Source organism: Aeromonas sp. 600276 (assembly GCF_049175815.1).
Taxonomy (GTDB): domain Bacteria; phylum Pseudomonadota; class Gammaproteobacteria; order Enterobacterales; family Aeromonadaceae; genus Aeromonas; species Aeromonas dhakensis.
Genome location: NZ_JAAKVU010000022.1, coordinates 1 through 54636 on the forward strand (window position 1 = coordinate 1; position 54636 = coordinate 54636).

Below are 54636 nucleotides of genomic sequence, written 5' to 3' on the forward strand. Positions count from 1 at the left end.
GGTCGTTACTGGGATCGAACCAGTGACCCCCTCCTTGTAAGGGAGGTGCTCTCCCAGCTGAGCTAAACGACCTGGGAATTCATCTGGGCAAATTGGTGGGTCGTGTAGGGATCGAACCTACGACCAATTGATTAAGAGTCAACTGCTCTACCGACTGAGCTAACGACCCACACCTGACTTGCCTCTTTCACTGCCTGCCTTGGCAAACAGCTTAAAACTGGTGGTCGTTACTGGGATCGAACCAGTGACCCCCTCCTTGTAAGGGAGGTGCTCTCCCAGCTGAGCTAAACGACCTGGGAATTCTGTCTCCACCTGGTGGAGAAATGGTGGGTCGTGCTGGATTCGAACCAGCGACCAATTGATTAAAAGTCAACTGCTCTACCGACTGAGCTAACGACCCTCACCACGACCAGGACCAACTGCAATGCTGCACCGGCTCTGACGGCGGCCTATATTACGGATTTATCATCCTGGCGCAACAGAAAAATCTTAAATTCCATCTGTTTGTTCACTGCGCATACAAAGCGAGGCTGTATTTACAAGACTGTTACGAAAACAGTGACATGCGGCAAAGTTACAGCTTGCTCAAACTCTGCTTGGCCAGCTGGGCCGGCGAGGTGTTGGGATAGCCCTTGATCACCTGCTCATAGAAGTTCTTGGCTTCCGCCTTCTTGCCGTCAAGCTGTGCCAGCATGCCCAGCTTCAACAGGGCGTCGGCTCGTTTGGGAGACTTGCTGAACTTGGTGGCCACAGTGGTGAACTGGGCGGCAGCGCCGGTCCGATCCCCCTTGTTGAACAGCAGCTGGCCCAGCCAGTAATGAGCGTTGGGAACATAGCTGGAGCTCGGGAACTGCTTGATGAACCCTTCGAAGGCCGGAATTGCCTTGTCGTAGTTCTTCTCCTTGAGCACCATGTTCACGGCCGCATCATAGGCCTGATTCTCGTTCTGGTTGGTGGAGTAGTTGGCCGCGGCGGCCGGCGTCGCGCTCGCAGCTGCGGCTGCGGCTGCGGCCGATGCGGCGGGAGCGGCAGGCTGGCTGTTGGCCACCTTGTCGAGCTCCTGATAGAGCTGGCGCTGACGCTCCTGCGACTGTTCCATCTGGTAGGTCTGCTGCTCCAGCTGGCCACGCAGCTCGGAGACCTCCCCTTGCAGGGCATCCACCTGTTGCTGCAAATCGGCCTGCAGGCGCAGACGGGCGTTGAGCGTGCGCTCCAGCAGGGCAACCCTGTCTTCCAGGCTGCCGGTGGGCACGATGGCGCCGTTGTTGCCGCTTAGGACAACCCCGCCACCCGAGTCACCGCTCAGATCGCTCACCGGTGCCGCCGCTTGCGCATTCAGAGCAACCAATACGGCCAGCGCAACAGCAGCTTGCTTGTACACAGATTTCATTCGGATCAAACCTTAGCGTTTAGTGCAAATAAAACGGCCAGCGCCATCGTCGCTCGCTTATACAGATTTCATTCGGATCAAACCTTGGCGTTTAGTGCAAATAAAACGGCCATCGAAATGGCCGCTTGCATATAAACGAACTTCGTTCGATTCAAACCTTAGTAAACCAGGACCGCACGGCGGTTCTTGGCAAAGGCATCCTCGGTGTGAGACATATCCAGCGGCTTCTCTTCGCCATAGCTGACGATGGAGAGCTGCTCAGCCTGCACACCCAGGGTTTGCAGATACTTGGCAACAGCCTTGGCACGACGCTCGCCCAGCGCGATGTTGTACTCCGGAGTACCGCGCTCGTCGGCGTGGCCTTCGATCAGTACTTTGACGCTCGGGCGCTCACGCAGGTAGCTGGCGTGGGCATCCAGCAGGTCGGCGTATTGACCCTGGATGTCGTAACCGTCGAACGGGAAGTAGATCACGTTGTCACGCTGCAGCGCTTCGAACTTCTGACGCATCTGCTCTTCCGGGGACAACATGCCATTCGCGCCACCGGTTTGTACACCGCCCATGCCGTCGGTCATGCCTGATTCGGCGCCAGCGGCATCGGAATCAGAAGAGGAGCTACAAGCGGCCAGGGTGAACAGTGGCAGTGCGATGGCCAAACCCTTGAGCAGTTTATTGAGTTGCATGCTATTTCCTTAAACCTTTATAACAAAACAAAAAACAATTGGATTTTTATCAATTCAAGAAGGGCGACCAAGCTGGTGCACGAATTTCACCGCTACTGGTCGGAAGCACAGCCTTGAAGCGACCATCAGTCGACACCAATGCGAGACTCTTACGACCCTGATAGATGGTGGCATAAATGATCATGCTGCCATTGGGAGCCACACTTGGCGACTCATCCAGCGCGCTCTGGGTAAGGACCAGCAGGGCATTGTTTTCCATATCCTGACGGGCGATACGGTACTGCCCCTGAACCCGGGTCACCATCACCATGATTTTGCCATCAGGAGTAATGGACGCACCCTGGTTGGATTCACCTTCCCAGGTCATCCGGCGAGTCATGCCAGTCGCCAAATTTACGCTATAAATCTGGGGTTTGCCACCACGTTCAGAGGTGAACAGCAAATTTTGACCGTCCGGCATCCAGGAGGGTTCGGTGTCGATTACCCGGCTGGTTGTGACGCGGGTCAGCTGCTTGCTAGCAACATCAACGACATAGAGGTTCGGTGACCCGTCCTTGGAGAGAACGATAGCCAGACGACGACCATCCGGAGACCACTCCGGCGCCCCGTTGATGCCGCGGAAGCTGGTGATCAGGCTGCGCTGCTGGGTGTAGATGTCCTGCACGTAGATTTCGGATTTCTGGTTCTCGAAGCTCACGTAGGCCAGCTTGCTGCCATCCGGCGACCAGGCCGGGGACATCAGCGGCTCGCGGGAACGCAGCAGGGTCTTCTCGTTGTAACCGTCGTAGTCGGAGATCCGCAGCTGATACGGGAACTGGGTACCCTGCTGCACGGAGACATAGGCCAGACGGGTCAGGAAGGCCCCACGCTCGCCGGTCAGTCGCTCGTAGACGATGTCGGAGATGCGGTGGGCAAACTGGCGCATCTGGGCACCCGGGATGGTCGCCATCCGGCTGTCCAGGATGTAGCCGTTGCTCTCGCCGCCCTGGGTCTTGGCCAGCTGGCCCTTGAGCACGTCGACCAGCTCGAAGTTGACCTTGTAGGTACCGTCGCCGACGGCGGCGATGGAACCGACCACCACGGCTTCGACCCCTTGGGAGGCCCAGGGTGCGAAGTTGATTTCACCGCTGGAGCTCGGGGTCTGCGGCATCTGGCCACGGGCCAGCGGTCTGAACTTGCCGCTGCGCATCAGATCGTTGGAGACCACTTCCGCGATGTCCTGCGGCAGCTGGCCATTGCCTTCCCACTTGAAGGGGGCGACGGCGATCGGCCGTGCACTGTCGATACCGCCGGTGATGACGATGTCCAAGGCCGCCTGGGCGCTCTGACCCAGCAACAAACAGCCAACCAAAGCAAAAAACACTTTTCTTATCATGGCTTAAACACTCGGTTCCAAAATAATGAGAGATTAACTTCCTTTCTCGGCAAGACGCTGCCAACCACCTTACTCGATCCCCTCGCCATCAGTGCTAGATGTTAGGTTCCAGCTTGAGGTTGAACTCCTTCAACATCTCGAATGCCGCAGGATCCTTAGGTACCGGCAACTGATTGGCCTTCAGTACGGCTGCTTTGCCGGAACGACATACCGCCGGGTCACCCTGGCCGTTATCTACCGAGATGACAAAGCCAGTGCTCGCAAGACGTACGCCGATAGTACATGTTTTGCCCCGCATGGTGGGATCCAAAATCATATATCGCTCAACAGTCGCCTTGATAAGCGCCGCATATTTGTCGACTTCACCCTTGGCCGCCGCCGATGCCGCCTGACTGCGGGCATTGGCCTCAGCCGCCAGCTGCTGCTGCATCATGTCTTCCATCTCTTTTTGCAGCTTGGCATCCTCGGCCGCTTTGCGCTTGCGTTCAGCCGCGATCTTGGCCTGCTTGTCGGCCTCTGCCTTGGCTTTCTTCTCTGCGTCAGCTTTTGCCTTCTTGGCCGCCTCTTCCTTGGCTTTCTTCTCGGCTTCAGCCTTGGCCTTCTGCTCGGCCTCCGCCTTGGCTTTCTTGTCCGCTTCTGCCTTCGCTTTTTTCTCGGCTTCGGCTTTGGCTTTCTTCTCGGCTTCCGCTTTCTTGGCCTTGGCCTCCTCAGCCTTGGCCTTCTCTTCAGCCTCTTTCTTCTCTTGTTCCTTTTTCTTCTTCAGCGCCAGCGCCTTGCTCTCTTCTTCCGCGGCCTTGCGCTCGGCCTCCGCCTTCTTGGCCTTCTGCTCTTCGAGCTTGCGGGCTTCCTCGGCCTTCTGGGCCTTCTCTTCCGCCTGCTTCTGCTCGGCCTGCTTCTTCTGCTTCTCTACTTCGGCCTTGCGGGTGGCCTCCTCGGCCTCCTTGCGCTTGGCCTCTGCAATCCGCAACCGTTCCTGCTGCTGGGCCAGCTCGCGCTTGGCTATGTCCGTGTCTTCCTTATCCTTCTCTTTCTCTACCTTCTGCGGCTTGGGCTGAGCCTTCTGCTGCTGGATCTGCTTGGCCTGCTCGTTGAGGAAGTTCTCGTCTAGCATGACGGCATTGACGATCTGCCCCTTCGACTCGGGTCGCTTCGGTTTGCTGAAGTCGAGCCCGACAAACAGAATGATGCCGATGATCAGGTGCAGCAGAAGCGACGCGATGAGATAACCGGAAATACCACGCTTCACATCCATCTCCGTCAGTTCACCGGATCTGTCATCAGGCCGACCTGAGGCACACCGGCTTTCTTGAGGGCCACCATCAGCAGGATCACCTCTTCGTAGCGCACCGACTTGTCACCGGCCACCACCACGGGGGCGTTCTGGTTGATGGCCAGGTAACCCATGGCCTTCTCGGTGATGTACTGCTGCATCGCCTCGGGCGTCCCGCTCGGCACAGGTTCGTCTTCGGCCTCACCGGCCTTGATGACGTACTCGCCTTCGGTATTGACGCTGACGATGAAGGGCGGCTTGGCATCTTCCGGCAACTGCTCGGACTCCGCCTGCGGCAGGTCAACCTTGACCCCTTGCGTGATCACGGGCGTCACCGCCATGAAGATGATAAGCAGCACCAGCATGACGTCGATATAGGGAACCACGTTGATCTCGGCCACCTTCTTGCGCCGGATCCGCTGATAGGTTTGCATTACTGATCACCCTGCTGCTGAGCAATTTGACGGTTCAGAATGGTGGTGAACTCGTCCATGAAGTTGGCGTAGGCGTTCTCCAGCCGCTCGACCTTGTTGGAGAAGCGGTTGTAGAAGATAACGGCCGGGATGGCGGCAAACAGACCCATGGCGGTAGCGATCAGCGCCTCCGCGATACCGGGGGCCACCATCTGCAGGGTTGCCTGCTGCACCTGACCCAGGGCGATAAAGGCGTTCATGATCCCCCAGACGGTACCAAACAGACCGATATAGGGGCTGATGGAGCCGATGGTAGCCAGGATCGGCAGGTTGGACTCGAGATCGTCCACCGCGCGGGAGAGGGAGACGCGCATGGCACGGTAGGTACCGTCCATCACCGCATCCTGACCACGGGCGCCAGCCTTGAGCAGACGGGCATACTCCTTGAAGCCGGAATAGAAGATGTCTTCCATGCCTTCGATGTCATCGCGGCGGGAAGAGGACTCCTGGTAGAGACGGTTGAGGTCGACCCCGGACCAGAATCTGTCTTCAAACTGCTCCGATGCGATATTGGCTGCCTTGATGGCCTTGGAGCGCTGGATGATCAGCGCCCAGGAGACGACCGACATGCCCATCAGGGTCATCATGACCAGTTTTACCAACAGGCTGGCTTGCCAAAACAGGCCAATAAACGAAATTTCAGCGTGCACTTAACAGCACTCCCTTCACATTTTCAGGTATTGCAACAGGTTTCATATGCGGATGACTGACACAGGCTATCTGTACCATGGCCTGGGTGATCAGTCGTCCATCAGCCGCCAGTATCCGTTGTGAGAAGCGCATGGAGGCGCGTTTCACTTCGGTCACTTGCGTCAATACAGTCAAAAGCTCATTAAAACGGGCCGCCGAGCGGAAATCGATCTCTGTTCGACTCACCACAAACGCGTACCCGGCGCCCAGCAGGACATCCTGTTCGATGCCGCCAGCACGCAGGAACTCGGTGCGAGCACGTTCCATAAACTTGAGATAATTGGCGTTGTAGACGATGCCCCCGGCATCGGTGTCTTCGTAGTAGACACGCACCGGAAACTCAGAGACTTCCCCCATAACAATCTGTGATCCATACGACAGTCAGATGGGGGGCTATCATAGCGCAGGGCTGAATAGGAAAGAAGCAGGGGGAAGCAGGGAAATCCTGCCTCCCCCCGTTTTTTATGAAAGGAAATAGCCTTGGGTCAGCCAGAGCCCGTACAACAAACTGGGCAAGGCGAGCCAGGGGAAAAACAGCACGCGACCGACGAGGCTGCGGGGATGGAATCCCAGCCCGTGCATGACCCCGCAGCAGACCGCCCACATCAACCAGGGCGCCAGCCAGAGGCCGTGTTCGCTGGTGTTGGCGGCCACCAGGTTGGGGGCCTGTAAAATAGCGACGGCCAACAGGGCCGCCGCTACCAGCATCAACCCCTGCCAGGGTTGGCGCTCCAGGGGAGCGGCCAACCGGGCGAGTCGATCACTTGTTCTCATCGATCTGGCGATCCATGTTCTCGGTGTGTTCCAGCCACAGCGCATTGATGATGCCGAATGCACAAGCCAGCAGCAGACCCAGGATCCAGGTGAAATACCACATATCAGGGCACCTTCTTAGTAGAGCGATTGTTGGTTGTCTTCGATGTGCTTGCTGGTCACCCGGCCGAACATCTTGATGTAGGTCCACAGGGTATAACCCAGCACAATCGGTACGAAGATGGCGGCCGCTACCGTCATCACCCGCAGGGTGTTGAGAGAAGCGGTGGCATCCCACATGGTCAGGCTCAGTGACGGCTCAAGGCTTGAGGGCATCACGAACGGGAACATGGAGAAGCCGGCAGTCAGGATCACGCCGGCAATCGCCAGGGAGGAGCAGGTGAACGCCAGCCAGCCCTTGTTCAGCTTGGCAAACAGCGATGTCAGCAAGCTCATCGCCAGACCCAGCACGGGTGCTGCAATCATCCAGGGATAGAGGCTGTAGTTGTTCATCCAGGCACCGGCCTGACGCACCACTTCCTTGTTCATCGGATTGGAGACGGCATCGGTCGCGGCGGCCTTGACCACCACATAGCCTTCCATGCCGCTGACCCAGAAACCGGCCAGTGCGAACAGCACCAGGGTCACCAGCGAGCAGATCATGGCGGCGGTGCGGGAGCGGGCCAGCACTTCACCGTCGGTCTTCATCATCAGCCAGGTAGCGCCCTGGGTGACCAGCATGAACAGGCTCACCAGACCGGCCAGCAGGCCGAACGGATTGAGCAGACCGAAGAAGTTGCCGTGATAGGTCAGCATCATGAACTGGTTGAAGTCGAACGGCACGCCCTGCAGCAGGTTGCCGAACGCCACGCCAAACACGATGGGCGGTACCGCGCTACCGACGAACAGTGCCCAGTCCCAGTTGCTGCGCCACTTGGCATCTTCACGCAGGGAACGGTACTTGAAACCGACCGGGCGGAAGAACAGGGCCATCAGGGTCAGGATCATGGCGATGTAGAAGCCGGAGAAGGCTGCCGCATACACCATGGGCCAGGCTGCAAACAGGGCACCACCGGCGGTCACCAGCCAGACCTGGTTCCCTTCCCAGTGCGGGCCCATGGTGTTGAGCATCACCCGACGCTCAACATCCTTCTTGCCGACGAAGGGGAGCAGTGCGCCCACCCCCATATCGAAGCCGTCGGTGATGGCGAAGCCAATCAGCAGGACGCCGACCAGCACCCACCAGACCAGGCGCAACATTTCGTAATCAAACATGGGTTGCTCTCCTTATGCCTTGCTCTGTTCGAAGTGGTACTTGCCGGTCTTCAGGCTGCTTGGGCCCAGACGCGCGTACTTGAACATCAGGTACATCTCGATGATCAGCAGTACGGTGTAGAACAGGCAGATCCCGATAAGGGAGAACCAGATCTCGGAGGCCGGCACGTTGGAGGCCGAGACCGAGGTCGGCAACACTTCGGCGATGGTCCAGGGCTGACGACCGTATTCCGCGACGAACCAGCCACACTCGATGGCGATCCAGGGCAGCGGGATGCCGTACAGCAGCGCCTTGAGCAGCCACTTGCGCTCGCCGATCTTGTGACGGGTACTGTCATAGAAGGCCAGGCCAATCAGCACCAGCATCAGCATGCCGCAGGCAACCATGATGCGGAAGGCGAAGAACAGCGGCAGCACTTGCGGGATGGAGTCATCCACGGCGGCCTTGATCTGCTCGTCGGTGGCATCGGTCACGTTGGAGGTATAGCGCTTGAGCAGCAGACCGTAACCCAGGTCCTGCTTCACTTCGTCGAAGCGGGCGCGGGTATCGTCAGACTTGTCGCCGGACTGCAGCTTGGTCAGCAGGTCGTAGGCGGTCATGCCGTTGCGCACGCGCAGCTCGTGCTCGCTCTTCAGATCCTTGAGACCGGTCACCTGGCCGTCCAGCGAACGGGTGGCGATGATGCCGAGGGCATAAGGGATCTTGATGGCGTAGTCGGTGCGCATCTCTTCCTGGTTCGGGATGCCGAACAGGGTAAAGGAGGCTGGCGCAGGTTCGGTGTTCCACTCGGCCTCGATGGCCGCCAGTTTCACCTTCTGCACTTCACCTGTCTCGTAGCCGGACTCGTCACCGAGGATCAGCACGGAGAGGATGGACGCCATGCCGAATGCGGCCGCAATGGCGAAGGAGCGACGGGCGAAGGCCACGTCACGATGCTTGAGCAGGTAATAGGAAGAGATGCCCAGCACGAACATGGCGCCTGTGGTATAGCCTGCCGCCACTGTGTGGACGAACTTCACCTGGGCAACCGGGTTGAACACCAGATCGGCGAAGCTCACCATCTCCATGCGCATGGTTTCGAAGTTGAACTCGGCACCTACCGGGTTCTGCATCCAGCCGTTGGCAACCAGGATCCAGAGGGCGGAGAGGTTGGTCCCGAGCGCCATCAACCAGGTCGCAGCCAGGTGTTGACGCTTGGAGAGCCGATCCCAGCCGAAGAAGAACATACCGACGAAGGTGGATTCCAGGAAGAATGCCATCAGACCTTCGATGGCCAGCGGGGCCCCGAAGATATCGCCGACATAGTGGGAGTAGTAGGCCCAGTTGGTACCAAACTGGAACTCCATGGTCAGCCCTGTGGTGACCCCGAGGGCAAAGTTGATACCAAACAACTTGCCCCAGAACTTGGTCATGTCCCGGTAGACAGGGTTGTTGGTCATCACATAGACAGACTCCATGATCGCCAGAATGAAGGCCATTCCGAGCGTCAAGGGCACAAACAGGAAGTGATAAAGGGCCGTCGCAGCGAATTGGAACCGCGATAGGTCTACCACATGCTCAGCAATCATGATGTTTCCTCACCGATTATTGGCACGGCTATTTTAAGTTTTAAGACAAAGCTTCCGTTGGAAGTCCCCGAATTATCGGTCATGTTCCAGTTTTGCACTGACGACCGGATTCGACTGCCACCACATTAACAACAAGGCAATAATAGAGAACAAAAAAAGCTAATGTTTAACAATTACAAAACAATCAAGCTTGCTTTATTCCTGCCCATAATGACCTGAGTTTTATATCACCTTTATTTGATTGAAATCAATGTAAAACCACCACCAATACATGCCTTTCAAAGGCATTTTCACGACCCTTTCCATTTATTTTAGAGAGCTGGGTCACAAAAAAATAAAAATCGCAAATCATTGATTTAAATCAACTTTAATCTTTAAGCAAATAAGTAATGCTTCTGTTAAAAAACAACTCTCAAGGGTGTTTTCATCATGTTTCCCTCGCTTGTCCCCAGCCAGAATAAAACTAATTAAAAACCAATAAAAACGCATATCCATGCTAATTCGGCAAGACCACCAAATGATTAGTTAATCTAATCTGAGATGGGTAATTTTTCTTGTTTGTCCGAGTCCGACAGAGCTCCTACAATGCGCCTCGCAGTGAGGGCATACCCTTGGATACAGGCCGGTCAATCTGGGTTCCCGGTACGTATTCGATGAACATTTCGAACCTGTCTATTGGAATTAAAGATGAAAAAGTTTGTTGCTAAAACCATCCGTTACTACAAGCTTTCGTTCGTTCAGCTCTATCAAATGAATCGACTCTGAGGCCTCGCGACGGCTCACTCTGTTTTTTACCGGTCTGTCTCCAGACGCACTCACTGTCTGTGAACATCCATCCTGAATTGTCTTTGCCCACCGCCTCCGCAGTGGGCTTTTTTTTGCCCGGATAACAAAAAACCGCCCTTGAAGGCGGTTTTTTGTTCAATCAGCTGTTTTTACCCTTCATCTGGCCGTTGCAGGCCAAAATGCGCATAAGCTCTTGGTGTCGCGATCCGCCCTCTGGGTGTACGTTGCAGGAAGCCCTGCTGGATCAGATAGGGCTCGAGCACATCTTCGATGGTGTCCTTCTCCTCGCCGATGGCCGCAGCCAGGTTGTCGAGCCCCACCGGCCCCCCCAGAAACTTGTCTATGACAGCCAACAATAGCTTGCGGTCCATGAAGTCGAACCCTTCGTTATCCACGTCCAGCATGTCCATGGCTCGGGCCGCTATGGGTCCGTCAATCCGGCCATCGGATTTCACCTGAGCAAAATCCCGCACCCGGCGCAACAAACGGTTAGCAATTCGCGGCGTCCCGCGCGAGCGACGCGCCACCTCCAGCGCACCGTCTTCCGTCATGTCGAGCCCGAGGCAGCGGGCGCTGCGGGCGACGATGTCGGTCAGATCCCTGACGTTGTAGAACTCGAGGCGCTGCACGATACCGAAGCGATCCCGCAGCGGGCTGGTGAGAGAGCCGGCCCGGGTCGTCGCGCCGATCAGGGTGAAGGGGGGCAGGTCGAGCTTGATGGAGCGAGCCGCCGGCCCCTCCCCGATCATGATGTCGAGCTGGTAATCCTCCATCGCCGGGTATAGCACCTCCTCCACCACCGGGCTGAGGCGGTGGATCTCGTCGATGAACAACACGTCGTTCGGTTCGAGGTTGGTGAGCAGCGCCGCCAGATCGCCTGCCTTCTCCAGCACGGGGCCGGAGGTGGTCTTGATGTTGACCCCCATCTCGTTGGCCACTATGTTGGCGAGCGTGGTCTTGCCAAGCCCGGGCGGGCCGAAGATCAACAGGTGATCGAGCGCCTCGCCGCGCTGGCGCGCCGCCGCGATAAAGATCTCCATCTGTTCGCAGACCGGATCCTGGCCGGTGTAATCGGCCAGCAGCTTGGGCCGGATAGCCCGATCGATGACTTCTTCCTCACGCCCGCCAGCGGCGGAAATGAGGCGATCCGCTTCAATCATTCTCTACCTCACACCAGGCTGCGCAGCGCTTCACGGATGATATCCTCCACCGACATGCCATCCACCGCGACTTTGCTGACGATCTGGCTGGCCTGCTGCGGCTTGTAACCAAGCGCCACCAGCGCACTGGCGGCCTCTTCGCTCGAATCCGGCGCCCGCAGGGCACTCTCCTTGGCAGGCAGGGTGATCTCGGCCGGCGAGAAGAGATCGTGGCTGACCCACCCCTTGAGTCTGTCCTTCATCTCCACCACCAGTCGCTCAGCGGTCTTCTTGCCAACCCCTGGCAACTTGACCAGGGAGCTTATCTCCTCGCGCTCGACACTCAGCACGAACTGGGTGGCGGTCATGCCGGAGAGAATGGCCAGCGCCAGCTTGGGGCCGACCCCGTTGGTCTTGATCAACTCTCGAAACAGCGCCCTCTCCTGCTTGTGATTGAAGCCGTACAGCAGCTGGGCGTCTTCCCGCACCACGAAGTGGGTGTGAATGACCGCTTCCTTGCCGATCTCGGGCAGATCATAGAAGCAGCTCATGGGCATGTGCACCTCATAGCCCACGCCCCCGACCTCCAGCAATACCTCGGGGGGTTGTTTCTCAATGACTACGCCTCTCAAGCGACCAATCACGGCTCTCTCCTCGCCAAACCAGCTATCTGTAAATTGGCTCATAGCATAAAGAATAACTGGATAAGTATCCAGCATAGGGCGGCTGGACCGCAGCGGATTTTCAGCACACTCGCGCGTTCCAAGCCATGCTTGGATCCGAGCCGGGCAACAACTTTATTTTCCATCTGGCATGGCATTTTGTTGCCACTGATAAAACACTAAATTGGGTTTGTTTGGAGCCAAGGAAGGTCCTTAATCATGAAAATCGTCACCACATCGAACCTGGGGCTGGCCATTCTGCTCAGCTGCACGCTGGGCATGGGCGTCGTCGGCTGGTATGGCAGCCAGCGGCTGGCGGATCTGCTCTCCTATGTGCTGGGTGCCGCCTGGCAGACTGCAGACGGCGCCATGGAGGGCTCCATCGAGCTCGGCAACCAGTCGCTCTACATCCAGAAGATGCTCAGAGGCATGTCCCTCGACGAGCAGGAGCTGCAGCAGGCCAGAACCGCCACCACCGACGCCATGCGCCGGGTGGGCGAAGGTCGGCTCATCGATGACGCCGCCATCAACACCATGAACCAGCAGCATCAGGTCTACCAGCAGCAGCAGGAACAGCTGCTGACGCTCTACCAGACGTTTACCCGCCTTGATCAGGCGCTGCGCGCCAGTTCTGAACGCATGTCCCGCCTCTCGACCCAGCTCGAGGTGGTGGGTGATGGCGCGGTCGAGAGCCTCACCCAGTCACCGGATCAGGCCATCAGCTGGAATGGCGGCCTGGCGACCCGCTGGCACGCGGCCGATGGCGGCATGGAGGCCAATATAGGCTTCCTGCGTCAGCTCTATGCGCTGGAGAAGATGCAGAGCGAAGGGCTCACCCCCGCCATCCAGAGCGAGATGGAGGAGGCGACCCGCTTCTACCGGGAGGCGGTCGACGCCATGCTGGCCAGCGGATTGTTTGATGTGCCCGCTGAGGGGGAGTTTGCCGGCCAGTCGCTGGCAACCCAGTATCGGGCGCTGGAAACCGAGGTTCAGCAATTGATGGTGCAGTGGATGGCAGCCCTTGGCGAGTATCAACGCCAGCTGACCAGCTATGAGCAGAGCGCCGATCAGCTCAAGAAATTGCTGGTCGAGGTGGAGGCAAAGGGCGATGCCACGGTCGAGGATCAGGTTGGTCAGCTCAACACCATCATCAACCATACCAAGAGTCTGATCCTGGGCGGCCTGCTGTTCAGCCTGCTGATCGTGACCCTGTGCGGCTTCTGGCTGGTGCGCGCCATCGTGCGGCCCCTGCTGCAGGTAAATCGGCGCATGCAGGACATCGCAGCTGGCGAAGGGGATCTCAACGCCCGCATCAACCTCAGGCGTGACGACGAAATCGGCTCGCTGGCCGGCAGCGTGGATCGCTTCATCGAGAAGCTGCAGAAGATGATCAGCTCCACCATGGACAACAACCAGCACATCAGCGAGCACGTGCACACCTCGGTCAACCGGGTTCAGGCCATCAGCCAGAGCAGCCGCCAGACGGCCGAACATGCCCAGGCGCTGCACCATGACAGCGAGCAGATGGTGCAGGTGGCCACCACCATCTCGGACAACTGCAGCCTGGCGGCGCAAAATGCCAACGAGGTGCGCCAGCTCACCACCGAGAGCAGTCAGTATGTCTCCTCCGCCAGCGCGGGCATGCAGCGGGTGGTGATGGAGGTGGGCGAATGCGCCACCGCCATCAACGCCCTCAAGGAGCAGGCCAGTCAGATAGGCCAGATCATCTCCACCATCAGCGGCATTTCCGAGCAGACCAACCTGCTGGCGCTCAACGCCGCCATCGAGGCCGCCCGGGCTGGCGAGATGGGCCGCGGCTTTGCGGTGGTGGCCGACGAAGTGCGCACCCTGGCCAATCGCACCGCCTCCTCCAGCGCCGAGATCAACGAGGTGATCAATAGCATCCAGCAGCAGACCGAAACCGCCTATCTGATGATGCAGCGCAACCTGAAGACGGTGGAGTCGGGCATGGCGGATTCCGACAACACCAAACAGATCCTGTTCAAGGTGGAGGGCGCCATCGACCACCTGGCGGACATGGTACAGCAGGTGGCAGACGCCACCGGCCAGCTCTCCCATACCCTGAGCCACACCTCGGACAAGGTCTCCGGTATCAGCCAGCAGGCCCAGACTGGCGAGCAGGAGGCGCAGGAGTGCCTGCAGCTCGCCTCTTCTCTCCATCAGGCCAGCCTGCTGCAACAGCGGTTGCTGTCGCAATTTCGGGTCTGACCGCAGCGGGGGCGATGCCCCCGCTTTCTCCCGTCGTACGAATTTAGCCCTTGGGCCGCAGGGCCCGTCCTGTTAAAATTCCGCTCTTGAAATTATCCAGGGCCCCGCCGCCCGTCTTAGCTAAGGTCTACCGCGATGCGTACCAGCCAATATCTGCTTTCCACTCTCAAGGAAACCCCGTCCGACGCCGAGATCATCAGCCATCAGCTGATGCTGCGCGCCGGCATGATCCGCAAACTGGCCTCCGGCATGTATGCCTGGCTGCCGTCCGGTCTGCGGGTTCTGAAAAAAATCGAGAACATTGTTCGCGAAGAGATGAACAATGCTGGTGCCATCGAAGTCTCCATGCCGGTGGTACAACCCGCCGAGCTGTGGCAGGAGTCCGGCCGCTGGGATGACTACGGCCCCGAGCTGTGCCGTCTGACCGACCGTCACAACCGTCCCTTCGTACTGGGCCCGACCCACGAAGAGGTGATCACCGCGCTGATCCGTTACGAAGTGAACAGCTACAAGCAGTTGCCGCTGAATCTGTACCAGATCCAGACCAAGTTCCGCGACGAAGTTCGTCCCCGTTTCGGCGTGATGCGTGGCCGCGAGTTCCTGATGAAGGACGCCTACTCCTTCCACATCGACAAGGCCTCCCTGGTCGATACCTACGAGAAGATGCACGCCGCCTACTGCAAGGCGTTCACCCGCATGGGTCTGAACTTCCGTCCGGTGCAGGCCGATACCGGCTCCATCGGTGGTACCGGCTCCCACGAATTCCAGGTGCTGGCCGAGAGCGGTGAAGACCTGATCGCCTTCTCCGACAGCTCCGATTACGCCGCCAACATCGAAATGGCCGAAGCGCTGGCGCCGGCTGGCGAGCGCGCCGCAGCCACCGCAGCCCTGACCAAGGTTGCGACCCCGAACGTCCACACCATCGACGAAGTGGCCGCCTTCCTGAGCGTGGCCCCGAGCGCCGTCGCCAAGACCCTGCTGGTGCTGGGTGAAGCGGACGAGCACGGCAACCAGGCCGTCATCGCGCTGGTGCTGCGTGGCGACCACGAGCTGAACGAAATCAAGGCAGAGAAGCTGCCGGGTGTCGCCAACCCGCTGACCTTCGCCAACGACGAGCAGATCAAGGCAGCCGCCGGCTGTGACGCTGGCTCCATCGGCCCGGTCGGCTTTGCCGGTCGCATCATCGCCGATCGCAGCGCCGCCCACCTGGCAGACTTCGTCTGCGGCGCCAACGAGACCGGCTTCCACCTGACCGGTGCCAACTGGGATCGCGACATCGCCACTTTTGAGGTTGCCGACCTGCGCAACGTGGTGGAAGGCGACCCGAGCCCGTGTGGCCAGGGCAAGCTGCTGCTCAAACGCGGCATCGAAGTGGGCCACATCTTCCAGCTGGGCACCAAGTACTCCGAAGCCATGAAGGCGAGCGTGCTGAACGAAGGCGGCAAGTCTGTCACCATGGAGATGGGTTGCTACGGCATCGGGGTCTCCCGCCTGGTGGCTGCCGCCATCGAGCAGAACAACGACCAGTACGGCATCATCTGGCCGGACGCCATCGCCCCGTTCGAAGTGGCCATCGTGCCGATGAACATGCACAAGTCCGTGCGCGTCGCCGAGCTGGCCGAGCAGTTCTACGCCGAGCTGAAGGCCGCCGGTGTGGACGTGCTGTTCGACGACCGTAAAGAGCGTCCGGGCGTGATGTTCGCCGACATGGAGCTGCTGGGCGTGCCTCACGGCATCGTCATCGGCGAGCGCGGTATGGACAACGGCGTGGTGGAATACAAGTGCCGCCGCACCGGCGAGAAGCAGGAAGTGGCCATCAGCGACATCGTCGCCATGCTCAAGGCCAAGCTGGGCCGTTAATCCCGCCCCTCGCTGGTATAAAAAAAGCGCGCCGATGGCGCGCTTTTTGTTTCTCTCTTCTGACGATGGCAACCGGATGACGGCGGCCTTTTGTCAGGGATTGCGACCGATAAAGAGATCGGTCACGTGGCAGCTGCTTCTGGCTTCCAGTGCATCCAGCATGTAGGCGGCGGCATCTTCCGGGGTCATGAAGCCGCTGCTGTCCACGTGATCCGAGTTGTCCCAGAATTCACTGCGGATCCCGCTCGGATAGAGGTTCACCAGCCGCAGCGGCGAGCCCTTCAGCTCGGCCCGCAAGGATTCTAGAAAGCCGCGCATCCCCCATTTGGAGGCGCAGTAGAGGCTCTCGTTGGCCTTGCCCACCTGGGCGGCGGAAGAGAGCACGTTGGCCAGCACCCCGCCCTTGTCGCCGATGAGGCGCACCGTCTGCTGGGCCACCAGAATGGTGGAGATGAGGTTGCTCTCCACCACCCGGCGGATCTGCTCGGCGGTATAGACGCCGACCGGGCCGAACTCCCCCACGCCGGCGCAATGCAGCACCAGCTCGGGCAGACCGCCCCACTCCACCGCGGCGGCAAAGGCGACATCCACTTCCTCGTGGTGCGCCAGATCGGCGGCAATGCCGATCACCGCCTTGCCGAGCAAGGCTTCCTGCTCCTGCAGCTTCTGATAACGACGCCCCATCATGGAAACCTGATGGCCCCGTTCAACCAGACCTATGGTCAAGGCGCGGCCCAAGCCGGACCCCGCCCCCGTCACTATGATATGACCCATGTTCGTTCCTCGCCGGATGCCGTCATCGGGATGATGAGAGCATCGTCACCAGAGATTGCCGGAATTTAGAAGGTGAATTCGCCGCCGATGAACCAGCCGTCTACCCGCTGGTCAACGCGATCGAAGTCCATGCTCGCATCACGCCAGCCGGCACGCACCTTGAGCGGTACGGTCGCGAACTTGTAGGAGCCACCCAGACGGTAGTCGTAGTTGTCGGCATCCTGCACGCGGGCATCGCCGAAAGCAGCAAAGCCGGTACCCGGGATACGCAGTTCGGCGCCGGTGTAGGCCATCAGCACGTCCTTGTCATAGGAGTAGTGCTGGGTGTTGAAATCGCCATCGTAGCGACGACCGGTCAGACCCAGGTCGATCTGGAACAGATCGTTGTTGAACAGGCGATAGTAAAGGCTCAGGTCATAGGCCATCAGATCGTTGTTGAGGGCGCCGCCGCTGGTGCCGAAATCGGAGATCTCGAACTTGGCGTTGGGCAGCAGGATGATACCGTGCTCCAGTTGCAGGTAGCCGCTCCAGTTGTAGTTCTCGTCGTAGCTGCCGTTGGCCCCGACACCGTTGATCTGGCCGCTGCCCTGAGCATTCCATACATCGGCACCGGCGGCAAAACGCCAGTCATCGGCAGCCATGGCAGCCTGGCTGAACAGGGCCAGCACACAACCGGCAATCAAGGTCTTCTTCATCACGTTACTCTCTTGTTGGACTGGAAAGGCCATCATTTTACCCAGAGCGACGGGAATACACAGTGTAAAAAGCTGAACAAGCGTCCATTAATGTCAGTGCTGCATGCCCGCTATGGGTTCAACCGGCTTCACCGGCAGGCTCAGCTCCAGCTGCTGGCCATCATCCATGGTCAGCGTCAGCGGGAAAGGGGTGCCCTGGGAGAGCTCGCGCACCTCGAACAGCATTATGTGGAAACTGCCGGGCTTGAGCGCCACTTCCCCCTTGGCCGGCACCTCTATGCTCTCGACCTGGCGCATCCTCATCACGCCATTCTCGTGCAGATGGGTGTGCAGCTCGGCGCGGCCCACCTCGGGCGAGGCGGCGGCCACCAGCTTGACCGGCTGATCGGCATCGTTCTTCAGCACCAGGAAGGCGGCGGTGTTGGGCGAGCCCGGCGGCAGCAGACGCACATAACCATCGACGGCCTCGACCTTGGCCAGGGCGGGAGCGGCCAGTCCCAGGGCCAGCAGGGAATAGAACGCACGTTTAAACATGGTTGAAATCCTTTTATGATGTTGTTAAACGCAACAAAGCTTACCGCAGCGGTAAGCCTTTGACAGCCAGCAATAACAAGGATTTAGACATGGACCCCATTATCATTGCCGAGCAGCAGGATGGCTTGCTCACCTTGACCCTCAATCGCCCCGACAAGCGCAACGCCCTCAATACCGCCATGTATCGTGCGCTCACCGAGGCATTGCGGCAAGCGACGGCGGATGACGCCATCCATGCCCTGCTCATTCAGGGACAGCCAGACTGCTTCACCGCCGGCAATGATCTGGCAGACTTCATGGGCAAGACGGGGCTGGATCCCGACGACCCCATCCTGCAATTTCTGCATACCCTGGCCGACTTCCCCAAACCGGTGATCGCCGCGGTCGGCGGCGCCGCGGTCGGCATCGGCACTACCCTGCTGCTGCACTGCGATCTGGTCTATCTGGCCGACAATGCCCGTCTGCAACTGCCCTTCGTCGAGCTGGGGCTGGTGCCGGAGTTTGCCTCAAGCCTGCTGCTGCCGCGCAGCGTGGGTCACCTGAAGGCAGCGGAGCTGTTGCTGCTGGCCGAAGCCATCGATGCCGACGAGGCGCTGCGGCTCGGCCTCGCCAACCGGGTGCTGACGGCCGAAGCCCTGCACCCCTTTGCCAGGGAGCAGGGTCTGAAGCTGGCAGCCAAGGCGCCCGGGGCGCTGCAAAAGAGCAAGGCGCTGCTCAAGCAGGAGCTCAGGCAGGCGGTGCACTTCGTCATCGATCTGGAGGCGCGCGCCTTCTCCCTCGCCCTGCAGGGGGAAGAGGCGCAGACGCGGATCGCCCAGCGCCTCAAGGGCCGTAAATGATCCTCAGTTGAGGCGAAAACGGCCGATCAGCTCGCAGCCCTGCACCTGATCCTGCAACTGGATCAGACGGGCGATATCGGGATTGGGGTGGCGCTTGAGGAAAGAGAGCAGCGCCGCCCGGCAGCAGCCCAGTTCACTGATGAGGGATTCACACTCCCGGTTCGGACACTGGGGCACCAGCGCAGTGACCAGCTCGGAGGCCAGCTTGAGGTAGCGCAGCTCGTAGGCCGGCTCCTCCATGGCGCGCCAGAAATCGGCCAGCCGGTGGCAGGTTGCCACCCGCATGCTGGCCAGTTCATCCAGATCGCCGTCACTCAGTTCATACACCTCGGCGAGGGCCTGTTGATAGAGGCAGATGGCGGTGCCGAGCGCGCCGGCGCCCAGCGCATTTTCAGCCTCCAGCATGTAACGCTGCCAGATTTGATGGGTCATGCCCGATCTCCCAGGTTGATGGGTGGGACTTTTATCATGCCCAGTTGAGAATGAATATCAACCCGATATTTTGTGCAGGTTTTGACCAGCTGGCGGTGCACGGCTTGGCTCCCGCCCCGGCATGGCTTACCATGGCCGCTCATCTTTCAGGATCCCTCTTCCCATGCTGCGACCCCGTTTACCCCAGGCGCTGGGCTGCTCGACCCTGTGCGTGCCCCGCCTGCTGGTCTGGATCTATTAGCTGCGTTCCTCGCGTCATCCACCCCTATCCATTTGAACGAGGAAACAGCCATGAAACCCTGCCAACACTGGTCGCAGGTCGAGTACCTGCATCTGACGGTGAGCAACCCCAACATCCATCTCAAGGGACGGCACAGCTACTACTCCGGCGCCTGGGACGGCCCCTTTGAAGAGCATGTCGTGCGCTATCTGCACGGCGACCGTTTCAGCCGCAGCCCGGAGACTGGCTGGGAGCCGCTCTGGCACATCGATCAGCTCCATATCGGCGACTATGTACAAATAGCCGCCGGGGTGAAGATCATCATGGGGGGCAACCAGACCCACAACACGGCCTTTATCAGCACCTATCCGTTTTCAGATGTGGAGGCGCTCCGGCGCAGCTACCGCCCGGCCGGCGACACCCGCATCGGCAACGATGTCTGGCTCGGCATGGACGCCATGATCATGCCGGGGGTCACCATCGGCGACGGCGCCATCATAGCGGCACGTGCCCTGGTCAGTCAGGATGTGCCGCCCTATGCCATGGTGGCCGGTACGCCGGCCAAGGTTATCAGGATGCGCTTTGAGGAGGACGAGATTGCCCGTTTGCAGGCGCTGGCCTGGTGGGAGTGGCCAGATGAACAGATGCAGGCCCTGCTGCCACTGATCCAGCAGGGCGAGGTGGCCCTGCTGGAACAGGCTGCCGCCCGCTGGGGAGAGACCCGATCATGATGCAGCGGGGGGCCATGGCCCCCCGCTTTCATTCTGTCGCTCAATTGCCGCTATCGGGCTGATTGACCCGGCACTGCTTGCCGGGGTAGCCGGGCAGATCGGCCGCCTTGTTGCTGCACGCCAGTCGCTTGGCCTGATAGAGGCGATCCGCCAGGTTGGCGCTGTCGATCGGCAGCCAGTCCATCTGCCGGCCAAGCCAGCTGGCCCAGGCGAACTCGACAAAATAGACCTGCTCCCGCTTGTCGAAATAGCCTGCATCCTGCAGCAACCCGGCCAGGGTGCGATAGGGGTAGTCGGGTAGCAGGTCGATGCGGCTCGGCAACTGTTCCGGTGTGAGAGGCCTCCCCTGCTCGTCCTTGAGCCAGGCCCAATGATTGCCCTGCATCTGGCTCCAGAAGCTGGCCTTGTCCTGCAGCCTGGCGATCACCTTGACCCGAACCTGCTTCACCCCAAGTTGCCACAGCGCCTTGGTCAGATGGTGTCTGTCCACCAGCCAGTAGCCGCCATCGGGTGCGATGACGATGGGGATCTCTTTCTTTTTCATCACCTTGTCGAGCTGTTTTGCGCTCTTGTCCGCCAGCTCGGCCTGGGTGTTGTCGACCTGGATCTGGCCCACGCCCCCCTGGGTGGGGTGCAGCGCGGCGATGTTTGCCTCGCACCAGCTGCCGACCTGGCTCTGCCGCTCGCACGGCGCCAGCGCCCAGGCCCCCTGACTGATGGCCAGGGCCAACAGGATCCATGTTCTCATCGCTCACTCCTCTGCCCGAATGGCGGGTCAAATAAGATGCCGGGGAGTCTCCTCATCCAAGGGACTCATACTGGCGGTCTGACCAGCAAACGGGATATCATGATTTCCCGTCTGTCGGCGACCACTTATCGCCGAGTTTTCTCCCCGCTTCACACTATTTGAAGGATTAACCATGAAAGGATGGAGTCTCCTGCTGGCCCTGCTGGGCAGTGCCTGTGTCCAGGCTGCCGATGTTCCGCCCGGCACCCAGCTCGCCGCCGAGCAGGCCGTCGTGCGTCATCTGAAAGACGAGCCGGCGAGCCTGAGTCCGCTCAAGCTGGTCGGCCTGCCCGAGCTGCAGGTACTGCGGGATCTCTACGAGGGGCTGCTGACCCAGGGGCCGGACGGCAAGGTGCAGCCCGGGGTGGCCGCCAGCTGGGACAACCAGGGCAATCAGCGCTTCACCTTCCATCTGCGCCCGGACGCCCGCTGGTCGAACGGCGATCCCGTGCAGGCCGCCGACTTCGTCTACGGCTGGCGCAAACTGGTCGATCCCAAAGAGGCCGCCACCTTTGCCTGGTTTGCCCAATTGGCCCGCTTCGACAAGGTGGATGACATAGTAGCCGGCAAGCTGGCCCCCGAGGAACTCGGCGTGAAGGCCCTCGACCAGCATACCCTGCAGGTGACCCTCTCCCAACCGGTGCCCTACTTCCTGAGCCTGCTGACTCACCCCAGTCTGTCGCCGCTGCATCGCGCCAGCATGGAGCAATACGGCAACCAGTGGACCCAGCCCGGCAAGCTGGTCGGCAACGGGGCCTTCGTGCTGAGTCACCGGGTGGTGAACGAAAAGCTGGAGCTGACCCCCAACCCCTACTACTGGGATCGCGCCCATACCGTGCTGACCAAGGTCACCTTCGTGCCCATCAACCAGGAGAGTGCGGCCACCAACCGCTACCTGGCCGGCGACCTGCACATCACCGAGTCCTTCCCCAAGGAGCAGTATCACAAGCTGATGCAGCAGATCCCGGGTGAGGTCTATACCCCGGATCAGCTCGGCACCTACTACTACGCCTTCAACACCCAGCGCGCCCCCCTCAACGATGTGCGGGTGCGCAAGGCGCTCTCCTACACCATCGATCGGGGCCTCATCGCCAACAAGATCCTGGGTACGGGTGAGAAACCGGCCTATCACTTCACCCCGGATGTGGTCGCCGGCTTCGAGCCCAAGGCCAACCTGCTCTCCAGCAGCAGTCAACAAGTCCTCGACGACAAGGCCAGAGCCCTGCTCAAGGAGGCGGGCTACGGCCCGGCCAACCCGCTCAAGCTGACCCTGCTCTACAACACGGCCGAGGTGCACAAGAAGATGGCGCTGGCCATCGCCAACCTGTGGAAACAGAAGCTGGGGGCGCAGGTCGAACTCACCAATCAGGAGTGGAAGAGTTATCTCGACAGCCGTCAGAGCGGCCAGTTCGAGGTGATCCGCTCCTCCTGGGTGGCCGATTACAACGATCCATCAGCCTTCCTCGGCCTGTGGGGCTCCCACCACAGCGGCAACATGGCCCGCTTCGCCAACGCCGACTACGATGCTCTGCTGGCCAAGGCGGCCAACAGTCAGGATCCCCGTGAACGGGCCCGCTTGTTCGATGAGGCCGAGGCCATATTGCAGGAGGAGGCGCCGATCGCCCCCATCTATCAGTACACCAACGCCCGGCTGATAAAGCCCTGGCTCAAGGGTTACCCCATCAACAATCCGGAAGACGTGGCCTACAGCCGCCAGCTCTACTTGGTCAAGCACTGATCCTGCCCGGGGCCGGCCATGCCGGCCCCAATCTTCTGCCATCGCCCTCTGTTCATGCTCAAGTTTTCGGCATAAAATGCCGCCATTTCAGGCAACCACCCCCTCAATCACCGGTTTGTTATGCGTTTTGTATTGATGATCTCTCTGCTGCTGACCCTGCCCGCCCAGGCGGCCAGCGAAACACAGTGCCGCCAGGCCTTCACCGAATGGATGCTGGCCCAGCAGCAACAGTTCAGCGACCGCAAGGCCAGCAAGATGGAACGGCGCAGCGCGGAGCGGGCCATCGACCAGGTGCGCAGCGAGTTCTCGAAGCGGGAGAGCTTCTGCCAGGCCATGGAGTGGGTGGAACACAACCGGGATCAGGATCCTCGCTTCACCCCGCGACTGGGGGAGATCCACGACTTCACCTCGCCGACCAACTCGCCGTCATAAAGTCATAAAAAAGCCCCGAACCTGCGTTCGGGGCTTTTTTCAGGGCATGGCGGGTGCCGGCATCAGTCGACGTAGAAGGTCTGCTGGAAGGTCAGCGTCTGCTGCTGCCCCTCCCCCATGATCTTCAGGGTGAACTGGTAGGTATCCTCGTTGCGATAGGGCAGCACCGCCAGATAGTAGATGGCGTTGCCCTCCTTGACCTCCTGGAAGGTCAGGTTGCGGATGGTGCCGGTGAGGTTCTTGGCCTCGCCGGTGATCCCTACCGCCTGGGCCACCCCCTGCTTGTTCTGCACCGCGATGTTGACGATGCCGTTGTAGCGACTGCGCTCCAGGCCATAGGCCTTGGCCACCTCGGGGGTGAGGAAGCTGGAGTTGAAGGCGCTGTAGTGCACCTGCCAGGGGCCCAGCTCCTTCATCTGTTCGGCCCGCAGGGGCAAGGTCAGCAACAGTGCCAGCAGGCAGCTTATCCAGGCTGTTTTCATGGTGTCATCCTTCTCGTGTTAACCCTGATTGTCCAGCAGGGCACTGACCTCGGCGGGGATCTGCCTGGGCGCCTCGATGGCGACCGTCTTGTGCCGTCCCAGCTCCCCCCGCACGATGCGAACCTGCCCCTTGGCCACCTTGAACTGCTTGGCCAGATACTTGATCAAGTGGCTGTTGGCCTGACCATCCACCGGCGGCGCCGTGATGGCCACTTTCAACTCTTCTCCGTGCAATCCGACGATCTGATCCCGACTCGCCTTGGGCTGGATCATCAGATGCAATACCAGCTCATCCCCTTCCCGCAGGACGGCTGCCATCAAATCATCCACCACAGCTGGCCGAACAGATCCCCCAACAGATAGTTTATGGCCTGCAGCCCGATAAAGGCGACCAGCACGGAGAGATCCAGCCCGCCCAGCGCCGGCAGAATGCGACGGATAGGGGCCAGGAAGGGCTCGGTCAGCTGGTGCATCACGTACTCGATGGGGTTGCGACCCTGGCTGACCCAGCTCAGGATGGCGCGGATCAGCAGGATCCAGAAGATCATGGAGCCTGCCTTCTTCAGCACTGTGAGGGCGGCAAACAGGCTGAGGGTGAGCCAGTCGGCCAGCAGCACGTTCATGCTCTTGAGCAGCGCCAGCTTGGCGAAGGCGATCAGCAGCGCCAGCAGCACCGAGGCCAGATCCAGCCCGCCCAGCCCGGGAATGACCCGGCGCAGCGGCACCACCAGCGGATTGGTCAGCTTGACCACCATCTGGCTCATGGGGTTGTAGAAGTCGGCACGGGCCCACTGCAGCCAGACGCGCAACAGCACCACCATGAGATAGAGGTCAAAAATTGTGTTAATCAGAAAGTAAGCAGTGTTCATCTGGGCTCCAGGTTGCAACTGAGAGTAACGAAAATCGGGTTCAGAACAGGGTTTCCATTTCGCCGGCCCGGGCAACGGCCGCCTGCATGGCTTGCGCAGTCAGCGGCATCAGCCCCTGCTGCTGGAAAGTCTTGATCGCCTCTGCGGTGGTGCCGCCCTTGCTGGTCACCTGCTCACGCAGGGTCTGCAGCGACAGCTCGGGATTCTGCTCGACCATGGCAGCCGCACCAAGGGCGGTCTGCTGAACCAGCAGGCGGGCCTGCTCGGGGGAGAAGCCCATGGCCTCGGCCTCCTCGGCGATGGCCTGCATGAACAGGAAGAAGTAGGCAGGCGCACTGCCGGCCGCGGCGATGACGCCGTTGATGCCGGACTCCTGCTCCACCCAGAGGGTTTTGCCTACCGCCTGCATCATCTGCGCGGCCAGCTCACGATCGGCCTGCTCGATGCCGGGCGGGGCGTACAGCCCGGTCATGCCCAGCCCCAGCAGAGAGGGGGTGTTCGGCATGGTGCGGATGATCCGGCCGTGGCCGCCCGCCATCTCCGCCAGCCGTGCCACCTTGATGCCGGCGGCGATGGAGATGAGCAGCTTGCCCTCCAGCGTGCCCAGCGCCGTCACCAGCGCGCTCAGCATGGCCGCCATCAGCTGCGGCTTGACCGCCAGCACGATGACTTCGGCCGCCCGGGCCGCCTCGGCGTTGTCCTGGGTGACGCGAATGCCGTAGTCGCCAGCCAGCGCATCCAGCTTGGGCCGGCTTGGGTTGGCGGCAATGATCCGGTCAGCCGGGTAGCCCGCCTGGACCAGGCCGGCAATGATGCTGCGACTCATGTTGCCAGCCCCGATAAAGGCGAGGGTTCTGTACTGCATCAAACACTCCTGTGATCTGAAGAAAGCAGAGCCCGCATGCACCGCATCACGGGCTCCTGCTCATGAATAGTCGCGAGCACCGAAGATGGCGGTACCGACCCGCACCATGGTGCTGCCGTGGCCGATCGCCAGTTCGAGATCCTCGGTCATCCCCATCGAGAGGGTGTCCACGCCCGGATATTGTCGCGCAAGCTCGGTGAACAGAGTCTGCATGCGCACCATCTGGGCAGCCAGTACCGCCTCGTCGCTGGTGTGCTCCGGAATGGCCATCAGACCGCGCAGCCGCAGCCGCTCGCAGCGGGAGACCAGTTCGGCCAGACGGAAAATCTCTTGTTCCGACGTTCCGGATTTGCTGCTCTCTCCGCTAATATTGATTTGCAGACAGATATTTAGCGGCGCGAGCCCGGCCGGGCGCTGGTTGTTGAGGCGTTCGATCAGCTTCTCTCTGTCCACGCTCTGTACCCAGTCGAACCGCTCGGCCACCAGCTTGGACTTGTTCGATTGCAGCGGACCGATAAAGTGCCACTCTATGTCTGTACAGATCCCCTGCTCACGCAGGGCATCTATCTTGGTGGCCGCTTCCTGGGCGTAGGATTCGCCGAAGCGGCGCTGACCGGCGGCATAGGCCTCGCAAACGGCCTCCAGCGGTTTGGTCTTGCTGACCGCCAGCAGCTGGATGTGATCGCCGCGTCGGCCAGCCCGGCTGGCGGCTTGTACAATACGTTCCTTTACCTGAAGCAGGTGCTCGGCAATCTGGCTCATGTTTCGTTCGTGATCTTGTGATGGGAGAATGACAAATCTATGGATATCACAGAGTTATTGGCTTTCAGTGTAAAACATAAAGCCTCGGATCTACACCTCTCGGCCGGGGTTCCCCCGATGATCAGGGTTGATGGCGAGGTTCGCAAGATCAATTTGCCCGCCCTGGAGCACCGGGAAGTACACGCCCTCATCTATGACATCATGAACGACCACCAGCGCAAGGAACTGGAAGAGAACTTCGAGGTGGACTTCTCGTTCGAGGTGCCAAACCTCGCCCGCTTTCGGGTCAACGCCTTCCAGCAGGCGCGCGGTTCCGGCGCGGTATTTCGGACCATCCCCAGCACAGTGCTGAGCCTGGAAGATCTGGATGCCCCGGAGATCTTTCGCAAGATTGCCGAATACCCCCGCGGCCTGGTGTTAGTTACCGGCCCGACCGGCTCGGGCAAATCCACCACCCTGGCGGCCATGGTCAACTACATCAACGAGAACTTCCATCACCACATCCTCACCATCGAGGATCCCATCGAATTCGTGCACGAGAACAAGCGCTGCCTGGTGAACCAGCGGGAAGTGCACCGCGATACCAAGAGCTTCAGCAACGCCTTGCGTTCGGCGCTGCGGGAAGACCCGGACATCATACTGGTGGGTGAAATGCGCGACCTCGAGACCATTCGCCTCGCCATGACCGCGGCCGAGACCGGCCACCTGGTGTTTGGCACCCTGCACACCTCGTCGGCGGCCAAGACCATCGACCGGATCATCGATGTCTTCCCCGGTGCGGAAAAAGACATGGTGCGCTCCATGCTCTCCGAATCGCTGCGGGCGGTCATCTCCCAGACCCTGCTCAAGCGCATCGGCGGCGGCCGGGTGGCGGCCCACGAGATCATGATGGGGATCCCGGCAGTGCGTAACCTCATCCGGGAGGACAAGATCGCCCAGCTCTACTCGGTGATCCAGACCGGGATGACCCACGGCATGCAGACCATGGATCAGAGCCTCAAGCAGCTGGTGAGTCGCGGCATGGTGGCGGCACTGGATGCCAAGGCCAAGGCGGTCGATCCCAACACCATCTAACCACGACGAATCTAGGGAAGGAGTCGTTATGAATCTGGATGCCCTGCTGACCGAGCTGGTCGCCCGCAAAGGCTCGGATCTGTTCATCACGGTCGGCACGCCGCCGACCCTCAAGGTCAACGGCCACCTGCAGTCACTGGCAGAAGCGCCACTCGACAAGGCAAGGGCACTGGCACTGGTGAAGGAGACCCTGAGCCCGGAGCACTTCGAGCGCTACCTGCGCACCAAGGAGGCCAACTACGCCATCCACCGCGAGGAGCTTGGCCGCTTTCGGGTCAGCGCCTTCTGGCAGCAGGAACTGCCCGGCATGGTGCTGCGCCGCATTGAGACCCGCATCCCCACCTTCGACGAGCTGGCGCTGCCCCCCATATTGCAGGAGATAGCCCTGGCCAAGCGCGGACTGGTGCTGTTCGTCGGTGCCACCGGCGCCGGCAAGTCCACCACCCAGGCGGCCATGATCGGCTATCGCAACCAGCATGTGGACGGCCACATCCTGACAGTGGAAGATCCGGTGGAGTTCGTGCATCAGCACGGCCGCAGCCTGATCACCCAGCGCGAGGTGGGCATAGACACGGAGTCGTTCGACGTGGCGCTGAAGAGCTCGCTGCGTCAGGCGCCGGACGTGATCCTGATCGGCGAAATCCGCAGTCAGGAGACCATGGAGTTTGCCCTGCAGTTCGCCGAGACCGGTCACCTCTGCCTCGCCACCCTGCATGCCAACAACGCCAACCAGGCGCTTGATCGCATCCTGCACCTGGTGCCCCAGGAGAAACACCGTCAGTTCCTGTTTGATCTCTCCTTCAATCTGCGCGCCATCGTGGCCCAGCAACTGCTGCCCAGCCCGGATGGACGGCGTCGTTTTGCCGCCTTCGAGGTATTGCTCAACACCCCGCTCATCACCGACATCATCCGCAAGGGGGAGATGCACCGGCTCAAGGAGGTGATGACCAAGTCCACCGAACTCGGCATGCAGACCTTCGATCAGGCGCTGTTCGCCCTGTTCTGTGCCGGCCAAATTGGCTACAGTGAGGCCCTTGCCCATGCCGACTCCGCCAACGACCTGCGACTGCTGATCAAGCTGTCGGGCCGAGAACAGCTGGGTTCAGGCACACTCGACAACGTCACCCTGGATGAATGAGGGGCGTGCGTCACCGCTATAAAGGATCGTTATGCTGATTGTGGTTTCCCCGGCCAAGACGCTGGACTACGAGTCGCCGCTGGTGACTTCCCGTTTCACCCAACCCGAGCTGCTGGACCACTCCGCCGAGCTGATCGGCCGCGCCCGCCAGTTGAGTCCGGACCAGATAGCCAGCCTGATGAAGATCAGCGACAAGCTGGCCGGCCTCAACGCCGCCCGTTTTGCCGACTGGCAACCTGATTTCACCCCGGCCAACGCCCGTCAGGCACTGCTTGCGTTCAAGGGGGATGTCTACACGGGGCTGGCGGTGGAAGATTTCAGCGAGGCAGATCTCGACTTCGCCCAGGCCCACCTGCGTATGCTCTCTGGCCTCTACGGGGTGCTGCGTCCGCTCGATCTGATGATGCCCTACCGGCTGGAGATGGGCATTCGCCTCGACAACGCGCGCGGCAAGGATCTCTACCAGTTCTGGGGCGACATCATCACCGAACACCTGAACAAGGCGCTGGCCGCCCAGGGGGACGAGGTGCTGATCAATCTCGCCTCCGACGAGTACTTCAAGTCGGTACGCCCCAAGGCCCTGCAGGGGCGCATCATCACGCCAGTGTTCAAGGATGAGAAGAACGGCCAGTTCAAGATCATCAGCTTCTACGCCAAGAAGGCGCGCGGCATGATGGCCCGTCACATCATCAAGCACAGACTCACCAAGGTGGAACAGCTGATCGGGTTCAACACCGATGGCTACTACTTCGTACCGGAAGAGTCCGACGCCAACACCCTGATGTTCAAACGCGCTGAAAATTAATTACGACCCGAGGGAACCAATTTCAGGATCCTCCAGTCTGAATAGGTGAATCCTCTGTTGTAAGCACTTTTTATTGGCCGACGTTTATGCGTCGGCTTTTTTCTGCCCGACATCCGGCCCATCAAACGCCAAAAAGCACAACGGCCATCCGGGGATGGCCGTTGTGGCGGGCAGGCTTACTTCTTTTTCTTCTTGGCAGACTTCTTCTTGTCGTCCTTCGGCTTTTTCTTCTTCACCGGCACCCGCGCCTCCTTGTGCTTGGGACGCAGCTCGTCGATCACCCGGCGCTTGAGGCGCTCTTCGGTGTAGCGTTCGATCTTGGCCACCATGGCCATGTCGTGGGCCTCCACCAGGCTGATGGCGCAACCACGGTTGCCGGCGCGGCCGGTACGGCCGATACGGTGAACGTAAACATCGGCGCCGTAAGGCATGTCGTAGTTGATGACGTGGCTGACGTTGGGCAGGTCGATGCCGCGGGCGGCAACGTCGGTGGCGATGAGGAAGGGCACCTCCCCTTCATGGAACTTGCGGATCGACTCGATGCGCTTGGCCTGCTCCATCTCGCCGCGGATCCAGGCGCAGGGCACGCCCGCCGCCTGCAGCTGACCTGAGAGCTCCGCCAGCCGCTCGCGGGTCTTGACGAAGATGATGGCCTTCTGGGTTTCCGGATTCTTCAGGATGTGCACCAGCAGGGCCAGCTTGTGGGCAGCGTCGTCGGCCAGGTGAACCCACTGGGTGATGGGGCGACGCTCGCTGCGCGGCGGCTCGGCGTGCAGCTCCACCGGGTCCTTGAGGATCTCGCTGGCGAACTTCTCGAGGCCTGCCCCTTCCAGGGTGGCGGAGAAGAGCATGGTGTGCTTGCGATAGCGCGCCTCTTCGACGATGCGGTTCACGTCCTTGATGAAGCCCATGTCCAGCATGCGGTCCGCTTCATCCAGCACCAGCACCTCGATGTCGTGGCTCTCGAACTCCTCTTTCTCGATGTACTCGAGCAGACGGCCCGGGGTGGCCACCACTATGTCGGTGGTCTTGATCAGGGCCGGCAGCTGCTCTTCGTGGCTGACGCCGCCGATGATGGTCTCGATGCTGAGATTGGTGTGGGCCGCCAGCGCCTTGGCGTGAGCGGTCACCTGCAGCGCCAGCTCGCGGGTCGGGGTCAGCACCAGCATGCGGCAGGGGCCCGGCTTGCGGCGCGGGAAGTCCAGCAGATGCTGCAGGGCCGGCAACAGGAAGGCGGCGGTCTTGCCGGTGCCGGTCGGGGCGGATGCCAGAATATCGCGGCCGTCCAGGGCTGGCTCCAGCACCATCTGCTGGATGGTGGTGGGGCGGGTGAAACCCATCTCGGCCAAGGCCCGGTTGAGGGCTGGATTCAGGTCGAAATCATCAAAGGACTGGCTCATGGCAATACTCGGTCATTAAGGAAACGGCAGATTATAGGCGATTATGTCGTCGGCTCCTATGGTGACTGTGCCTTAGCCGCTATAATCGCCGACCATTTTCTGCGAGGCGGGTACAGGACGGGAGTCGGATGGCACGAAACAGCGGTTTTACCTTCAAACAGTTTCACGTCGAGCACGATCGCTGCGCCATGAAGGTGGGCACCGACGGCATTCTGCTGGGCGCCTGGGCACCGCTCGGCAAGGCTCGCCGGATCCTCGACATTGGCACCGGCAGCGGCCTCATCGCCCTGATGCTGGCCCAACGCAGCCACGCCGACTGCCGCATCGATGCGGTGGAGCTGGATAAGCATGCGGCGCAGCAGGCCCGCGAGAACGCGGCCGCCTCCCCCTGGCCGCGGCGGGTCACCATCATAGAGAGCGCCATTCAGGGGTATCAGGCCGACCCTTACGATCTCATCGTCGCCAACCCCCCCTACTTCGTGGCGGGCCAGTCATTTCGCGATCCGGCCAGGGCGATGGCCCGCCATACCGGCGCCCTCGACAGCCATGCTCTGCTGGCCGCCTGCGACCGCTTGCTGGCCCCCGATGGCCAGGTCGCACTGGTCGTGCCGACGGCCATGGCCGATGAAATTTTATGCATTTCGGCGGATTATGATCTGCATGCCGTTTGTTATACAGCTGTTATCACCAGGGCGGGAAAAGAGGCAAATCGTGTTTTATTGCTACTTGGCAGAGGATTAAACAGGTGTGATAGGGGTGAAATTGTGATCCATTCTGCTGAGGGAACCCATTCCGACAGATATATCCAACTGACCAGCCCCTTCTATTTGAAGATGTAAATTTCGTCTTGAACTATTTTTTCACGCCATTATGCTGACTCCTAAACGAGCGCCCGCTCCAGACCAGCTCAAACCACTGGTTGTGATGAAAAAACAAGCGGGGCTCCTTTTTTTTACCCCTGAACAACGCCGGTCACCGACCAATAAAAAACTATAACAAGCAATAGTTTACAAGACAGACGAGGTTGAACTTGACGAAATCACTCACATTGTCCGACGTGCTCGGACTGGGCTTCATGACCTTCGCGTTCTATCTGGGCGCCGGTAACATCATCTTCCCGCCGCTGGCCGGCTACATGGCGGGTGAGCACCTCTCTCTGGCCATGCTGGGCTTCCTGGTGACCGCCGTGGGTCTGCCCCTCATCACCATCATTGCCGTCGCCAAGGCCGGCAACGGCTGGGCCGGCATGACCAAGCTGCTGCCGGCCGGCGTGGCCACCGCACTGGCCGTCGCCATCTACATCATCATCGGCCCGGCCTTCGCAGCCCCCCGTACCGGTCTGGTGGCCTACGAGATGGGCCTCAAACCCTTCATCGGCGACATGGGCCAAGCCGGCCTGTTTGCCTACACGGTGCTGTTCTTCGGGGTGGCCATCCTGGTCTCTCTGAATCAGGGCAAGCTGATGGACGCCATCGGCAAATACCTGACTCCGCTGCTGATGCTGTTGCTGCTGACCCTGGCAATCGGTGTGTTCGTGGCGCCCCAAGGCTCCATGCCCGTCTCTTCCGGTGACTATCAGAACGGCCCCTTCGTGAAAGGGATCCTGGAAGGCTACAACACCATGGACACCCTGGCGTCCCTGATGTTTGGCGCCCTGATCGTCGACCTGCTGCGCCAGAAAGGCATCCAGGACTACCGTAGCCAGTTCAAGTACCTGGCCATTGCCGGCATCATCTCCGCCATCGGTCTGTCCGTGGTCTATGTCTCCCTGTTCCAGCTGGGCAATACGGCGGCCGGCGTCGCCACCGACGCCAGCAACGGCGGCGCAATCGTCAACGCCTACGTACTGAGCCTGTTCGGCCAGCCGGGTCAGTTCATCCTGGCCGCCATCATCACCCTGGCCTGCTTCACCACCGCCGTGGGTCTGATCTCCGCCTGCTCGGACTTCTTCCACAACCTCACCGGCATGAGCTACAAGAAGCTGGTGGTCTTGCTGGGCGTCATCTGCGCCGTGGTGGCCAACGTGGGTCTGAGCCAGCTCATCAGCCTCTCCATCCCGGTACTGGTCGCCATCTACCCGGTTGCCGTAGCGCTGGTACTGGTTACCTTCCTGAAGGGTTACTTCGGTCGCCCGCGCCTGGTGTTCCGTGGCGTGTTGATGGTTGCCTTCCTGTTTGGCTGCCTGGACGGCCTGGGTGCCGCCGGCATGAAGATGGATGCCTTCGCCTTCCTGCCGCTGTTCGACAAGGGCCTGGCCTGGTTGCTGCCGACTCTGCTGGCCTGTGGCCTCGGGATGCTGGTACGCTCCGGCGAGAAACTGGCTGCCGAAGCCGCTTGATTTCGCTCCCGCCCATGTCAAAGAGCCTGCCTTGTGCAGGCTCTTTTGTTTGTGTGCCATCTCGCCCGGCATGGTTTCCTGCCGACTATGTCATGCAGCCACGTCCTTTCCCGCTCTGCCTCTCGCTTCCGCCAGCTGCAGTTCTATCGGTGATTTATTCTGGCCAACTAAATTGTTTCAAGATATTAATGTGTGATTGAGATCAAATATCTCTTCTTTATGCTCAAGATGGTACTCCTGTGACGATCTTCCGATGGCACAGGAGAGGGAAGCATTGTTATCCGGTTATCTGCCAGGCAGTGGGTGCAATCAACAAGAACAAGCTGATAAGGCAGATGAGGTCAGGTTTGACGAAATCACTGAAGTTGTCCGACATATTCGGACTGGGTTTTATGACGTTTGCGTTCTATCTGGGGGCAGGCAACATCATTTTTCCACCGCTGGCCGGCTTCATGGCCGGTGAGCATCTGCTGGCCGCCATGGTCGGTTTTCTGCTGACGGCGGTGGGTCTGCCTCTGCTGACCCTGGTCGCCGTTGCCAGAGGCAGCGCCGGACAGGGCAGCAGTGGCTGGACGGCGATGACCCGCCATCTGCCGACTTGGGCAGCCACGGCGCTGGCCATTGCCATCTACATCATCATGGGGCCGGCCTTCGCCACCCCCCGTACCGGCCTGGTGGCTTATGAAATGGGGCTCAAGCCCTGGCTGGGTGACGCAGGCCAGCACGGTCTGCTGCTCTACAGCCTGCTCTTCTTCACACTGGTGATCCTGGTATCGCTGAACCGAGGCAGACTGCTGGATGCGGTGGGCAAATACATGACCCCAGTCTTGATGGTGATGCTGCTGATCCTGGCGGTCGGAGTCCTGGTTAACCCGCAAGGCGCCCAACCAGAGGCCAGTGGCGACTATACGGATACGCCGCTCATCAAGGGCATGCTGGAGGGGTACAACACCATGGATACCCTCGGCTCCCTGATGTTCGGTGCCCTCATCATCGGCCTGCTGCAACGCAGGGGCATCGAGGACTATCCGAGCCAGTTCAAGTACCTGACCATCGCAGGGCTCATCTCGGCGGTTGGTCTCTCGGCGGTCTATATCTCCCTGTTCTACCTCGGCAACAGCGCAGCAGGCGTGGTGACCAGCGTCGACAATGGCGGCGCCATCGTCAACGCCTACGTGCTGAGCCTGTTCGGCCACTCCGGTCAGTTGATCCTGGCCGCCATCATCACCCTGGCCTGCTTCACCAGCGCGGTCGGCCTGCTCTGCGCCAGCGCCGACTACTTCCACGGTCTGGCCGGCTGGACATACCGCAAGTGGGTACTGCTGATGGGATGCGTCTCCATCCTGGTGGCCAACGTCGGGCTGAGCCAGCTCATCAGCCTCTCCATTCCGATCCTGGTCGCCATCTATCCGGTCGCCATCGCGCTGGTGCTGGTTACCTTTGCACAGGGCCGTTTCGGTCGACCACGGCTGGCGTTTCGTGCCGTGCTGCTGGTGGCTTTCCTGTTCGGCTGCCTGGACGGGCTGGGAGCGGCCGGCATGCAGATGGATGCGTTCGCCTTCCTGCCGCTGTTCGACAAGGGGCTGGCCTGGTTGCTGCCGACCTTGCTGACCTGCGGCCTCGGCATGCTGCAGCGCCCCCGCGAGGCGCTGGCGGCAGAAGCCGCTTGACCCGTCAGCCAACAACGAAAGAGGCCAGCATCAGCTGGCCTCTTTCGTTGGGCGGGGTCTGCCGTTACAGCAGCGGATCCGGTTTGGGTTTGCCGGCCAGTCCGTACCAGTGGGTCTCCACTCGCCCGGCATGCCACTCAAAGGTTCCCCAGGGCTGTGCTGCCTGCCAACGCGGAAAATTCACGAGCACCCGGTTGTCTTCGTACTTGTAGAGCGAGGTGGAAATCTCGATATCAGAGAGGATAAGCAGCAGGGCCCAGCCGATGAAGAACCATTTCAGCGCTTTCCACATAGGGTTACTCGAAGCAGATTTCGATGGTTGCCCGACCGTAATCTGATTCAAACGGCATCATGATCTTGGTGCCGTCGGCACGATGGGTGATGGTGTGGTTGAGACCGGAGACGATGATGGGAGTCGCCATGTCGAATTCATACCCCTTCTCCCCCAGCATGCGCTTGGCACCGCCGGTCACCATGTTGGTGATCTCGCCCACCATGTCGGTCACCTCTTCATTGATGGTGGTCGGCGCCTCGCCCAGCATGCGGCGCATGATCTCCAGTGCCAGCCCCTTCTCGAAACTGATGGAGAGGGATCCCCGGGTCTGCGGGCCGACCATGCCGATGAGGCCGGAGACATCACCGCGCGCCAGCTCGTCCATCTTGCGCTTGGGTTTGCCCGGCTTGAGCTCAAGCTGTGCCATGGTGGAGAGCACATTGAGCAGGGAGAGCAGGAACGGGTTTACAAAATCAGCCTTCATGTTGACTTCCTACAGTGGGCGTACAGCGAGCACATTGGCCATGTGCCTCAATCGTCTTATTGGTAATAGTAAAGCCATGCAACTTGGCTTGCTCGGAAAACGCGCCATCGATCGCCGGATCATGCAGCTCAACCACCTCGCCGCACTGGTCACAGATGAGCAACTGCATCGGGTGGGCATGGTCGAAATGACAGCAGAATATGAAGGCGTTGAGCGACTCCACCTTGTGGGCAAAACCCTGTTCGAGCAGAAAATCGAGCGCCCGATAAACGGTCGGCGGCTTGGCGTGGGCCTCTGTCTGTTGCAACTGGGCCAACAAATCATAGGCGCTGATGGCATTACCATGGGCAGCCAGCAGCCTGAACACCTGACGTCGGGTAGGGGTGAAGCGGATCCCGCGTTGTTCGCAGAGTCGTTCGGCTCGTTGTAAAAGTTGGTCTTGGTTCATGATCACGCAATTACCCTTTTTATTAGCCGGATACTATCACAGGGCCCCCTTTGGCGCGGTGACAAAATTCATTTTCTGGGGCTGCCTCACGTTGTGGTAAAATCCGCCCCCTTTGTTTAGCCAACCCGGATGATTTTTATGCAGGCGCAGCGTTTTTCCATCGCCCCCATGCTGGACTGGACCGATCGGCATTGCCGTTATTTCCATCGTCTGATGACTCGCCAGACCTTGCTCTATACCGAGATGGTGACCACCGGCGCCATCATCCACGGCAAGGGTGATTACCTGGGATACAGCGAGCAGGAACATCCCATCTCCCTGCAACTGGGTGGCAGCAATCCGGCCGATCTCGCACGCTGCGCCAAGCTGGCCGAGGAGCGTGGCTATGACGAGGTAAACATCAACGTTGGCTGCCCCTCCGATCGGGTACAGAACGGCCGCTTCGGCGCCTGCCTGATGGGCGAGCCCGCACTGGTGGCCGACTGCGTCAAGGCGATGCGCGATCTGGTCGACATTCCGGTAACGGTGAAGACCCGCATCGGCATCGACGATCAGGACTCCTACGAATTTCTGCAGGCCTTCATCGAGCAGGTGCGCGACGCCGGTTGCGATACCTTCATCGTCCATGCCCGCAAGGCCTGGCTGAGCGGTCTGAGCCCCAAAGAGAACCGCGAGATCCCGCCGCTCGACTATCCCCGCGTCTACCGGGTCAAACAGGATTACCCGGATCTCACCATCGCCATCAACGGCGGCGTCACCTCCCTGGAGCAGACCCTCGAGCACTTGCAGCACCTGGATGGTGTCATGATGGGGCGCGAAGCCTATCAGAACCCCTACATTCTGGCGCAGGTGGACAATCAAGTGTTCGGCCAGAACCAGGCCGTGCCGAGTCGCCACGAGGTGGTGCGGATGATGCTGCCCTATATCGAGCAGGAGCTGGCCAAGGGCAACTATCTCTCCCACATGACCCGCCACATGTTAGGGCTGTTCCAGAACATGCAGGGGGCTCGAGCCTGGCGCCGTCACTTGAGCGAAAATGCCTGCAAGCCCGGAGCAGATATCCAGGTGGTGCTGGATGCCATGGCCAAGGTGCCGGAATTCGCCGCCACCGAGGCAGCGGAGTAACCATGTACCGCTTCACCGGTTCCTGGCTGCACAAGGCCATCGTCCGACTCTGCGCCGGTCTGCTCGCCATCCTGGGCGTCAAGCTCAGCGCCTTCTACTTCATCGGCCTGCTCATCGTGCTGGGGCTGCATCGGGACCAGCTGCTCGGCTGAGTTCGCCCTACGTTGACCAATAAAAAACCGGCAACACTGGGTGTTGCCGGTTTTTTTATGCTGCAGAGAGTGACGCTACTCCCCTTTCTCCACGAACTGCAGCTCGGGCGCCCTGGAGGTCAGCACATCGGCGCAGTAATCCCAGGTCGAGATGCGATAGTGCTGCAGATCCTCATCCAGATGCAGGCCGTCCGACTCCTGATGGAACCAGCTGGCAAACCGGGACGGGGTGATGAGCTGGATCTGCTCCTCGATGGCATGACTATCCTTGCCCTCCGCCAGATCGCAATCCTCCATGACCCGCACCGCGAAGATATGCCGGAAATAGACCCGGCACAGGATCTGTGGCGGCAGATCGATGCTGCGAGCCCTGCCCAGCATGATGGTGAGGGAATCGCTCCAGATATCCTGATGAAGTTCGGCCACGACCAGGCCCGGGGGGAGTTGGCGGGACGGAGCCCAAGGTACGGCAACCTGCCGAATGGCATTTTTCTGTTCCATCATCCACCTCACTACAGCGCACGCCATATCTTGAGTGTATCTGAAACAATTTCCGCTGACGATGGCAATAAAAAACCCGGCTGGCGCCGGGTTTTTGGGGATTACTTGACGGCGTCTTTGAGCGCCTTGCCTGCCACAAAGGACGGCACATTCGCGGCTGCAATCTGGATCTCTTTACCAGTTTGCGGATTGCGACCGGTACGGCCAGCGCGATGGTTCACCTTGAAGGTACCAAAACCCACCAACTGCACAGCATCACCTTCTTTCAGGCTCTGGGTAATACCATTGATGATCTCTTCCAGAGCAACTTTGGCCTGAGCTTTGCTCAGATCTGCTTTGGCTGCAATTGCATCGACAAGTTGAGCTTTGTTCATAACATTTCCTTTATGATCGGGCATTTAGCACCGGGCCACTCTATTCAAAAAAAAACACTCAGGCAAAGGCTTTATCAGCCGGATTGGCTTGAATGCTGGGGTTTTCATCAAGATCTGCGGAAATAGTCACATATCTCGCCCCTTCGTGATCGTAATTGACGGGAAGAGGAGAGCAAATGATGGCGCCTTGTAATCAAAACACCACCCGGTGTAACAATATCCCCATGCCCCTATTGACGGTCAACCGGATTTTCCCTAGTTATAGGAAGGTGTCGTCAGTCCATAAAAAGGCCGGAGGCCTGTCACGATAGCACTCCATGCCTATGCCCCACGGAGGGAGTATGTTAACTGAACTGGAACAAACCAAACGCGCATTGGCAGGAAAGCACAGAGCTATCGATGACTGGCTGGACGCCAGACAGGCACTGCTGGTCGAGTACATGCGCCTCGCCGGCTTGAAACCCACCCGCAACAGCAAGCAGCGCTCGCTCCCGGGCCATGTGGAACTGCAAAGTTTCTGCGAACAGCTGGTCGACTACGTCAGTGCCGGCCACTTCGAGATCTACCACCATGTGGTGACCGCTTTCGAACAGGCCAGCGGCGACAAGCTGGAGCTGGCCAAGCGCATCTACCCCCATATCCGCGCCTGCACCGAGTTCGCACTGGAGTTCAACGACAAGTACAGCAACGCGGACGAGGCCCAGATGCTGCTGCTGGATGAAGACTTGAACCAGCTTGGCCCCGTGCTGGAAGATCGTTTCAAGCAGGAAGATCGGTTGATCAAGGCACTGCAGGTAGTAGAGTCACTCAGCGCCCAGCAGGTTTGATATCCAATTTCGGAGCCAGTTCAAGATCCTGATGTGCAAGGTGCATTACACTCTATGTCATGACCTATAGCACCCGTACCTATTGCTGACAGGAGATGAGAATGTCCGAGCGTCGCCGTTTTTCACGGATCCTTTACTTGACCATGGCCGATCTCGTCCAGGGCGATAAAAAATGGCGGACCCAGCTGGTCGATATTTCCCTGCAGGGCGCCCTGCTGATCCGGCCCGATGACTGGGAAAGCAATGACGACAAAGAGTACTCACTCAGCTTCGTGCTGAGCGGCAGTGACATCGAGATCAAGATGCAGGTCATGCTGACCCATGAAGCCAGCAAGAAGCTTGGGTTTTATTGCCATCATATCGACATCGACAGCGCCACCCATCTCAAACGGATGATCGAGCTCAACGTCGGCGATGAAGAGTTGCTGCACCGGGAGCTGGAACAGCTGCTGAGCGAGCATCTCGAACACCCCCACCCCTGAGCCACTGCCCCCATCACCCAACAAAAAGGAGCGCCCGTTGCGCTCCTTTTTGTTGCCCGTCCGCAAACCCTGTTCTGCTTACAGCGCCTCCAGGGCATCGGCCAGCTTCTTGACCGGCACCACTTCCATGCCCTCGATGGGATGCTTGGGGGCATTGGCGTGCGGCACTATGGCCCGGCGGAAGCCATGCTTGGCCGCCTCCTGCAACCGCTCCTGGCCGGACGGCACGGGCCGGATCTCGCCGGACAACCCCACCTCGCCGAACACCACCAGATCCTTGGGCAGGGAGTGATCGCGAAAACTGGAGACCATGGCCAGCAGCAGAGCCAGATCCGCACTGGTCTCCTCTACCTTGACCCCGCCGACCACGTTGATGAAGACATCCTGATCCGCCATCTGCAACCCGCCGTGGCGATGCAGCACTGCCAGCAGCATGGCGAGCCGGTTGTGATCCATCCCCACCGCCACCCGACGCGGATTGGAGAGCTGGGAGTAGTCCACCAGCGCCTGCAACTCCACCAGCAGCGGACGCGTGCCCTCCCAGATCACCATCACGATGGAGCCGGGCGCCTGCTCTTCACCGCGGCTGAGGAAGATGGCGGAAGGGTTGCTCACTTCCCGCATCCCCTGCCCGGTCATGGCGAAGACCCCCAGCTCGTTGACCGCCCCGAAGCGGTTCTTGTGGGAGCGCAGGGTGCGAAAGCGGGAGTCGTGGCTGCCGTCGAGCAGCACGGAACAGTCGATGCAGTGCTCCAGCACCTTGGGACCGGCCAGGGTGCCATCCTTGGTCACGTGGCCCACCATGAAAATGGCGACGTGATTCTGCTTGGCATAGCGGGTCAGCAGGGCGGCCGCTTCCCGCACCTGGGAGACGGACCCCGGCGCCGACTGCACATCCGCCACATGCATCACCTGAATGGAGTCGATGACCATGATCTGTGGCTGCTCCTGCTGCGCAATCAGGCAGATCTGCTCGACCGAGGTCTCCGACAGCATGCGCAGCTTGTCGGTGGGCAGGCCGAGACGCGATGCCCGCATCGCCACCTGCTGCAACGACTCCTCACCGGTGACGTACAGGGTCTTCATCCGCTCGGCCAGGCCACACATGGTCTGCAGCAACAGGGTCGACTTGCCCGCCCCCGGGTTGCCACCGATCAGGATGGCCGACCCCGGCACCACGCCGCCGCCAAGCACCCGATCCAGCTCCTTGAAACCGGAAGAGAAACGGGGGATCTCGGTGGTGGCGATCTCCGCCAGCGTCTGGACCTGGCTGCCGACGGCGCCGGCATAGCCGCTGTAACGGGCGCTCTTGCCCGGGGTCACCGAGCCGAGGCGCACCTCGCTGATGGTGTTCCACTCCTTGCACTCACTGCACTGGCCCTGCCAGCGTGTGAAGTCGGCGCCACATTCGGTACAAACATAGGCAGTTTTGTTTTTGGCCATGGATAACTCGGGGACAGGATGAATTCCTGCTTGATATACTTGTTTGCGACCGACAGATCAAACCCAGAATCGGAAAAGTGACTTTCCGTGGCAGGAACACATGGAATCAGAACAACAACAGCACCTGATTGAACAACTTATTCCTCTGCTCAGAGAAAAGGATTTCGATGACATCTTCAATCGCCTGACCCAGGACGAGAACAGCAACAGCCGTTTTCTGATCAAGATGGAGCTCAAACGCAAATGCACCCCCTGCCGCCGGGTCATTGACATGCGCGACGAGCTGGGCGATGAGTGCCTGGTGCACGAGTTCGAAGGGATCACCCATTTCATGCCGGCCGAGGCCATCGGCCTGTTCCAGTCTCAGTGCTATCTCTACAAGGATGACTACACCCTGGGGGTCTACGAAGCGCTGCAATACTGGCAAAAATACCAGCATGGCAAGAGCGATGGCCAACTCCAGCCCCCCGTCAGCCCGTTTCGCCAGTACGACGTCAATCCCATCTCCTTTGCCAGCTACTATGGCCGGCGCCAGGAGCGGATGCACTTCAGCTCCCCCGTGGTGATCAAGTTCGCCGATGGCGACAAGCTGTTCGCCAAGAGTTCCGATCTCTCTCTGGGCGGGATCCGGGTTTCGGTGCCCTATCTGCCCAACTACCAGACCGGCGCTCAGGTCGAGGTGTTCTTCACCGGGCTGGAGCGGGATCACCCCAATCCCGTCCTGCACCATTCGGTCAGCTACCAGATCCTCGGGGAAGAGAGCAAGGAGGGGAAATACTGGCTCAGGCTGATCAAGACCGGTGAACACCCGGCCTTCGACCAGTTTCTGAACGATTTCATCGAGAGCAACAAGAGCCGCTACCGGGTCAGCGTCGACTACATGCTCTCCGCCGCCATCATCAAGGGGTATGAGCAGTTCTACCTACCGCGCATGACCGGCATGCCGCTGTTCTTCGGCTCGGGCGACAGCCCCAGCCTCGAGATCGCCCTGCGCACCGAGAACAACCAGCACATCCTGGAGTATTGGCGCGACGCCAAGAACCGCGACATGCTCGCCAGCCTGTTCTCGGCCACCCGCATGCAGGCCCTGTTGCCGGCGAAGGGAGAATTGAAAGAGACCCTGATCTACTGCTTTACCCACTCGGTGCGCAGCCACCTCTACTTCTTCTCCGCCACCCGGGAGGAGCTGCTGCAAAGCGGCCTGATGTCGCTCTTCTTCCAGGTCGGGGCCCGTCGCCCCAGCTGGCGAGTCTACAAGTTCAGTCTGGAACGCTGCGATCTGCACGAGGCCGATCTGGCCAGTCAGCAGGGCAAGGAGAGTCCCCAGCTGCAGGACATGCTGCTGCAGGAGCGGCTCAAGCAGATAAGCTACGTCGGTCTGCTGCAGCAAGTCGGCCTCGACAGCCAGCGGGAAGAGTTCCAGTTCGACGCCTCCAGCCAGCACAACGCCAACGAGCTGCAACGCTTCGGTCACGACAGCAGTGCCGCCCCCTTCGAGATCGAGACGTTGCACTATGTCCAGCTGCGCAAGGAGGCTCGCTACATCCACAAGACCGCCGTCGCCATCAAGCACAATGGTCGGGCCTGGCTCGGCTGGACCCGCGACATCTCGGCCCACGGCATGCAAATCGAGCTGGAAGAGCCGTTCGAAGGGGCGAAGGACGACATAGTCACCATCGCCCTGCCACGCCTGCAGGAACTCTCCAAGAGCATGGATCTGCAACGCCTCCCCTACCGGCTGGTCAGCATCAACCTGACCCGCACCGTGCTGCACCTGTGCATCGAGGGGGATCCCGAGCGCCACACCGGCCGCCAGTTCTTCAAGCTGCTGATCGAGAGCAACCAGAACAAGCTCAAAGCGGCCCAGGAGCAGCGCCGTTATCGCGGCATGGCGCGGGCACTGCGCAACATCTATACCCACCACGTCTTCTGCACCCCGGTCTACATCAACAAGCTCAAGGGGGCGCCCAAACCGGCCTCGGTCGGCCACGCACCACAGCCGCGCAGCCTGTCGCGGCTGCTCAAGGCCTGTGCCGAGCAGGGCGATCAGGACAACCTCTACCCGCTGTTTCAGGGGGAGTTGCTCAAGCAGCTCATCATGACCCCGCTGCGGGCCATCGAGCGGGAGGATCAACCGCAGGAGGAGGAGGTCTATATCGCCAGTCTGCAGACGGCGACCGGCCTGCCCATCTTCACCAGCCGGCTCGCCAGCAGCTTCCAGAACGTGGCGGAGAAGCGCAGCTTCATCGAGCAGGCGCTGCGCCAGGGGGAGTTCTACTCGGTGCTAGTCGGCATCTCCCGTACCGGTCGCCCCGATACCAACTTCATCGCCAACGAGCTGGACTACATCGCCAAGTTCGCCATTCACAAGGCCAAGAAGCTGGAAGAGGAGCTGTGGAGCGTGGTGGGGGTTGGCGAGCTGACCGATACCAGCCAGGCAACTCTGTTCCGGCTCGGCATCACGGCGCCCATCAAGTAAAGAAGAGGGCGCCGACTCGAAACGGCGCTACACCAAGCAACAAACAATGGCGGACCCTGGGTCCGCCATTGTTTTTCGCACTCTTGTGGCTACCAGCCCCCCGAGGGTTCCCCCATCAGGCCGCCTGCGGGTTGAGCAGCCATTCGAGGATCTGCGGGAAGTGATCCTCCTGCGCCTGGGGTGCAGTCAGCATGTTGATGTGGTCGTAATCGAGCCGGTTGCCGTTGTCCCGGCCAAGCCGGGTATGGCGTGCAGCCGAGCCCATCTCGGCACTGAAGCGGCGCACGTCGGTCGGGTGACCCAGCACCTTGTCCGCCTTGGCCGAGATCATCCAGAGCGGCGGCCAGTTGACCCGGGCGGCCGCCTCGTCATAGGCGAACCCGTCGCTGGGATCCTGCCAGGGGCCACATTTGACCCAGGGGATGGTCTCCTGCAGGTAGCGCAGCGGCTCGTCATCCGCCCCTATCTTCAATCTGCGCGCAGCCAGGAAGCCGCTGCGGCTGGCCAGCCAGGGGGCCAGCCGGTTCCAGATCAGATCCACCTTCAGCCAGCGCTCCGGATTTTGTACCGACACGCCGCGCTTGGTACCAAAGAACACCAGGCTGGCCACCTGCTCCGCCAGCTCGGGAAAACGCACCAGGGTCGACGCCATGATGACGCCGCCCCAGGAGTGGGCCATCCAGTGCAACTTGAAGCCGGCATGACGGGCGGCAATCCAGCGGTGCAGAGCGGGCAGATCCTCGGTGATGAGCTCATGCTGGCCATGTTCGGCCTGCTCGGAGATGGCCGGCGTGCTGAGCCCCCGCCCGCGCAGATCGGCCACATAGACCTGATAGCCGTGGCGGGCCAGAAAACAGGCCAGCCCCTTGCCCGACTCGGTATAGAAGATGCGGCCGTTCTCGATGGCGCCGTGCACCATCAGGATCGGCTCGCCATGTACCGCGACCCGCGGCTGAATGTGGCGAACGTGCAGCCTATGTTCGCCGCAGGGAATAAACAGGGATTGCTGTTGCAGTTCCATTTTGAGACTACGTCCTCCGTGACGTGGGGTTGAGTCCAGCCCTAGTGGGCTCAGCGCCGATCCCAGCGCTGCTGGCGGCAGGCCAGGGCGCCAAGCAGGCAGATCACCCCTTCCAGATCGTGGTGGTTGAGGGTGGCCGCCGCCTGGGCCCGCACCAGCGGTTTGGCGTGGATGGCGATGCCGAGCCCGGCCACCCCCATCATCTTGAGATCGTTGGCACCATCGCCGACAGCCACGGTCTGGCCAGTGGCGATGCCGTACTCCGCGGCCAGCTGCTGCAGCACCTCGGCCTTGACGGTGGCATCGACGATGCGCCCGCTCACCTTGCCGGTCAGCCGTTGCCCCGCCACCGCCAGCTCGTTGGCGAAGATGGCGTCCAGCCCCAGCTCCCGCTGCAACTGGCCGGCAAAACGGGTGAAACCACCGGAGGCGATCGCCACCTTCCAGCCAGCCTGCTTGAGAGTGTCGACCATCAGTTGCAGGCCCGGCATCCAGGGCATGTTGGCCGCCACCTCGTCGAGAATGGTGACCGCTGCCCCCTCCAGCAGGGCGACCCTGGCCCGCAGGCTGTCGGAAAACTCCAGCTTGCCCTGCATGGCGGCCGCAGTGACCGCCGCTACCTGCTCGCCGACCCCGGCCAAGCGGGCAATCTCGTCGATGCACTCGATGCGGATGGCGGTGGAGTCCATGTCCATCACCAGCAGACCGGGCTCGGCCAGGCTGGGCAGGGCCGGCAGATGACACAGATCGATGTCCCACTCCTCCCCCTTGAGCGTCTGTACCAGAGCGGGTGAGAAGCGATCCGTGCCCAGCAGCAGCAGGGGTACCCCGGCCTGCATGGCGGGCGGATAGAGTCGTGCCTGCAGCCCGTGCCGCGCCAGCAGCCCGGCCAGCCTGCCGAGATGGTGGCCGCCAAGGGGCCGACCGAACAGCACCAGCCAGGCGCCATCCAGCGCACTGGCGGCGGGCAGCAGCGCCTGTGGCGTCGCCTCCCACCAGGGGGCGCCGGACAGGCACTCGGGCCACTCTGAAATATCTGCAGGCAATTGGGACAACAACATAGGGATAACGCCTTCCTTGGTGATCATGGGGTTAACAAAACTGGCCCAGAGTAGCGTATTGCTTTTTGTACAGGCAAGCGCCAAGATCCCGCCACTCCTTGTCAGCAAAAGGCTCAACGCTTGCGTCATCTCCCCATCAAACGTGTGCTCAGTCTGGGTGCCGGTGTCCTGCTCGGACTCTGGGTACTCGCCGTGCTCATTCATATGCAAGGCGAGAGCCAGGCCTCGCTGCACAGCGAGGCGCGCAACCGGGCCCAGGCACTGGTGGCCTATGCCGCCAGGGACATGAAACGCTGGATCAAGGAGGAGAAAAACAGCGAGCTGGAGCGGCTGGCCCGGGATCTGGCCGCCGAACCCGAGATCCTCGATGTCACCCTCTACGATGCCCGCGGCATTCCCCTCGCCCAGTCGGACAATGCAGTGCCGCTGGACAGCCTGCTGCCCATCGGCGACAACAACAAGTCGGTCCCCGAGCAGGGCAAGGGGCGCATCCAGTTCGTGCAGGAGATCCTGGATGGGGAGCAGACGCTGGGCTATCTGCGCATTACCCTGGAGGAGCAGCAGATGCTGGCGGACAAGGACACCCGGCTCAAGGTGGTGCAGGAGAAACAGCGGCTGATGCTGCTGGTCGCCCTGCTGGCCGGGCTGCTCATCTCCTACGGGGTGCGCCGCAACTACATGCGGGTGCGCAAGCACAAGAAGAAAAGCAAACCGGTCGAACCGCAATAAGACGGTGCGACCTCATCGCCTTGTATACAACCCAGGCAATGCCACCAGCAGGAGCGCTGTATGATTGCCCCCCCTCTTCCTCTGGATGAAGAGAGCCGACTGGAACGGCTCCGCATCCTGGGCTTGCTTGACCGCGAGCCCATCGACCAGCTGGATCGCCTGACCCGGCTCATCACCCGCCATTTCTCGCTGCCCATCGCCATGGTCTCGCTGACCGACGTGAACCGGCAGTGGTTTCTCGCTCGCACCGGGGTCACCCTGTGCGAGATCAGCCGGGAGTACTCCTTTTGCGGCCACGCCATCCTGCGCCCCGACATCATGCAGGTGCAGGATGCCAGGCTCGACCCGCGCTTTGCCGACAACCCGCTGGTGACGGGCGAGCCCCACGTGGTCTTCTATGCCGGCCGGCCACTGCGGGCGCTGGACGGCGTGGTGCTCGGCACCCTCTGTCTGGTGGATCATGCCGCGCGCCACCTCGACGAGGAGGCCTGTCGCGATCTCGACGACTTCGGCCGCCTGGTGGAGAACACCCTGCACGATCTGGAAAGGCGCCATCAGGTACGCAGCCTCAACCAGGTGCTGGAGGACAAGGAGCACCTGTTCACCCTCACCTTCAACCAGTCCTCGGTGGGTATGGCCCTCTCGTCGATCGAGGGACGCTGGCTGCGGGCCAACCCGGGGCTGGAGCGACTGCTCGGCTACAGCGAACAGGAGATGCTGACACGAACCTGGCACGCCATGACCCACCCCGAGGATCTGCCGCGCGAGCTGGCCCTGTTCACCGCCCTGCTCGCGGGGCAACGGCAGGACTACCGGCTGGAGAAGCGGATGATCCGCGCCGATGGCAGCCTGTGCTGGGTCCAGCTCAGCGTGACCCTGTGCCAGAGCCGCACCATGGCCCCCCACATGATCGCCGTGTTTGCCGACCTTACCGAGCGCAAGCAGGTCGAGGCCGAGCTGCTGCAACTGCAGCAGGGGCTCGAGCAGCAGGTGCGTGAGCGCACCCGCGAGCTGTCGAGCACGGTGGAGCAACTGCATCGCGAGATGCAGGAGCGTGGTGCCGTGCAGCAACGCCTGTGGCAGGAGCAACGCCGGCTGCAACACATGCTGGAGCACACCAGCAACGCCTTCCTCGAGCTCGACGAGGCGCTGGTCATTACCGGCTGGAACCCGGCCTCCACCACCCTGCTCGGCTGGCACCCCGAGGAGATGCTGGGACGCACCCTGCCCATCCTGCTCGGCAGCGCTCACCCTCTGCTGGCGCAACTGATCCATCCCGAGCGCGCACAGCGCCGTCTGGAGTGCGACATCGGCACCCGCAGCGGTCGCCAGGTCCCGGTCGAGGTGAGCGCCGAGCGCTACCAGTTCGACGGCAAGGTGCGCCTCGCCCTGTTCCTGCACGACATCAGCGCCCGCCGCCAGGTGCTGGCGGAAATCGAGCGCGGGCGGGCCCGGTTGCGGGCCATCACCGACGGCCTGCCGGTCACCATCAGCATGGTCTCGCCCGAGGGGCGCTACCTGTTTGCCAACCAGGCCTACTGTCGCTACTTCGGGCTGGATCCCGAGCGGATACGGGAGATGAGCGTGCGGGAGGTGATCGGCGAGGCGGCCTACGGCCGGGCCATCGCCCATCTGGAGCAGGCCCTCGCCGGCGAGCAGGTGAGCTTCGAAAACCGCTTTGAGCTGCCCATAGGCCCACGGGATCTCAGGATCACCATGATCCCGAGCCGGGGCGACGAGCCCGGGGTCTACATCCTCGGCAGCGACATCACCGAGTTCAAGGCGCTGCAGAACCAGCTGGAGCACGAGGCGGCCCACGACCCCCTCACCGGCCTGCCCAACCGGCGCGCCTTCACCCTGCGCCTCTCCCGTGAGCTGGAGCGGGTGCGCCAGAATGCCGAGACTCTGGGTCTGCTGTTTCTCGATCTCGATGGCTTCAAGCGGATCAACGATCAGCTCGGCCACCATGTCGGCGACGCCCTGTTGCAGCGCTTCGCCGGAGTGCTCAGTGCCGAGGTGCGCCCCGGTGACATGGTGGCGCGCCTGGCCGGCGATGAGTTCACCATCATACTGCCGGCCCTGCGCCAGCCGGAGCTGGAGCTGCCCGCCCTGTGCGAACGGCTGCTGGCGGCCATGGCGGTACCGGCCGACGTGGCCGGCCACCAGCTGCCCCTCGCCGGCAGCATCGGCGGAGCCATCTGCCATTCGGGCCAGTATTGTCACATCGACGACCTGCTGCACCGGGCCGACAGCGCCATGTACCGGGCCAAACAGGCCGGCAAGGGGCGCTTCGCCCTCGACCTCTGATCTGCCATCCTTGAAATGCAAAACGGCGGCCCGAGGGCCGCCGTTTTCATTATTCATGCGCGAAGGGGATTAGTTGTCGCCCAGCAGGACGGAATCCAGCGCGATTTCGATCATGTCGTTGAAGGTCAGCTGACGCTCTTCAGAGGTGGTCTGCTCACCGGTACGGATATGGTCGGAGACGGTGCAGATGGTCAGTGCGCGAGCACCGTACTCTGCGGCCACACCGTAGATGCCGGCGGCTTCCATCTCGACACCCAGGATGCCGTATTTTTCCATGACGTCGAACATGGAGGGGTCCGGGGTGTAGAACAGGTCGGCGGAGAAGATGTTACCGACGCGCACGGCAACGCCCTTGTTCTTGGCGGCCTGTACGGCATTGGCAACCAGATCGAAGTCGGCGATGGCGGCGAAGTCGTGATCCTTGAAGCGCAGACGGTTCACCTTGGAGTCGGTGCAGGCACCCATGCCGATCACCACGTCACGCAGCTTCACGTCTTCACGCACGGCACCGCAGGAGCCAACGCGGATCAGGGTCTTCACGCCGTAATCGGTGATCAGCTCTTTTGCATAGATGGAGCAGGACGGGATGCCCATGCCGTGGCCCATGATGGAGATGCGACGACCCTTGTAGGTGCCGGTGAAACCGAACATGTTGCGCACGTCGCACACCTGTTCGACGTTCTCCAGGAAGGTTTCGGCGATGTACTTGGCGCGCAGGGGGTCGCCCGGCATCAGCACGGTGTCAGCAAAGGCGCCATCTTTCGCATTGATATGAGGAGTTGCCATTCTCTTGATTCCTTCACACTAGGTTGAGTTTTATTGTCTTTATTGGTTGCCCGCCGCCGAGGCGACGGGCGGGTAACTTACAGGAAGCTGGTACCGTACGCCAGTTTGGGCAAACCGTGGTACGCCGCGATGCTCTGGCCGATGTCGGCAAAGGTCTCGCGACGGCCGACGGAACCCGCCTTGACCGGCTTGCCGTAGAACAGCACAGGGATGTACTCGCGGGTGTGGTCGGTGCCGCTCCAGGTCGGGTCACAACCGTGGTCGGCGGTCAGCACCACCACGTCGCCATCCTGCATCAGCTCGAACAGCTCCGGCAGGCGGGAGTCGAAGTACTCCAGCGCATCGGCGTAGCCCTTCACGTCGCGACGGTGACCGTAGGAGGAGTCGAAGTCGACGAAGTTGGTGAAGACGATGGTCTGGTCACCGGCCGCTTTCACCTCTTCCAGGGTCCTGTCCCACAGTTCGGTCAGACCTGTGCCTTTCACTTGCTTGGTGATGCCCTGCTGGGCATAGATGTCGGCGATCTTGCCGATGGAAACCACCTGGCCGCCCGCTTCCTTCATGTAGTCCAGCACGGTCGGCGCCGGCGGCAGCACGGAGTAGTCGTGGCGGTTGCCGGTACGCTTGAAGTTGCCCTTGCCACTGCCCACGAACGGACGCGCGATGACGCGGCCGATGTTGTAGGGCTCCAGCAGTTCGCGCACGATGTGGCACAGCTCATAGAGCTTCTCGAGGCCGTAGGTCTCTTCGTGGCAGGCGATCTGGAACACGGAATCGGCAGAGGTGTAGAGGATCGGCTTGCCGGTGCGCATGTGCTCTTCGCCCAGATCGTCCAGCACCTGGGTACCGGAGGCGTGGCAGTTACCCAGATAGCCCGGCAGACCGGCCTTCTCGACGATGGCATCCAGCAGCTCCTGCGGGAAGCTGTTGTGGTGATCCTTGAAGTAGCCCCACTCGAACAGCACGGGCACGCCGGCAATTTCCCAGTGGCCGGACGGGGTGTCCTTGCCGGAGGAGAGCTCCTGGGCAAAGCCGTAGGCACCGACTACCTCGACATCCTTGTTCAGGCCAGCCGGGAAGGTGCCGCTGGCGAGTTCACCCGCGTGGCCCAGACCCAGCTTGCTGAGGTTCGGCAGATTGAGGGCGCCACGACCCTCGAGTTCGCCGGCGGCACAGGCCTTGGCGATATGGCCAAGGGTATTGGCGCCCACATCGCCGAACTTGTCGGCGTCGGCGGCTGCGCCAATGCCGAAAGAGTCCATCATCAGAATAAAGGTACGTTTCATGGGACTTCCCCTTGTTACAAATCAGCCAGACCGATGCGACGGTAAACCTCGGGCAGCGCCTCCGGTTGGGTATCACCGATCTTGACGGCAGCCTGCACCATGCTGGCGGCCTGAGCAAATTGCTCTTCAGTTTGAGCGTGGATCAGGGCGAGCGGCTTGTCTGCCTCAACACTTTGACCCAGGCGGATAAAGTCGGTCAGACCGACGGCATAATCAAGCTTGTCACCGGCAGCGCGACGGCCACCGCCCATGGCGACCACGGCCAGACCCAGTTCGCGGGTATCCATGGCGGTCACGAAACCGCTGTTGGCGGCATAGACGGGGCGCACGATGGCGGCTTTGGGCAGGTGATGATCGTAGCGCTCCATGAAGTCGCTCGGGCCACCGAGGCCGGTCACCATGCGACCGAAGATCTCGGCCGCCTTGCCGTTGTCCAGCACCGCCTGCAGTTTGCGGCGGGCATCGCTGTCGTCGCTGGCCAGGCCGGCGGAGATCAGCATCTCGGCGCACAGCGCCATGGTGACGGCATGGATGCGCGGGTTGCGGTATTCACCGGTCAGGTAGCGCACCGCTTCGCGCACTTCCACCGCGTTGCCGGCGCTGGAGGCCAGCACCTGGTTCATGTCGGTCAAGAGCGCTGAAGTGCGGCAGCCGGCACCGTTGGCCACCGCAACTATGCTCTTGGCCAGCTCCTCGGATGCTTCAAAGGTCGGCATGAAGGCACCAGAGCCCACTTTCACATCCATCACCAGCGCTTCCAGCCCGGAGGCGAGCTTCTTGGAGAGGATGGAGCCGGTGATCATGGCGATGGATTCGACGGTGGCAGTGATGTCCCGTACCGCATAGATACGCTTGTCGGCCGGGGCAAGATCGCCGGTCTGGCCGATGATGGCGACACCGGCCTCTTTCACCACTTTCAGGAAACGGTCGTTGTCGACCGAGGTCTGGTAGCCGGGGATGGCATCCAGCTTGTCCAGGGTACCGCCGGTGTGGCCCAGGCCACGGCCGGAGATCATCGGCACGAAACCGCCGCAGGCAGCGACCATGGGGCCCAGCATCAGGGAGACGACGTCACCCACGCCGCCGGTGGAGTGTTTGTCGACGATGGGGCCGCCCAGATTGAGGTGGTCCCAGGTCAGCACCATGCCGGAATCGCGCATGGCGCAGGTCAGGGCAACCCGCTCATCCATGGTCATGTCTTTGAAGTAGACCGCCATCGCCAGTGCCGCAATCTGGCCCTCGCCGATGGTGTTGTTGGTAATGCCCTGAACGAAAAATTGAATCTCTTGGGTACTGAGCGCTTCACCGTTGCGCTTCTTGCGAATGATTTCTTGAGGCAAAAACATCTTTCATTCCCTCCGCCATTGCTGGCGTTACACAAGTCTGAATCCTTGCCCGCACCCCACACGGGTGGGGCGCAACAGGGCGGACAGCGGTCCGCCCTCTCATCAACCTATTAGTAACCGCTGGTGTTGGCCGGCTTGTCGCCATGCCCCAGCGTGGCCAGCAGGCTGGCCAGCAGGCTGGATGCACCAAAGCGGAAGGTGCGGGCGGATACCCAGTCCTTGCCCAGGATCTCTTCGGCCATGGCCAGGTACTGGCCCGCCACGGCGGCGTCTTTCACGCCACCGGCCGGCTTGAAGCCGACTTTCGGGTTCTTGGCCTTGATCACTTCCATCATGATGCGGGCAGCGATCGGGGTCGCATTGACCGGCACTTTGCCGGTGGAGGTCTTGATGAAGTCGGCACCGGCGTCGATGGAGATTTCAGAGGCGCGACGGATCAGCGCTTCCTCTTTCAGCTCGCCAGTCTCGATGATCACTTTCAGCAGCACGTTGGCGCCACAGGCTTCCTTACAAGCTTTGACCAGATCGAAGCCGACCTGTTCATTGCCGGCCATGAAGGCGCGGTACGGGAACACCACGTCCACTTCGTCGGCACCGTAGGCCACGGCGGCGCGGGTTTCGGCCACGGCGATCTCGATGTCGTCGTTGCCGTGCGGGAAGTTGGTCACGGTCGCAATGCGCACGTCGGCGGCGCCGATCTCACGCAGAGTCTTGCGAGCGATGGGGATGAAACGGGGGTAGATGCAGACGGCGGCGGTCAGGCCGGCCGGAGACTTGGCCTTGCGGCACAGGTCGATCACCTTCTGATCGGTGTCGTCATCGTTCAGGGTGGTCAGGTCCATCAGATTCAGGGCGCGCTGGGCGGCCAGTTTCAGATCAGTCATTCTGTTCTCCAAAGTCTCGATGTAGTCCGAATTCCAGGGCATGGTGCTGCCTGTCGCAACGCAACCGGCAAGACGCGACTCCCGGAAAAACGGGAATGGAATTGCAGCGCAACTGCACGGGCAATAGGCTGCAAATAAGGCAAGAGCCCTGTCACTTTCTTACAAAAGTGCGGACTTGGTTCCATGAAGACTTGAGAAAGGCAGACAAGGTCTGACCCGACTTCCCAATCAATTCCATTTGACCGCCAACACCCGATTTCATCGGGCATTAGTCAATGCCAGCACCCTGCTGGCAATGCCTATTTCAGCCGAGATACCCCTTGTTTGCAAGCCGGATTTGCCATTTTCAGAGGTACCTCACATCTGGCAAATCCGGTACTGGAAAGTGCGTTAAGAGAAGAAACGGGTGAGTATCCAGGAGTATGCCAGCCCCCCCAGGTAGACTCCAACGATCCCCATCACCCCGGACAATACGGGCGGGGCCGGGATCGGCAATTTGAGGAAAGAAAACAACAAGCCAACGATAAAGCCGGCTGCCATCGCCAGTAGCACTTCATTCATATAACCTCCGATTTGACTCATTTTATTATTAGTTTAGAAAGGAAAACGGTTGTCACCGCTCCATACACGAACGCCACGGCAGATGCCGTGGCGTTCGTGGTTATACCCTGTCAGTCAGGCTGATATTACATACCGGACAGCGCCAGGAAGAAGCCTGCGATGGTCGCAGACATCAGGTTGGACAGAGAGCCGGCCAGTACGGCTTTCAGACCAAATTTCGCAATGGTGCCGCGACGGTTCGGTGCCATGGAGCCCAGACCACCCAGCAGGATGGCAACGGAGGACAGGTTGGCGAAACCGCACAGGGCGAAGGAGATGATGGCCTTGGTGTGGTCGGACATGGCCACGCCATTGATCAGCACTTCATCCTTCAGGTACGGGGCGAAGTTCAGGTAGGCCACGAACTCGTTGACCACCAGCTTCTGGCCGATGAAGGAACCGGCAACGACGGCTTCACTCCAGGGCACACCGATCAGGAATGCCAGCGGGGAGAAGATCCAGCCCAGCAGCAGTTCCAGGGAGAGTTGCGGATAACCGAACCAGCCACCCACACCGGAGAAGATGCCATTGATCATGGCGATCAGACCGATGAAGGCCAGCAGCATGGCGCCGACGTTCAGGGCCAGTTGCAGACCGGCAGAGGCACCGGCAGCGGCGGCATCGATCACGTTGGCAGGCTTGTCTTCCAGATCGCCATCGGCATTGCTCTCGTCGTAGCTCGGGGTCTCGGTTTCCGGCACCAGCAGCTTGGCGAACAGCAGACCACCCGGGGCAGCCATGAAGGAGGCGGCAATCAGGTATTCCATCTTGACGCCCATGGAGGCGTAACCGGCCAGTACGGAGCCGGCGACGGAAGCCAGACCACCACACATGACGGCGAACAGCTCGGAGTCGGTCATCTTGGAGATGAAGGGACGCACAACCAGCGGCGCTTCAGTCTGACCCACGAAGATGTTGGCAGTGGCGGAGAGGGATTCGGTACGGGAAGTGCCCAGTACTTTCTGCAGGCCACCACCCAGCAGTTTGATGACCCACTGCATGATGCCCAGGTAATAGAGAACGGCGATCAGGGAGGAGAAGAAGATGATGACCGGCAGTACGCGGAAGGCGAAGATGAAGCCGCCACCACCGAACACTTCGAACATCTTGTTGCTGACCAGACCACCGAACAGGAATTCGATACCGTTCTGGCCATAACCGATGACGCTGGAAACAGCATCGGATACACCCACCAGGATGTCACGACCAACCGGGACGTACAGCACGAAGGCACCCAGGCCAGCTTGGATTGCAAAGGCACCGGCAACGGTGCGCACTCTTATTGCTT

At 60.7% G+C, this 54636-nt stretch carries 57 protein-coding genes and 4 tRNA genes (1 of these 61 only partly in view); 19 read left to right on the forward strand and 42 right to left on the reverse strand.

Annotated features, from left to right (window positions below; all coding sequences use genetic code 11):
* The 17 genes from G5134_RS18375 to ruvA form a co-directional block, all read right to left on the reverse strand.
* Window positions 1–72, reverse strand: a tRNA-Val gene (locus G5134_RS18375).
* Window positions 73–93: 21 nt separating this feature from the next.
* Window positions 94–169: transfer RNA gene (locus tag G5134_RS18380), tRNA-Lys, on the reverse strand.
* Between the two features lie 49 nt (window positions 170–218).
* A tRNA-Val gene (locus tag G5134_RS18385) sits at window positions 219–294 on the reverse strand.
* Window positions 295–324: 30 nt separating this feature from the next.
* Window positions 325–400, reverse strand: a tRNA-Lys gene (locus tag G5134_RS18390).
* 174 nt (window positions 401–574) lie between these two features.
* A complete protein-coding gene (gene ybgF, locus G5134_RS18395; protein WP_065018793.1) occupies window positions 575–1390 on the reverse strand; it encodes a tol-pal system protein YbgF in 816 nt (271 codons plus the stop codon).
* Between the two features lie 158 nt (window positions 1391–1548).
* On the reverse strand, window positions 1549–2073 hold the full coding sequence (pal, locus tag G5134_RS18400) for a peptidoglycan-associated lipoprotein Pal (protein ID WP_005304908.1): 525 nt from the start codon (window positions 2071–2073) through the stop codon (window positions 1549–1551).
* Window positions 2074–2122: 49 nt separating this feature from the next.
* Window positions 2123–3448 carry a Tol-Pal system beta propeller repeat protein TolB gene (gene tolB / locus G5134_RS18405; RefSeq protein WP_010636193.1) on the reverse strand — a complete coding sequence of 442 codons (1326 nt, stop codon included), beginning with the start codon at window positions 3446–3448 and terminating at the stop codon, window positions 2123–2125.
* Between the two features lie 94 nt (window positions 3449–3542).
* The gene (gene tolA, locus G5134_RS18410; protein ID WP_421232124.1) at window positions 3543–4700 is read right to left on the reverse strand and encodes a cell envelope integrity protein TolA; all 1158 of its coding nucleotides are present in this window, start codon (window positions 4698–4700) and stop codon (window positions 3543–3545) included.
* A 5-nt stretch (window positions 4701–4705) separates the two neighbouring features.
* On the reverse strand, window positions 4706–5152 hold the full coding sequence (tolR, locus tag G5134_RS18415) for a protein TolR (protein WP_005304918.1): 447 nt from the start codon (window positions 5150–5152) through the stop codon (window positions 4706–4708).
* Window positions 5152–5829 carry a protein TolQ gene (gene tolQ / locus G5134_RS18420; protein ID WP_213344251.1) on the reverse strand — a complete coding sequence of 226 codons (678 nt, stop codon included), beginning with the start codon at window positions 5827–5829 and terminating at the stop codon, window positions 5152–5154. The genes tolR and tolQ overlap by 1 nt, the downstream gene beginning before the upstream one ends.
* Before the next feature lies 1 nt (window position 5830).
* Window positions 5831–6238, reverse strand: coding sequence for a tol-pal system-associated acyl-CoA thioesterase (ybgC, locus tag G5134_RS18425; protein ID WP_005304924.1), 408 nt, complete (start codon window positions 6236–6238; stop codon window positions 5831–5833).
* Between the two features lie 105 nt (window positions 6239–6343).
* Window positions 6344–6655, reverse strand: coding sequence for a cyd operon YbgE family protein (locus G5134_RS18430; protein ID WP_041203624.1), 312 nt, complete (start codon window positions 6653–6655; stop codon window positions 6344–6346).
* Window positions 6642–6758, reverse strand: coding sequence for a cytochrome bd-I oxidase subunit CydX (cydX, locus tag G5134_RS18435; RefSeq protein WP_005304933.1), 117 nt, complete (start codon window positions 6756–6758; stop codon window positions 6642–6644). The genes G5134_RS18430 and cydX overlap by 14 nt, the downstream gene beginning before the upstream one ends.
* 14 nt (window positions 6759–6772) lie before the next feature.
* The gene (gene cydB / locus G5134_RS18440) at window positions 6773–7909 is read right to left on the reverse strand and encodes a cytochrome d ubiquinol oxidase subunit II (RefSeq protein ID WP_010636191.1); all 1137 of its coding nucleotides are present in this window, start codon (window positions 7907–7909) and stop codon (window positions 6773–6775) included.
* 12 nt (window positions 7910–7921) lie between these two features.
* Window positions 7922–9478 (reverse strand): cytochrome ubiquinol oxidase subunit I, encoded by a 1557-nt coding sequence (gene cydA, locus G5134_RS18445; RefSeq protein ID WP_005304948.1) that lies wholly within the window; start codon window positions 9476–9478, stop codon window positions 7922–7924.
* A gap of 935 nt (window positions 9479–10413) precedes the next feature.
* Window positions 10414–11424, reverse strand: a complete 1011-nt coding sequence (gene ruvB, locus G5134_RS18450) for a Holliday junction branch migration DNA helicase RuvB (protein ID WP_005304949.1) — start codon at window positions 11422–11424, stop codon at window positions 10414–10416.
* Between the two features lie 8 nt (window positions 11425–11432).
* The gene (gene ruvA, locus G5134_RS18455; protein WP_005304953.1) at window positions 11433–12047 is read right to left on the reverse strand and encodes a Holliday junction branch migration protein RuvA; all 615 of its coding nucleotides are present in this window, start codon (window positions 12045–12047) and stop codon (window positions 11433–11435) included.
* Between the two features lie 237 nt (window positions 12048–12284).
* On the opposite strand from ruvA, the gene G5134_RS18460 reads away from it, so the two are divergent.
* The gene (locus G5134_RS18460; protein WP_065018792.1) at window positions 12285–14294 is read left to right on the forward strand and encodes a methyl-accepting chemotaxis protein; all 2010 of its coding nucleotides are present in this window, start codon (window positions 12285–12287) and stop codon (window positions 14292–14294) included.
* 135 nt (window positions 14295–14429) lie between these two features.
* A complete protein-coding gene (locus tag G5134_RS18465; protein ID WP_024943345.1) occupies window positions 14430–16154 on the forward strand; it encodes a proline--tRNA ligase in 1725 nt (574 codons plus the stop codon).
* A gap of 93 nt (window positions 16155–16247) precedes the next feature.
* Here G5134_RS18465 and G5134_RS18470 read toward each other — a convergent pair whose 3' ends face one another.
* The 3 genes from G5134_RS18470 to G5134_RS18480 form a co-directional block, all read right to left on the reverse strand.
* Window positions 16248–16928 (reverse strand): SDR family oxidoreductase, encoded by a 681-nt coding sequence (locus tag G5134_RS18470; RefSeq protein ID WP_005304962.1) that lies wholly within the window; start codon window positions 16926–16928, stop codon window positions 16248–16250.
* A gap of 65 nt (window positions 16929–16993) precedes the next feature.
* The gene (locus tag G5134_RS18475) at window positions 16994–17623 is read right to left on the reverse strand and encodes a TIGR04219 family outer membrane beta-barrel protein (RefSeq protein WP_010636188.1); all 630 of its coding nucleotides are present in this window, start codon (window positions 17621–17623) and stop codon (window positions 16994–16996) included.
* A gap of 93 nt (window positions 17624–17716) precedes the next feature.
* Window positions 17717–18157, reverse strand: coding sequence for a copper chaperone PCu(A)C (locus G5134_RS18480; RefSeq protein ID WP_024943344.1), 441 nt, complete (start codon window positions 18155–18157; stop codon window positions 17717–17719).
* An 89-nt stretch (window positions 18158–18246) separates the two neighbouring features.
* Between G5134_RS18480 and G5134_RS18485 the strand changes: the two genes are divergently transcribed.
* Window positions 18247–18996: an enoyl-CoA hydratase-related protein gene (locus G5134_RS18485; RefSeq protein ID WP_019838899.1), complete on the forward strand. Its 750-nt coding sequence runs from the start codon at window positions 18247–18249 to the stop codon at window positions 18994–18996.
* Between the two features lie 3 nt (window positions 18997–18999).
* On the opposite strand, the gene G5134_RS18490 is transcribed toward G5134_RS18485, so the two are convergent.
* Window positions 19000–19428: a DUF2753 family protein gene (locus G5134_RS18490; RefSeq protein ID WP_005304979.1), complete on the reverse strand. Its 429-nt coding sequence runs from the start codon at window positions 19426–19428 to the stop codon at window positions 19000–19002.
* A gap of 291 nt (window positions 19429–19719) precedes the next feature.
* Between G5134_RS18490 and G5134_RS18495 the strand changes: the two genes are divergently transcribed.
* Window positions 19720–20379, forward strand: a complete 660-nt coding sequence (locus tag G5134_RS18495) for a CatB-related O-acetyltransferase (protein WP_024943343.1) — start codon at window positions 19720–19722, stop codon at window positions 20377–20379.
* A 40-nt stretch (window positions 20380–20419) separates the two neighbouring features.
* Here G5134_RS18495 and G5134_RS18500 read toward each other — a convergent pair whose 3' ends face one another.
* Window positions 20420–21127: a ParB-like protein gene (locus G5134_RS18500; RefSeq protein ID WP_024943342.1), complete on the reverse strand. Its 708-nt coding sequence runs from the start codon at window positions 21125–21127 to the stop codon at window positions 20420–20422.
* Window positions 21128–21299: 172 nt separating this feature from the next.
* Between G5134_RS18500 and G5134_RS18505 the strand changes: the two genes are divergently transcribed.
* A complete protein-coding gene (locus G5134_RS18505; RefSeq protein WP_421232125.1) occupies window positions 21300–22904 on the forward strand; it encodes a peptide ABC transporter substrate-binding protein in 1605 nt (534 codons plus the stop codon).
* 120 nt (window positions 22905–23024) lie between these two features.
* Window positions 23025–23336 carry a hypothetical protein gene (locus G5134_RS18510; RefSeq protein ID WP_065018790.1) on the forward strand — a complete coding sequence of 104 codons (312 nt, stop codon included), beginning with the start codon at window positions 23025–23027 and terminating at the stop codon, window positions 23334–23336.
* A gap of 62 nt (window positions 23337–23398) precedes the next feature.
* Here G5134_RS18510 and G5134_RS18515 read toward each other — a convergent pair whose 3' ends face one another.
* Genes G5134_RS18515 through G5134_RS18535 form a run of 5 tightly spaced genes read right to left on the reverse strand, consistent with a single transcriptional unit; the run spans window position 23399 to window position 26314 of the window.
* Window positions 23399–23818, reverse strand: coding sequence for a DUF4426 domain-containing protein (locus G5134_RS18515; RefSeq protein WP_005304995.1), 420 nt, complete (start codon window positions 23816–23818; stop codon window positions 23399–23401).
* 18 nt (window positions 23819–23836) lie between these two features.
* Window positions 23837–24136, reverse strand: a complete 300-nt coding sequence (yggU, locus tag G5134_RS18520; RefSeq protein WP_005304998.1) for a DUF167 family protein YggU — start codon at window positions 24134–24136, stop codon at window positions 23837–23839.
* Complete coding sequence (locus G5134_RS18525) at window positions 24136–24687, reverse strand: YggT family protein (protein WP_017780458.1); 552 nt, start codon at window positions 24685–24687, stop codon at window positions 24136–24138. Before G5134_RS18525 ends, yggU begins: the two co-directional genes overlap by 1 nt.
* A gap of 40 nt (window positions 24688–24727) precedes the next feature.
* On the reverse strand, window positions 24728–25552 hold the full coding sequence (gene proC, locus G5134_RS18530) for a pyrroline-5-carboxylate reductase (RefSeq protein WP_065018789.1): 825 nt from the start codon (window positions 25550–25552) through the stop codon (window positions 24728–24730).
* A 60-nt stretch (window positions 25553–25612) separates the two neighbouring features.
* The gene (locus G5134_RS18535) at window positions 25613–26314 is read right to left on the reverse strand and encodes a YggS family pyridoxal phosphate-dependent enzyme (RefSeq protein ID WP_017765783.1); all 702 of its coding nucleotides are present in this window, start codon (window positions 26312–26314) and stop codon (window positions 25613–25615) included.
* Window positions 26315–26353: 39 nt separating this feature from the next.
* Here G5134_RS18535 and tapT point away from each other — a divergent pair, with 39 nt between their 5' ends.
* Genes tapT through yaaA form a run of 3 tightly spaced genes read left to right on the forward strand, consistent with a single transcriptional unit; the run spans window position 26354 to window position 29331 of the window.
* Window positions 26354–27388: a type IVa pilus ATPase TapT gene (gene tapT / locus G5134_RS18540; protein ID WP_005305010.1), complete on the forward strand. Its 1035-nt coding sequence runs from the start codon at window positions 26354–26356 to the stop codon at window positions 27386–27388.
* Between the two features lie 28 nt (window positions 27389–27416).
* The gene (gene tapU, locus G5134_RS18545) at window positions 27417–28526 is read left to right on the forward strand and encodes a type IVa pilus ATPase TapU (protein WP_019838905.1); all 1110 of its coding nucleotides are present in this window, start codon (window positions 27417–27419) and stop codon (window positions 28524–28526) included.
* A 31-nt stretch (window positions 28527–28557) separates the two neighbouring features.
* Window positions 28558–29331, forward strand: coding sequence for a peroxide stress protein YaaA (gene yaaA, locus G5134_RS18550; protein WP_065018788.1), 774 nt, complete (start codon window positions 28558–28560; stop codon window positions 29329–29331).
* Window positions 29332–29507: 176 nt separating this feature from the next.
* Here the strand turns inward: yaaA and srmB are convergent, their stop codons facing one another.
* On the reverse strand, window positions 29508–30731 hold the full coding sequence (srmB, locus tag G5134_RS18555; RefSeq protein ID WP_065018787.1) for an ATP-dependent RNA helicase SrmB: 1224 nt from the start codon (window positions 30729–30731) through the stop codon (window positions 29508–29510).
* A 128-nt stretch (window positions 30732–30859) separates the two neighbouring features.
* Between srmB and G5134_RS18560 the strand changes: the two genes are divergently transcribed.
* From G5134_RS18560 to brnQ (G5134_RS18570), 3 genes are all read left to right on the forward strand, one after another.
* Entirely contained in the window at window positions 30860–31570 is a 711-nt protein-coding gene (locus tag G5134_RS18560; RefSeq protein ID WP_065018786.1) for a tRNA1(Val) (adenine(37)-N6)-methyltransferase, read from the forward strand.
* A 191-nt stretch (window positions 31571–31761) separates the two neighbouring features.
* Complete coding sequence (gene brnQ, locus G5134_RS18565) at window positions 31762–33069, forward strand: branched-chain amino acid transport system II carrier protein (RefSeq protein ID WP_082970219.1); 1308 nt, start codon at window positions 31762–31764, stop codon at window positions 33067–33069.
* Window positions 33070–33461: 392 nt separating this feature from the next.
* Window positions 33462–34739 carry a branched-chain amino acid transport system II carrier protein gene (brnQ, locus tag G5134_RS18570; protein ID WP_042007902.1) on the forward strand — a complete coding sequence of 426 codons (1278 nt, stop codon included), beginning with the start codon at window positions 33462–33464 and terminating at the stop codon, window positions 34737–34739.
* A 64-nt stretch (window positions 34740–34803) separates the two neighbouring features.
* Here the strand turns inward: brnQ (G5134_RS18570) and G5134_RS18575 are convergent, their stop codons facing one another.
* From G5134_RS18575 to zur, 3 genes are read right to left on the reverse strand one after another with little or no spacing between them, the layout of a single operon-like run.
* Complete coding sequence (locus tag G5134_RS18575; protein ID WP_010636173.1) at window positions 34804–35031, reverse strand: hypothetical protein; 228 nt, start codon at window positions 35029–35031, stop codon at window positions 34804–34806.
* Window positions 35032–35035: 4 nt separating this feature from the next.
* A complete protein-coding gene (locus G5134_RS18580; protein ID WP_065018785.1) occupies window positions 35036–35497 on the reverse strand; it encodes a chemotaxis protein CheX in 462 nt (153 codons plus the stop codon).
* Complete coding sequence (gene zur, locus G5134_RS18585; RefSeq protein ID WP_005305041.1) at window positions 35487–35945, reverse strand: zinc uptake transcriptional repressor Zur; 459 nt, start codon at window positions 35943–35945, stop codon at window positions 35487–35489. The genes G5134_RS18580 and zur overlap by 11 nt, the downstream gene beginning before the upstream one ends.
* A gap of 138 nt (window positions 35946–36083) precedes the next feature.
* Between zur and dusA the strand changes: the two genes are divergently transcribed.
* Window positions 36084–37070 carry a tRNA dihydrouridine(20/20a) synthase DusA gene (gene dusA, locus G5134_RS18590; protein WP_065018784.1) on the forward strand — a complete coding sequence of 329 codons (987 nt, stop codon included), beginning with the start codon at window positions 36084–36086 and terminating at the stop codon, window positions 37068–37070.
* A 2-nt stretch (window positions 37071–37072) separates the two neighbouring features.
* Window positions 37073–37222: a hypothetical protein gene (locus tag G5134_RS18595; protein WP_005305049.1), complete on the forward strand. Its 150-nt coding sequence runs from the start codon at window positions 37073–37075 to the stop codon at window positions 37220–37222.
* Window positions 37223–37297: 75 nt separating this feature from the next.
* Here the strand turns inward: G5134_RS18595 and G5134_RS18600 are convergent, their stop codons facing one another.
* On the reverse strand, window positions 37298–37723 hold the full coding sequence (locus G5134_RS18600) for a hypothetical protein (RefSeq protein WP_005305052.1): 426 nt from the start codon (window positions 37721–37723) through the stop codon (window positions 37298–37300).
* 101 nt (window positions 37724–37824) lie between these two features.
* Window positions 37825–38097, reverse strand: a complete 273-nt coding sequence (hupA, locus tag G5134_RS18605; RefSeq protein ID WP_005305063.1) for a nucleoid-associated protein HU-alpha — start codon at window positions 38095–38097, stop codon at window positions 37825–37827.
* 341 nt (window positions 38098–38438) lie between these two features.
* On the opposite strand from hupA, the gene G5134_RS18610 reads away from it, so the two are divergent.
* Both G5134_RS18610 and G5134_RS18615 read left to right on the forward strand, forming a co-directional pair.
* On the forward strand, window positions 38439–38924 hold the full coding sequence (locus G5134_RS18610; RefSeq protein ID WP_005305066.1) for an Rsd/AlgQ family anti-sigma factor: 486 nt from the start codon (window positions 38439–38441) through the stop codon (window positions 38922–38924).
* 101 nt (window positions 38925–39025) lie between these two features.
* Window positions 39026–39406, forward strand: coding sequence for a PilZ domain-containing protein (locus G5134_RS18615; protein ID WP_005305070.1), 381 nt, complete (start codon window positions 39026–39028; stop codon window positions 39404–39406).
* 78 nt (window positions 39407–39484) lie between these two features.
* Here the strand turns inward: G5134_RS18615 and radA are convergent, their stop codons facing one another.
* Window positions 39485–40849 carry a DNA repair protein RadA gene (radA, locus tag G5134_RS18620; RefSeq protein WP_005305075.1) on the reverse strand — a complete coding sequence of 455 codons (1365 nt, stop codon included), beginning with the start codon at window positions 40847–40849 and terminating at the stop codon, window positions 39485–39487.
* A gap of 100 nt (window positions 40850–40949) precedes the next feature.
* Here radA and G5134_RS18625 point away from each other — a divergent pair, with 100 nt between their 5' ends.
* A complete protein-coding gene (locus G5134_RS18625) occupies window positions 40950–43328 on the forward strand; it encodes a PilZ domain-containing protein (protein ID WP_065018783.1) in 2379 nt (792 codons plus the stop codon).
* A gap of 115 nt (window positions 43329–43443) precedes the next feature.
* Here the strand turns inward: G5134_RS18625 and G5134_RS18630 are convergent, their stop codons facing one another.
* Together G5134_RS18630 and serB are read right to left on the reverse strand one after the other, a co-directional pair.
* Window positions 43444–44349: an alpha/beta fold hydrolase gene (locus tag G5134_RS18630; RefSeq protein ID WP_065018782.1), complete on the reverse strand. Its 906-nt coding sequence runs from the start codon at window positions 44347–44349 to the stop codon at window positions 43444–43446.
* A 50-nt stretch (window positions 44350–44399) separates the two neighbouring features.
* Window positions 44400–45410 carry a phosphoserine phosphatase SerB gene (serB, locus tag G5134_RS18635; protein ID WP_065018781.1) on the reverse strand — a complete coding sequence of 337 codons (1011 nt, stop codon included), beginning with the start codon at window positions 45408–45410 and terminating at the stop codon, window positions 44400–44402.
* Window positions 45411–45530: 120 nt separating this feature from the next.
* Here serB and G5134_RS18640 point away from each other — a divergent pair, with 120 nt between their 5' ends.
* Together G5134_RS18640 and G5134_RS18645 are read left to right on the forward strand one after the other, a co-directional pair.
* Window positions 45531–46139, forward strand: a complete 609-nt coding sequence (locus G5134_RS18640) for an AhpA/YtjB family protein (protein ID WP_005305087.1) — start codon at window positions 45531–45533, stop codon at window positions 46137–46139.
* A gap of 60 nt (window positions 46140–46199) precedes the next feature.
* On the forward strand, window positions 46200–48446 hold the full coding sequence (locus G5134_RS18645; protein WP_421232126.1) for a PAS domain S-box protein: 2247 nt from the start codon (window positions 46200–46202) through the stop codon (window positions 48444–48446).
* A 69-nt stretch (window positions 48447–48515) separates the two neighbouring features.
* On the opposite strand, the gene deoD is transcribed toward G5134_RS18645, so the two are convergent.
* From deoD to G5134_RS18675, 6 genes are all read right to left on the reverse strand, one after another.
* Window positions 48516–49232 (reverse strand): purine-nucleoside phosphorylase, encoded by a 717-nt coding sequence (gene deoD / locus G5134_RS18650; protein WP_005305092.1) that lies wholly within the window; start codon window positions 49230–49232, stop codon window positions 48516–48518.
* A gap of 77 nt (window positions 49233–49309) precedes the next feature.
* Complete coding sequence (locus G5134_RS18655) at window positions 49310–50518, reverse strand: phosphopentomutase (protein ID WP_010636141.1); 1209 nt, start codon at window positions 50516–50518, stop codon at window positions 49310–49312.
* Between the two features lie 14 nt (window positions 50519–50532).
* A complete protein-coding gene (deoA, locus tag G5134_RS18660) occupies window positions 50533–51864 on the reverse strand; it encodes a thymidine phosphorylase (protein WP_010636140.1) in 1332 nt (443 codons plus the stop codon).
* A 110-nt stretch (window positions 51865–51974) separates the two neighbouring features.
* Window positions 51975–52748, reverse strand: coding sequence for a deoxyribose-phosphate aldolase (deoC, locus tag G5134_RS18665; protein WP_017783084.1), 774 nt, complete (start codon window positions 52746–52748; stop codon window positions 51975–51977).
* A gap of 390 nt (window positions 52749–53138) precedes the next feature.
* On the reverse strand, window positions 53139–53309 hold the full coding sequence (locus G5134_RS18670; protein ID WP_005305103.1) for a XapX domain-containing protein: 171 nt from the start codon (window positions 53307–53309) through the stop codon (window positions 53139–53141).
* Window positions 53310–53434: 125 nt separating this feature from the next.
* Window positions 53435–54636, reverse strand: the 3' portion of a protein-coding gene (locus G5134_RS18675) for a NupC/NupG family nucleoside CNT transporter (protein WP_005305106.1). Its footprint extends 73 nt past the window's final position; 1202 of the gene's 1275 nt are visible here — the last part of the coding sequence; its start codon lies beyond the right edge, outside the window; it ends in the stop codon at window positions 53435–53437.

What these genes read in the sequence shown, in the direction of transcription:
- G5134_RS18465 (WP_024943345.1), top strand. Translation starts at nt 14,430, where the DNA reads ATGCGTACCAGCCAATATCTGCTTTCCACTCTCAAGGAAACCCCGTCC.
- G5134_RS18460 (WP_065018792.1), top strand. Translation starts at nt 12,285, where the DNA reads ATGAAAATCGTCACCACATCGAACCTGGGGCTGGCCATTCTGCTCAGC.
- yggU (WP_005304998.1), bottom strand. Translation starts at nt 24,136, where the DNA reads ATGGCAGCCGTCCTGCGGGAAGGGGATGAGCTGGTATTGCATCTGATG.
- tapU (WP_019838905.1), top strand. Translation starts at nt 27,417, where the DNA reads ATGAATCTGGATGCCCTGCTGACCGAGCTGGTCGCCCGCAAAGGCTCG.
- cydX (WP_005304933.1), bottom strand. Translation starts at nt 6,758, where the DNA reads ATGTGGTATTTCACCTGGATCCTGGGTCTGCTGCTGGCTTGTGCATTC.
- G5134_RS18470 (WP_005304962.1), bottom strand. Translation starts at nt 16,928, where the DNA reads ATGGGTCATATCATAGTGACGGGGGCGGGGTCCGGCTTGGGCCGCGCC.
- deoA (WP_010636140.1), bottom strand. Translation starts at nt 51,864, where the DNA reads ATGTTTTTGCCTCAAGAAATCATTCGCAAGAAGCGCAACGGTGAAGCG.
- pal (WP_005304908.1), bottom strand. Translation starts at nt 2,073, where the DNA reads ATGCAACTCAATAAACTGCTCAAGGGTTTGGCCATCGCACTGCCACTG.
- cydA (WP_005304948.1), bottom strand. Translation starts at nt 9,478, where the DNA reads ATGATTGCTGAGCATGTGGTAGACCTATCGCGGTTCCAATTCGCTGCG.
- tolA (WP_421232124.1), bottom strand. Translation starts at nt 4,700, where the DNA reads ATGGATGTGAAGCGTGGTATTTCCGGTTATCTCATCGCGTCGCTTCTG.
- yaaA (WP_065018788.1), top strand. Translation starts at nt 28,558, where the DNA reads ATGCTGATTGTGGTTTCCCCGGCCAAGACGCTGGACTACGAGTCGCCG.
- G5134_RS18515 (WP_005304995.1), bottom strand. Translation starts at nt 23,818, where the DNA reads ATGAAAACAGCCTGGATAAGCTGCCTGCTGGCACTGTTGCTGACCTTG.
- cydB (WP_010636191.1), bottom strand. Translation starts at nt 7,909, where the DNA reads ATGTTTGATTACGAAATGTTGCGCCTGGTCTGGTGGGTGCTGGTCGGC.
- deoC (WP_017783084.1), bottom strand. Translation starts at nt 52,748, where the DNA reads ATGACTGATCTGAAACTGGCCGCCCAGCGCGCCCTGAATCTGATGGAC.
- G5134_RS18430 (WP_041203624.1), bottom strand. Translation starts at nt 6,655, where the DNA reads ATGAGAACAAGTGATCGACTCGCCCGGTTGGCCGCTCCCCTGGAGCGC.
- G5134_RS18655 (WP_010636141.1), bottom strand. Translation starts at nt 50,518, where the DNA reads ATGAAACGTACCTTTATTCTGATGATGGACTCTTTCGGCATTGGCGCA.
- hupA (WP_005305063.1), bottom strand. Translation starts at nt 38,097, where the DNA reads ATGAACAAAGCTCAACTTGTCGATGCAATTGCAGCCAAAGCAGATCTG.
- G5134_RS18670 (WP_005305103.1), bottom strand. Translation starts at nt 53,309, where the DNA reads ATGAATGAAGTGCTACTGGCGATGGCAGCCGGCTTTATCGTTGGCTTG.
- deoD (WP_005305092.1), bottom strand. Translation starts at nt 49,232, where the DNA reads ATGGCAACTCCTCATATCAATGCGAAAGATGGCGCCTTTGCTGACACC.
- tolR (WP_005304918.1), bottom strand. Translation starts at nt 5,152, where the DNA reads ATGCAAACCTATCAGCGGATCCGGCGCAAGAAGGTGGCCGAGATCAAC.
- G5134_RS18535 (WP_017765783.1), bottom strand. Translation starts at nt 26,314, where the DNA reads ATGAGCCAGATTGCCGAGCACCTGCTTCAGGTAAAGGAACGTATTGTA.
- G5134_RS18500 (WP_024943342.1), bottom strand. Translation starts at nt 21,127, where the DNA reads ATGAGAACATGGATCCTGTTGGCCCTGGCCATCAGTCAGGGGGCCTGG.
- G5134_RS18645 (WP_421232126.1), top strand. Translation starts at nt 46,200, where the DNA reads ATGATTGCCCCCCCTCTTCCTCTGGATGAAGAGAGCCGACTGGAACGG.
- G5134_RS18485 (WP_019838899.1), top strand. Translation starts at nt 18,247, where the DNA reads ATGGACCCCATTATCATTGCCGAGCAGCAGGATGGCTTGCTCACCTTG.
- tapT (WP_005305010.1), top strand. Translation starts at nt 26,354, where the DNA reads ATGGATATCACAGAGTTATTGGCTTTCAGTGTAAAACATAAAGCCTCG.
- G5134_RS18475 (WP_010636188.1), bottom strand. Translation starts at nt 17,623, where the DNA reads ATGAAGAAGACCTTGATTGCCGGTTGTGTGCTGGCCCTGTTCAGCCAG.
- G5134_RS18505 (WP_421232125.1), top strand. Translation starts at nt 21,300, where the DNA reads ATGAAAGGATGGAGTCTCCTGCTGGCCCTGCTGGGCAGTGCCTGTGTC.
- G5134_RS18510 (WP_065018790.1), top strand. Translation starts at nt 23,025, where the DNA reads ATGCGTTTTGTATTGATGATCTCTCTGCTGCTGACCCTGCCCGCCCAG.
- proC (WP_065018789.1), bottom strand. Translation starts at nt 25,552, where the DNA reads ATGCAGTACAGAACCCTCGCCTTTATCGGGGCTGGCAACATGAGTCGC.
- G5134_RS18480 (WP_024943344.1), bottom strand. Translation starts at nt 18,157, where the DNA reads ATGTTTAAACGTGCGTTCTATTCCCTGCTGGCCCTGGGACTGGCCGCT.
- G5134_RS18600 (WP_005305052.1), bottom strand. Translation starts at nt 37,723, where the DNA reads ATGGAACAGAAAAATGCCATTCGGCAGGTTGCCGTACCTTGGGCTCCG.
- G5134_RS18490 (WP_005304979.1), bottom strand. Translation starts at nt 19,428, where the DNA reads ATGACCCATCAAATCTGGCAGCGTTACATGCTGGAGGCTGAAAATGCG.
- serB (WP_065018781.1), bottom strand. Translation starts at nt 45,410, where the DNA reads ATGTTGTTGTCCCAATTGCCTGCAGATATTTCAGAGTGGCCCGAGTGC.
- G5134_RS18610 (WP_005305066.1), top strand. Translation starts at nt 38,439, where the DNA reads ATGTTAACTGAACTGGAACAAACCAAACGCGCATTGGCAGGAAAGCAC.
- brnQ (WP_042007902.1), top strand. Translation starts at nt 33,462, where the DNA reads ATGACGTTTGCGTTCTATCTGGGGGCAGGCAACATCATTTTTCCACCG.
- G5134_RS18580 (WP_065018785.1), bottom strand. Translation starts at nt 35,497, where the DNA reads ATGAAGGCTGATTTTGTAAACCCGTTCCTGCTCTCCCTGCTCAATGTG.
- radA (WP_005305075.1), bottom strand. Translation starts at nt 40,849, where the DNA reads ATGGCCAAAAACAAAACTGCCTATGTTTGTACCGAATGTGGCGCCGAC.
- G5134_RS18630 (WP_065018782.1), bottom strand. Translation starts at nt 44,349, where the DNA reads ATGGAACTGCAACAGCAATCCCTGTTTATTCCCTGCGGCGAACATAGG.
- G5134_RS18575 (WP_010636173.1), bottom strand. Translation starts at nt 35,031, where the DNA reads ATGTGGAAAGCGCTGAAATGGTTCTTCATCGGCTGGGCCCTGCTGCTT.
- ybgC (WP_005304924.1), bottom strand. Translation starts at nt 6,238, where the DNA reads ATGGGGGAAGTCTCTGAGTTTCCGGTGCGTGTCTACTACGAAGACACC.
- G5134_RS18625 (WP_065018783.1), top strand. Translation starts at nt 40,950, where the DNA reads ATGGAATCAGAACAACAACAGCACCTGATTGAACAACTTATTCCTCTG.
- ybgF (WP_065018793.1), bottom strand. Translation starts at nt 1,390, where the DNA reads ATGAAATCTGTGTACAAGCAAGCTGCTGTTGCGCTGGCCGTATTGGTT.
- G5134_RS18595 (WP_005305049.1), top strand. Translation starts at nt 37,073, where the DNA reads ATGTACCGCTTCACCGGTTCCTGGCTGCACAAGGCCATCGTCCGACTC.
- G5134_RS18615 (WP_005305070.1), top strand. Translation starts at nt 39,026, where the DNA reads ATGTCCGAGCGTCGCCGTTTTTCACGGATCCTTTACTTGACCATGGCC.
- zur (WP_005305041.1), bottom strand. Translation starts at nt 35,945, where the DNA reads ATGAACCAAGACCAACTTTTACAACGAGCCGAACGACTCTGCGAACAA.
- dusA (WP_065018784.1), top strand. Translation starts at nt 36,084, where the DNA reads ATGCAGGCGCAGCGTTTTTCCATCGCCCCCATGCTGGACTGGACCGAT.
- G5134_RS18525 (WP_017780458.1), bottom strand. Translation starts at nt 24,687, where the DNA reads ATGAACACTGCTTACTTTCTGATTAACACAATTTTTGACCTCTATCTC.
- ruvB (WP_005304949.1), bottom strand. Translation starts at nt 11,424, where the DNA reads ATGATTGAAGCGGATCGCCTCATTTCCGCCGCTGGCGGGCGTGAGGAA.
- G5134_RS18560 (WP_065018786.1), top strand. Translation starts at nt 30,860, where the DNA reads ATGGCACGAAACAGCGGTTTTACCTTCAAACAGTTTCACGTCGAGCAC.
- srmB (WP_065018787.1), bottom strand. Translation starts at nt 30,731, where the DNA reads ATGAGCCAGTCCTTTGATGATTTCGACCTGAATCCAGCCCTCAACCGG.
- G5134_RS18495 (WP_024943343.1), top strand. Translation starts at nt 19,720, where the DNA reads ATGAAACCCTGCCAACACTGGTCGCAGGTCGAGTACCTGCATCTGACG.
- tolB (WP_010636193.1), bottom strand. Translation starts at nt 3,448, where the DNA reads ATGATAAGAAAAGTGTTTTTTGCTTTGGTTGGCTGTTTGTTGCTGGGT.